Annotated in this window: 58 protein-coding genes, 1 other RNA gene and 2 pseudogenes (1 of these 61 only partly in view); 25 read left to right on the top strand and 36 right to left on the bottom strand. The window is 38.8% G+C overall.

Annotated features, from left to right (window positions below; translation table 11 throughout):
* From ACERCF_RS03365 to proB, 4 genes are all read right to left on the bottom strand, one after another.
* Positions 1-661 carry the 5' portion of a multifunctional CCA addition/repair protein gene (locus tag ACERCF_RS03365; protein ID WP_373624618.1) on the bottom strand. It extends 593 nt beyond the left edge of the window, so only the first 661 of its 1254 coding nucleotides appear in the window; it begins with the start codon at positions 659-661; the stop codon falls past the left edge of the window.
* 108 nt (positions 662-769) lie between these two features.
* Positions 770-1402, bottom strand: coding sequence for an endonuclease III (gene nth, locus ACERCF_RS03360; RefSeq protein ID WP_373610792.1), 633 nt, complete (start codon positions 1400-1402; stop codon positions 770-772).
* Between the two features lie 2 nt (positions 1403-1404).
* Positions 1405-2169, bottom strand: coding sequence for a TSUP family transporter (locus tag ACERCF_RS03355; RefSeq protein WP_373624617.1), 765 nt, complete (start codon positions 2167-2169; stop codon positions 1405-1407).
* Positions 2160-3260 carry a glutamate 5-kinase gene (gene proB, locus ACERCF_RS03350; RefSeq protein ID WP_373624616.1) on the bottom strand — a complete coding sequence of 367 codons (1101 nt, stop codon included), beginning with the start codon at positions 3258-3260 and terminating at the stop codon, positions 2160-2162. The genes ACERCF_RS03355 and proB overlap by 10 nt, the downstream gene beginning before the upstream one ends.
* A gap of 111 nt (positions 3261-3371) precedes the next feature.
* Between proB and folA the strand changes: the two genes are divergently transcribed.
* Both folA and ACERCF_RS03340 read left to right on the top strand, forming a co-directional pair.
* Positions 3372-3866: a type 3 dihydrofolate reductase gene (gene folA / locus ACERCF_RS03345; RefSeq protein ID WP_373624615.1), complete on the top strand. Its 495-nt coding sequence runs from the start codon at positions 3372-3374 to the stop codon at positions 3864-3866.
* Positions 3867-3985: 119 nt separating this feature from the next.
* Complete coding sequence (locus tag ACERCF_RS03340; protein ID WP_373610788.1) at positions 3986-4216, top strand: YgjV family protein; 231 nt, start codon at positions 3986-3988, stop codon at positions 4214-4216.
* 54 nt (positions 4217-4270) lie between these two features.
* Here ACERCF_RS03340 and radA read toward each other — a convergent pair whose 3' ends face one another.
* Positions 4271-5650, bottom strand: coding sequence for a DNA repair protein RadA (gene radA, locus ACERCF_RS03335; protein WP_373624614.1), 1380 nt, complete (start codon positions 5648-5650; stop codon positions 4271-4273).
* A gap of 181 nt (positions 5651-5831) precedes the next feature.
* Here radA and ppdD point away from each other — a divergent pair, with 181 nt between their 5' ends.
* From ppdD to yacG, 7 genes are read left to right on the top strand one after another with little or no spacing between them, the layout of a single operon-like run.
* Complete coding sequence (gene ppdD, locus ACERCF_RS03330; protein ID WP_373624613.1) at positions 5832-6311, top strand: prepilin peptidase-dependent pilin; 480 nt, start codon at positions 5832-5834, stop codon at positions 6309-6311.
* Between the two features lie 20 nt (positions 6312-6331).
* A complete protein-coding gene (locus ACERCF_RS03325) occupies positions 6332-7723 on the top strand; it encodes a GspE/PulE family protein (RefSeq protein ID WP_373624612.1) in 1392 nt (463 codons plus the stop codon).
* Complete coding sequence (locus ACERCF_RS03320) at positions 7716-8912, top strand: type II secretion system F family protein (RefSeq protein ID WP_373624611.1); 1197 nt, start codon at positions 7716-7718, stop codon at positions 8910-8912. Before ACERCF_RS03325 ends, ACERCF_RS03320 begins: the two co-directional genes overlap by 8 nt.
* 3 nt (positions 8913-8915) lie before the next feature.
* The gene (locus tag ACERCF_RS03315; RefSeq protein WP_373624610.1) at positions 8916-9569 is read left to right on the top strand and encodes a prepilin peptidase; all 654 of its coding nucleotides are present in this window, start codon (positions 8916-8918) and stop codon (positions 9567-9569) included.
* A gap of 47 nt (positions 9570-9616) precedes the next feature.
* The gene (locus ACERCF_RS03310) at positions 9617-9784 is read left to right on the top strand and encodes a hypothetical protein (protein ID WP_373624609.1); all 168 of its coding nucleotides are present in this window, start codon (positions 9617-9619) and stop codon (positions 9782-9784) included.
* 8 nt (positions 9785-9792) lie between these two features.
* Complete coding sequence (gene coaE, locus ACERCF_RS03305) at positions 9793-10428, top strand: dephospho-CoA kinase (RefSeq protein WP_373624608.1); 636 nt, start codon at positions 9793-9795, stop codon at positions 10426-10428.
* Complete coding sequence (gene yacG / locus ACERCF_RS03300) at positions 10410-10595, top strand: DNA gyrase inhibitor YacG (RefSeq protein ID WP_176671236.1); 186 nt, start codon at positions 10410-10412, stop codon at positions 10593-10595. The genes coaE and yacG overlap by 19 nt, the downstream gene beginning before the upstream one ends.
* On the opposite strand, the gene holA is transcribed toward yacG, so the two are convergent.
* From holA to leuS, 3 genes are all read right to left on the bottom strand, one after another.
* Complete coding sequence (holA, locus tag ACERCF_RS03295; RefSeq protein WP_373624661.1) at positions 10596-11618, bottom strand: DNA polymerase III subunit delta; 1023 nt, start codon at positions 11616-11618, stop codon at positions 10596-10598.
* A 39-nt stretch (positions 11619-11657) separates the two neighbouring features.
* Positions 11658-12146 (bottom strand): LPS-assembly lipoprotein LptE, encoded by a 489-nt coding sequence (locus tag ACERCF_RS03290; RefSeq protein ID WP_373624607.1) that lies wholly within the window; start codon positions 12144-12146, stop codon positions 11658-11660.
* An 88-nt stretch (positions 12147-12234) separates the two neighbouring features.
* Positions 12235-14820: a leucine--tRNA ligase gene (gene leuS / locus ACERCF_RS03285; RefSeq protein ID WP_373624606.1), complete on the bottom strand. Its 2586-nt coding sequence runs from the start codon at positions 14818-14820 to the stop codon at positions 12235-12237.
* A gap of 187 nt (positions 14821-15007) precedes the next feature.
* Here leuS and ACERCF_RS03280 point away from each other — a divergent pair, with 187 nt between their 5' ends.
* Both ACERCF_RS03280 and ACERCF_RS03275 read left to right on the top strand, forming a co-directional pair.
* Entirely contained in the window at positions 15008-15220 is a 213-nt protein-coding gene (locus tag ACERCF_RS03280; protein WP_373624605.1) for a hypothetical protein, read from the top strand.
* Entirely contained in the window at positions 15213-15557 is a 345-nt protein-coding gene (locus ACERCF_RS03275; RefSeq protein ID WP_373624604.1) for a hypothetical protein, read from the top strand. The genes ACERCF_RS03280 and ACERCF_RS03275 overlap by 8 nt, the downstream gene beginning before the upstream one ends.
* A gap of 58 nt (positions 15558-15615) precedes the next feature.
* On the opposite strand, the gene serS is transcribed toward ACERCF_RS03275, so the two are convergent.
* The 5 genes from serS to ACERCF_RS03250 form a co-directional block, all read right to left on the bottom strand.
* A complete protein-coding gene (gene serS / locus ACERCF_RS03270; RefSeq protein ID WP_373624603.1) occupies positions 15616-16923 on the bottom strand; it encodes a serine--tRNA ligase in 1308 nt (435 codons plus the stop codon).
* A 108-nt stretch (positions 16924-17031) separates the two neighbouring features.
* Positions 17032-17511 (bottom strand): SsrA-binding protein SmpB, encoded by a 480-nt coding sequence (smpB, locus tag ACERCF_RS03265; protein ID WP_188156468.1) that lies wholly within the window; start codon positions 17509-17511, stop codon positions 17032-17034.
* Between the two features lie 105 nt (positions 17512-17616).
* Positions 17617-17940 carry a helix-turn-helix domain-containing protein gene (locus ACERCF_RS03260; protein ID WP_373624602.1) on the bottom strand — a complete coding sequence of 108 codons (324 nt, stop codon included), beginning with the start codon at positions 17938-17940 and terminating at the stop codon, positions 17617-17619.
* Positions 17933-18283: a type II toxin-antitoxin system RelE/ParE family toxin gene (locus ACERCF_RS03255; RefSeq protein ID WP_373610776.1), complete on the bottom strand. Its 351-nt coding sequence runs from the start codon at positions 18281-18283 to the stop codon at positions 17933-17935. The genes ACERCF_RS03260 and ACERCF_RS03255 overlap by 8 nt, the downstream gene beginning before the upstream one ends.
* A 47-nt stretch (positions 18284-18330) precedes the next feature.
* Positions 18331-19740 (bottom strand): YcjX family GTP-binding protein, encoded by a 1410-nt coding sequence (locus ACERCF_RS03250; protein WP_373624601.1) that lies wholly within the window; start codon positions 19738-19740, stop codon positions 18331-18333.
* 60 nt (positions 19741-19800) lie between these two features.
* On the opposite strand from ACERCF_RS03250, the gene ACERCF_RS03245 reads away from it, so the two are divergent.
* A complete protein-coding gene (locus ACERCF_RS03245; RefSeq protein WP_373610774.1) occupies positions 19801-20649 on the top strand; it encodes a CYTH domain-containing protein in 849 nt (282 codons plus the stop codon).
* 34 nt (positions 20650-20683) lie between these two features.
* Here the strand turns inward: ACERCF_RS03245 and ACERCF_RS03240 are convergent, their stop codons facing one another.
* The 4 genes from ACERCF_RS03240 to ACERCF_RS03225 all read right to left on the bottom strand — a co-directional run bounded on the left by ACERCF_RS03240 (position 20684) and on the right by ACERCF_RS03225 (position 22591).
* Complete coding sequence (locus ACERCF_RS03240; RefSeq protein WP_373610773.1) at positions 20684-21163, bottom strand: hypothetical protein; 480 nt, start codon at positions 21161-21163, stop codon at positions 20684-20686.
* Positions 21156-21320: a YoaH family protein gene (locus tag ACERCF_RS03235; RefSeq protein ID WP_373610772.1), complete on the bottom strand. Its 165-nt coding sequence runs from the start codon at positions 21318-21320 to the stop codon at positions 21156-21158. Before ACERCF_RS03235 ends, ACERCF_RS03240 begins: the two co-directional genes overlap by 8 nt.
* Before the next feature lie 17 nt (positions 21321-21337).
* The gene (gene truC / locus ACERCF_RS03230; protein WP_373624600.1) at positions 21338-22066 is read right to left on the bottom strand and encodes a tRNA pseudouridine(65) synthase TruC; all 729 of its coding nucleotides are present in this window, start codon (positions 22064-22066) and stop codon (positions 21338-21340) included.
* A gap of 213 nt (positions 22067-22279) precedes the next feature.
* Positions 22280-22591, bottom strand: coding sequence for a YqcC family protein (locus ACERCF_RS03225; protein ID WP_373624599.1), 312 nt, complete (start codon positions 22589-22591; stop codon positions 22280-22282).
* A gap of 87 nt (positions 22592-22678) precedes the next feature.
* Between ACERCF_RS03225 and trpCF the strand changes: the two genes are divergently transcribed.
* Together trpCF and mnmC are read left to right on the top strand one after the other, a co-directional pair.
* A complete protein-coding gene (gene trpCF / locus ACERCF_RS03220; protein ID WP_373624598.1) occupies positions 22679-24103 on the top strand; it encodes a bifunctional indole-3-glycerol-phosphate synthase TrpC/phosphoribosylanthranilate isomerase TrpF in 1425 nt (474 codons plus the stop codon).
* A gap of 217 nt (positions 24104-24320) precedes the next feature.
* A complete protein-coding gene (gene mnmC, locus ACERCF_RS03215; RefSeq protein WP_373624597.1) occupies positions 24321-26321 on the top strand; it encodes a bifunctional tRNA (5-methylaminomethyl-2-thiouridine)(34)-methyltransferase MnmC2/FAD-dependent 5-carboxymethylaminomethyl-2-thiouridine(34) oxidoreductase MnmC1 in 2001 nt (666 codons plus the stop codon).
* A 40-nt stretch (positions 26322-26361) separates the two neighbouring features.
* On the opposite strand, the gene lpxA is transcribed toward mnmC, so the two are convergent.
* From lpxA to uppS, 8 genes are all read right to left on the bottom strand, one after another.
* The gene (lpxA, locus tag ACERCF_RS03210; RefSeq protein ID WP_373624596.1) at positions 26362-27156 is read right to left on the bottom strand and encodes an acyl-ACP--UDP-N-acetylglucosamine O-acyltransferase; all 795 of its coding nucleotides are present in this window, start codon (positions 27154-27156) and stop codon (positions 26362-26364) included.
* A 27-nt stretch (positions 27157-27183) separates the two neighbouring features.
* Positions 27184-27642, bottom strand: a complete 459-nt coding sequence (gene fabZ, locus ACERCF_RS03205; protein WP_373610883.1) for a 3-hydroxyacyl-ACP dehydratase FabZ — start codon at positions 27640-27642, stop codon at positions 27184-27186.
* Between the two features lie 31 nt (positions 27643-27673).
* Positions 27674-28699, bottom strand: a complete 1026-nt coding sequence (gene lpxD, locus ACERCF_RS03200) for a UDP-3-O-(3-hydroxymyristoyl)glucosamine N-acyltransferase (RefSeq protein ID WP_373610766.1) — start codon at positions 28697-28699, stop codon at positions 27674-27676.
* Positions 28699-29493, bottom strand: coding sequence for an OmpH/Skp family outer membrane protein (locus tag ACERCF_RS03195; protein WP_373624595.1), 795 nt, complete (start codon positions 29491-29493; stop codon positions 28699-28701). The genes lpxD and ACERCF_RS03195 overlap by 1 nt, the downstream gene beginning before the upstream one ends.
* A gap of 79 nt (positions 29494-29572) precedes the next feature.
* The gene (gene bamA / locus ACERCF_RS03190; RefSeq protein WP_373624594.1) at positions 29573-31954 is read right to left on the bottom strand and encodes an outer membrane protein assembly factor BamA; all 2382 of its coding nucleotides are present in this window, start codon (positions 31952-31954) and stop codon (positions 29573-29575) included.
* 63 nt (positions 31955-32017) lie between these two features.
* Positions 32018-33331, bottom strand: coding sequence for an RIP metalloprotease RseP (gene rseP / locus ACERCF_RS03185; RefSeq protein ID WP_373610763.1), 1314 nt, complete (start codon positions 33329-33331; stop codon positions 32018-32020).
* Between the two features lie 3 nt (positions 33332-33334).
* A complete protein-coding gene (locus tag ACERCF_RS03180; RefSeq protein ID WP_373610762.1) occupies positions 33335-34204 on the bottom strand; it encodes a phosphatidate cytidylyltransferase in 870 nt (289 codons plus the stop codon).
* Positions 34205-34224: 20 nt separating this feature from the next.
* Positions 34225-34938, bottom strand: coding sequence for a polyprenyl diphosphate synthase (uppS, locus tag ACERCF_RS03175; RefSeq protein WP_373610761.1), 714 nt, complete (start codon positions 34936-34938; stop codon positions 34225-34227).
* A 205-nt stretch (positions 34939-35143) separates the two neighbouring features.
* Here uppS and pstS point away from each other — a divergent pair, with 205 nt between their 5' ends.
* The 6 genes and pseudogenes from pstS (at position 35144) to phoR (ending at position 40817) form a co-directional block, all read left to right on the top strand.
* A complete protein-coding gene (gene pstS, locus ACERCF_RS03170) occupies positions 35144-36160 on the top strand; it encodes a phosphate ABC transporter substrate-binding protein PstS (protein ID WP_373624660.1) in 1017 nt (338 codons plus the stop codon).
* A 71-nt stretch (positions 36161-36231) separates the two neighbouring features.
* Positions 36232-37176: a phosphate ABC transporter permease subunit PstC gene (pstC, locus tag ACERCF_RS03165; protein WP_373624593.1), complete on the top strand. Its 945-nt coding sequence runs from the start codon at positions 36232-36234 to the stop codon at positions 37174-37176.
* Positions 37176-38027 (top strand): phosphate ABC transporter permease PstA, encoded by an 852-nt coding sequence (gene pstA, locus ACERCF_RS03160; RefSeq protein WP_373624592.1) that lies wholly within the window; start codon positions 37176-37178, stop codon positions 38025-38027. Before pstC ends, pstA begins: the two co-directional genes overlap by 1 nt.
* Positions 38028-38041: 14 nt before the next feature.
* Positions 38042-38803 (top strand): phosphate ABC transporter ATP-binding protein PstB, encoded by a 762-nt coding sequence (gene pstB, locus ACERCF_RS03155; RefSeq protein ID WP_373624591.1) that lies wholly within the window; start codon positions 38042-38044, stop codon positions 38801-38803.
* Positions 38804-38867: 64 nt separating this feature from the next.
* Positions 38868-39561, top strand: a pseudogene (gene phoB, locus ACERCF_RS03150) (phosphate regulon transcriptional regulator PhoB).
* Positions 39561-40817 carry a phosphate regulon sensor histidine kinase PhoR gene (phoR, locus tag ACERCF_RS03145; protein ID WP_373610756.1) on the top strand — a complete coding sequence of 419 codons (1257 nt, stop codon included), beginning with the start codon at positions 39561-39563 and terminating at the stop codon, positions 40815-40817. Before phoB ends, phoR begins: the two are co-directional and overlap by 1 nt.
* A gap of 14 nt (positions 40818-40831) precedes the next feature.
* On the opposite strand, the gene gloB is transcribed toward phoR, so the two are convergent.
* From gloB to ftsB, 5 genes are all read right to left on the bottom strand, one after another.
* On the bottom strand, positions 40832-41539 hold the full coding sequence (gene gloB / locus ACERCF_RS03140) for a hydroxyacylglutathione hydrolase (protein WP_373624590.1): 708 nt from the start codon (positions 41537-41539) through the stop codon (positions 40832-40834).
* A gap of 37 nt (positions 41540-41576) precedes the next feature.
* An RNA gene (ffs, locus tag ACERCF_RS03135) (signal recognition particle sRNA small type) lies at positions 41577-41674 on the bottom strand.
* 207 nt (positions 41675-41881) lie between these two features.
* Positions 41882-42358, bottom strand: a complete 477-nt coding sequence (ispF, locus tag ACERCF_RS03130) for a 2-C-methyl-D-erythritol 2,4-cyclodiphosphate synthase (RefSeq protein ID WP_373610754.1) — start codon at positions 42356-42358, stop codon at positions 41882-41884.
* Positions 42359-42373: 15 nt separating this feature from the next.
* A complete protein-coding gene (gene ispD, locus ACERCF_RS03125) occupies positions 42374-43057 on the bottom strand; it encodes a 2-C-methyl-D-erythritol 4-phosphate cytidylyltransferase (RefSeq protein ID WP_373624589.1) in 684 nt (227 codons plus the stop codon).
* A gap of 8 nt (positions 43058-43065) precedes the next feature.
* On the bottom strand, positions 43066-43344 hold the full coding sequence (gene ftsB, locus ACERCF_RS03120; protein WP_373610752.1) for a cell division protein FtsB: 279 nt from the start codon (positions 43342-43344) through the stop codon (positions 43066-43068).
* Positions 43345-43594: 250 nt separating this feature from the next.
* On the opposite strand from ftsB, the gene pckA reads away from it, so the two are divergent.
* Positions 43595-45202, top strand: coding sequence for a phosphoenolpyruvate carboxykinase (ATP) (gene pckA / locus ACERCF_RS03115; protein WP_373624588.1), 1608 nt, complete (start codon positions 43595-43597; stop codon positions 45200-45202).
* A 75-nt stretch (positions 45203-45277) separates the two neighbouring features.
* Entirely contained in the window at positions 45278-46285 is a 1008-nt protein-coding gene (gene bioB / locus ACERCF_RS03110; protein WP_373610750.1) for a biotin synthase BioB, read from the top strand.
* Positions 46286-46367: 82 nt separating this feature from the next.
* Here the strand turns inward: bioB and paeA are convergent, their stop codons facing one another.
* On the bottom strand, positions 46368-47660 hold the full coding sequence (paeA, locus tag ACERCF_RS03105; RefSeq protein ID WP_373610749.1) for a polyamine export protein PaeA: 1293 nt from the start codon (positions 47658-47660) through the stop codon (positions 46368-46370).
* Positions 47661-47763: 103 nt separating this feature from the next.
* Positions 47764-48282, bottom strand: coding sequence for a single-stranded DNA-binding protein (locus ACERCF_RS03100; RefSeq protein ID WP_025217106.1), 519 nt, complete (start codon positions 48280-48282; stop codon positions 47764-47766).
* Between the two features lie 159 nt (positions 48283-48441).
* Between ACERCF_RS03100 and uvrA the strand changes: the two genes are divergently transcribed.
* Together uvrA and ACERCF_RS03090 are read left to right on the top strand one after the other, a co-directional pair.
* Positions 48442-51270 (top strand): excinuclease ABC subunit UvrA, encoded by a 2829-nt coding sequence (gene uvrA, locus ACERCF_RS03095; protein ID WP_373624587.1) that lies wholly within the window; start codon positions 48442-48444, stop codon positions 51268-51270.
* Positions 51271-51454: 184 nt separating this feature from the next.
* Complete coding sequence (locus tag ACERCF_RS03090; RefSeq protein WP_373624586.1) at positions 51455-52480, top strand: virulence RhuM family protein; 1026 nt, start codon at positions 51455-51457, stop codon at positions 52478-52480.
* A 75-nt stretch (positions 52481-52555) separates the two neighbouring features.
* On the opposite strand, the gene cls is transcribed toward ACERCF_RS03090, so the two are convergent.
* The 3 genes from cls to msrB form a co-directional block, all read right to left on the bottom strand.
* Positions 52556-54037, bottom strand: coding sequence for a cardiolipin synthase (gene cls, locus ACERCF_RS03085; protein ID WP_373624585.1), 1482 nt, complete (start codon positions 54035-54037; stop codon positions 52556-52558).
* A 29-nt stretch (positions 54038-54066) separates the two neighbouring features.
* A complete protein-coding gene (locus ACERCF_RS03080; RefSeq protein ID WP_373611396.1) occupies positions 54067-54921 on the bottom strand; it encodes an endonuclease/exonuclease/phosphatase family protein in 855 nt (284 codons plus the stop codon).
* Between the two features lie 86 nt (positions 54922-55007).
* Complete coding sequence (gene msrB, locus ACERCF_RS03075; RefSeq protein WP_373624584.1) at positions 55008-55403, bottom strand: peptide-methionine (R)-S-oxide reductase MsrB; 396 nt, start codon at positions 55401-55403, stop codon at positions 55008-55010.
* Between the two features lie 223 nt (positions 55404-55626).
* Here msrB and gap point away from each other — a divergent pair, with 223 nt between their 5' ends.
* Positions 55627-56631: a type I glyceraldehyde-3-phosphate dehydrogenase gene (gene gap / locus ACERCF_RS03070; RefSeq protein ID WP_373624583.1), complete on the top strand. Its 1005-nt coding sequence runs from the start codon at positions 55627-55629 to the stop codon at positions 56629-56631.
* Between the two features lie 533 nt (positions 56632-57164).
* Here the strand turns inward: gap and ACERCF_RS03065 are convergent.
* Positions 57165-57339 (bottom strand): annotated as a pseudogene (locus tag ACERCF_RS03065) (IS1595 family transposase); the annotation flags it as partial.

Below are 57339 nucleotides of genomic sequence, written 5' to 3'. Positions count from 1 at the left end.
GAGGCGGTTGTGGCACACCAAAGAGTTTATCAACTTCTGGGAAAAGAACTTTTAATGCTCCAACTTGTCGCAAAACAGTAAAATAAATATGGGGACTTTCTTCTCCAAATGCTTTCTCTGTTTCAAGCCATACTCGTTCAGCAGTGAGGTTTTCTAGCTCACCGCTGTTAGAAAGCTCTCGCATTAGATCTAAGGTTTCAGCTGCAATGGTAAATCCAAAAGTGTAGAAACGAGCAGCAAATCGAGCAACTCGTAATACACGCAGCGGATCCTCACTAAACGCAGGAGAGATATGGCGTAAAACTCGGTTCTCTAAATCTTGAACGCCACCATAGGGGTCGAAAATCTTCCCAGATTCATCTTGTGCAATGGCATTAATGGTTAAATCTCGGCGGGTTAAGTCTTGTTCAAGAGTTACATTAGGAGAGAAATCACAAACGAAGCCATTGTAGCCTTTGCCTTGTTTACGTTCTTGGCGAGCTAAAGCGTATTCTTCTTTGGTTTCAGGGTGAAGAAAAACAGGAAAGCCTGCCCCAACTTGTTGAAAACCTTGAGCCAATAATTGCTCGGCAGTTGCTCCCACCACTAAAAAATCTCGATCTTTTACTGGTAAGCCGAGAAGTTGATCTCGAACCGCACCGCCAACTAAATAGATTTCCATTTGTAAAATTCTCTCAAAATATAACCGCTTGTTGTATTTATTTTACGCTCGATTTAGTTCCCCTCTTTTCTAAAGAGGGGAGTTATTTATTAATATAATCAGATAATCTTATTCAGTCTTTTCCTTAAACTCGCACAAATCTTCAATAATGCACGAGCCACAACGAGGCTTGCGGGCAACGCAAGTGTAACGACCGTGTAAAATCAACCAATGATGAACATCTACTTTAAATTCATCAGGAACAACTTTAAGTAACTTTTCTTCAACCTGCACAACATTTTTACCAGGGGCAAAATTTGTACGATTAGATACGCGGAAAATATGGGTATCCACAGCAATGGTAGGGTGTCCAAAAGCAGTATTCATCACCACATTAGCAGTTTTTCTACCCACGCCAGCAAGAGCTTCGAGAGCATCACGATCTTCTGGCACTTCGCCGTTATGTTTTTCAATCAGATCTCGGCAAGTTTTGATAATATTTTCCGCTTTGCTATTAAATAAACCGATCGTTTTAATGTACTCTTTTAAGCCATCTACGCCTAAATCTAAAATTGCCTGTGGTGTATTAGCAACAGGGAATAATTTATCCGTTGCTTTGTTTACCCCTTTGTCTGTTGCTTGTGCAGAAAGAATAACCGCAATCAATAATTCAAATGGATTGCTATAATTCAGTTCCGTTGTCGGCTTTGGGTTTTCATTGCGTAAGCGAGTTAAAATTTCAACACGTTTTGCTTTATTCATTGCTAATTAAAAATTCCTTGTTCGTAGAGCATTTTCGCTACCATAATAAAAGACATCGTTACCAGCATTGGGCGGATTAATTTTTTGCCTTTTGTCATTACCATTTTAGCCCCAAGTGTACCACCGATAAATTGCCCTACCATCATAATTAATCCCACTTTCCAAACTACAGCACCACCAATAGTGAAGAAAATCAGTGAAGCAAAATTTGAGGTAAAATTAATCACTTTGGCGTGTACAACGGCTTTGGGCAGATTAAAACCCAGTAACAAAATAAAAGCTAATGTAATAAATGACCCGGTTGCAGGTCCGAACATACCATCATAAAAACCGAGAGCAACGGAAGCAGTAAAGGCAAATGTAGTAAAGCTAATTCGCTGTTTGCGATCTTCATCTCCCACGCTTGGGCTGACTAAAAAGTAGATACCAATAATCAAAATTAAAAATGGGAGTAACGTTTTCAAAAATTCCACATCAATATTTTGAACAAAAATAGTACCAGCAGCCGAACCGATAAACGTACACAAAATGAGTAGCCATATTTGTTTTAAATTAACCGCTTTTTGGCGAATAAAGTAAAAAGAAGAGGAGAATGAGCCACCGCAGGCTTGCAGCTTATTTGTACCTAATGCCATTGCAGGCGGTAATCCTGCTGCCATTAGAGCCGGAATAGTAAGCAAACCACCACCGCCTGCAATCGCATCAATAAAACCAGCGACTGTGGCGACTAGGAACAAAATTGCTAAAACATCAATGCCTAATTCCATTGATACACCACCATTTCATCACTATGTACGGCAACAGAACCAAACTCATAGCCGAGTAAAGATTCAATTTCTTTAGATTTTTTACCTTTGATACGGATCAATGCCTCGCTACTATAACGAGCAATGCCTAATGCAATCGCTTTTCCTTCTTGGTTGAAGATTTTAATCACTTCACCTCGTGTAAATTCGCCTTTGATTTGAGCAACGCCTACAGGTAAGAGTGATTTATGTTGAAGCAAGGCTTGCTCTGCTCCTGAATCGACAACGATTTCCCCCACTTGAGGTGCAGCAAAAAGCCAACGCTTTCTGCCTTCCAAGCGGTCAGATTGCACTAAAAATTTACTCCCGATGTTTTCGCCATTAGCTAAATCCACCAACACATTTGGGCGAGAGCCAGAGGCAATAATAGTTTCCACGCCTGAACGGGTGGCAATATCTGCAGCCGTAATTTTAGTACTCATACCGCCCGTGCCTAATCCGGTTGAACTGCCACCGGCAATTTGGCGGATTTCAGGCGTGATTTTTTCCACCACCGAGAGCAGTTTGGCATCAGGGTTCGAGCGAGGGTCGGCACTGAATAAGCCCTCTTGGTCGGTTAATAAATAGAGCTGATCCGCTTGAGCCAAAATCGCAACTAAAGCCGATAAATTATCGTTATCGCCGACTTTAAATTCTTCGGTGGCAACGGCGTCGTTTTCATTAATCACGGGAATAATTTTTTGAGCAAGCAGAGCATCAAGCGTATCACGGGCATTGAGGAAACGTTCACGATCGTCCAGATCGGCTCGGGTTAAGAGCATCTGCCCGATATGGATATTATAAATATCGAATAAATTTTCCCACACTCGAATGAGCTGACTTTGCCCGACCGCTGCTAACATTTGCTTAGAGGCTAAGGTTTTAGGGAGTTCAGGGTGTCCTAAATAATCACGCCCGGCAGCAGCGGCCCCAGAGGTTACAACGATAACTCGATGATTTTGGTGAAGTTGAGCAATCTGTTTTACCAGCTCTAACATATAAGGACGGCTTAAACTTTTAGTGCCGTGTGTGAGAGTGCTGGTGCCAAATTTAATGACGATAGTTTTTGACATAATGATTTCACTTATCTTTAGAAATTATGCGAATAAAATTATCATTTTTAAGGTGTAAAATCACGTTTAATTTGATATAAAATTGAACCAAATTGCATAATAGGAGAAAAAATGAAAATTAGCCTGATTGTTGCTCGAACAAAGAATAAGGTTATTGGCAAAGATAACCAAATGCCGTGGCATTTACCTGTGGATTTAGCGTGGTTTCGCCAAAATACGGTTGGCAAACCTGTGATTATGGGGCGAAAAACCTATGAATCAATTGGTAGGCTATTGCCAAAACGTCCTAATATTATTCTTTCCCGTTCAGGTTTTACAATGGAAGGGGCTTATGCGGCACAATCGCTTGAACAAGCGGTCGAATTAGCAAAAAATTTTGCAAATACAGAGGAAATAATGATTATTGGTGGGGGAGAACTGTTTAAGCAAGCCTTACCACTAGCAGAAAGGCTTTATTTAACCGAGATTCAAGCAGAAATTGAGGGAGATACTTTCTTTGAATTTGATGAACAAAATTGGGCGTTAATAGAAGCGAAGTGGTCAGAAATTGATGAAAATAACCCGTTACGCTGCTGTTTTATGCGTTTAGAACGAAAATCTGCTTAATAACTAAGCGGTTAAAAGCAAAAATGTGAACGCAAACCTTTGCTATTTTTGGAGCTAGATACAAATAAAAAAACAGCCTTTAAAATATCGGCTGTTTATTTTATTTGAGGAGGTTCTAAATGGACTATATTGAAATACTTGGCTATGTGGCGATGATTTTAGTTGCCTGTTCTTTTTTGTTAAAAGATGTGATTAAACTGCGGGTGGTCAATTCGCTGGGTTGTGCCTGTTTCGTTGCTTATGGGTTGCTGATTGGCTCGATTCCTGTTACCGGCTTAAATGCGTTGGTGGTGTGCATTAATTTGTACTATATTTTCAAAGCGAATCAACCGACAACTGCACATTCGTAAATTTTTACCTAAAACAGACCGCTTGTAAGACAGACTTACAAGCGGTTCTTAATTTTAGAGGTTATAAAGAATATCTAATGCATCACTGAGTTTTTTTACAGTGAACACCTGCATATCTTTAATTGCCTTTTTCGGGGCATTGCCGTGAGGAATAATCGCCCGTTTAAAGCCGTGTTTTGCCGCCTCACTAATACGCTCTTGCCCACTGGTAACCGGGCGGATTTCCCCTGCTAAGCCGACTTCCCCAAAAATTACCAAATCCTGCGGTAACGGGCGATTACGGAAGCTGGAAATTAACGCTAAAATTAAGGCTAAATCGGCACTGGTTTCTGTTACTTTCACGCCACCTACTACATTCACAAAGACATCTTGATCCGACATTTGCAGCCCACCGTGTCGATGTAAAACCGCCAGTAATAGCGATAAACGGTTATGATCTAACCCCACCGCCACACGACGAGGGTTCGCAAGCATTGAGTGATCAACCAATGCCTGAATTTCAACAAGTAACGGGCGAGTACCTTCCCACAATACCATTACAGAGCTGCCCGGTGTTTGCTCTTCGCTACGGCTTAAGAAAATAGCAGACGGGTTTTTAACTTCTTTTAAGCCAAGTTCCGTCATCGCAAATACGCCTAATTCATTCACCGCACCGAAACGGTTTTTCTGGCTACGCAGGGTTCTAAACCGAGAATCTGATTCGCCTTCAAGCAGTAATGAGGCATCAATAGCGTGTTCCAATACTTTCGGGCCGGCAAGCGTGCCATCTTTAGTGACGTGCCCAACCATAATAATCGCCACTTGGCGGGTTTTGGCGTAGCGGGTAAGGAAAGATGCACATTCACGCACTTGTGAAACACTGCCTGGAGAGGATTGAATATCCGACAAGTGCATCACTTGAATCGAGTCAATCACCATAATCTTCGGTTTTTCTTGGTCTGCAATATTGCAAATATGCTCGACAGAGGTTTCAGACAACATTTTCAGATTTGCCGTTGGTAAGCCTAAACGATTCGATCGCATTGCCACCTGTTGTAATGATTCCTCACCTGTTACGTAAAGAGTAGGGAGATGTTGAGCCAAGCCGCACATCACTTGCAGTAACAATGTACTTTTTCCTGCTCCCGGATGCCCACCAATCAAAATAGCCGAACCTGGCACAACACCACCACCTAGCACACGATCTAGTTCATTAAAACCACTACTAAAGCGAGGCACTTCTTGCAAGCTAATATCGGAAAGAGCCTGAACTTTGCCTGAGGTTTCCCCTGCATAGCCACTAAAGCGGTCAGATTTTGCGGTTTCTTTACTCGAAATTAATCGCACTTCACTAATTGCATTCCAAGCCTTGCATTCTTTGCATTGCCCCATCCAGCGGGCATATTCTGCACCGCAATCATTACAAACATAGGCGGTTTTAGGTGCTTTTGCCATTTTTAATCCTCAATCTTCAAATTTGTGAAATTCTAGCAAAAAACTGTATGAATAAACAGATGGAAATATTATTTTTTCGATCTGCGTCGAAAAATTGAAATTTGCTTATCGCAAGAATTTCAAAAAATTTGCACACTTTCATCGCCAGACTTTTTTGGCTTTTTATTCATAAGGAATTTATATGCAAAAAATTGTACATTTTCGACCGCTTGGTATTCGCCAACTTCATCGGGCATTTACCTTAATTGAATTGATGATCGTAATTGCGATTATTGCCATTTTGGCAACCATTGCCATTCCGTCTTACAACTCCTACACCCAAAAGGCGGCACTTTCTGAGCTGTTAAGAGCTTCGGCTTCATATAAATCAGATGTTGAACTCTGTATTTATAACGGTAGCGGACTGGATAATTGTTCTGGAGGCACAAATGGTATTCAAGCCAATAAAGCGAATAGTAATGACACTAAATACCTCAATTCGATTAGCGTAAATAAAGGTGTGATTACCGTTACAGGCAAAGGCTCGCTTAATGGTTACAGTTATACGTTAACACCAAAATTTGAAAACAACACTATTAGTTGGTCATCGAGTTGTAGTGGTAAAGATACCAGCCTCTTCCCGGCTGGATTCTGTAATACAACAGTTACATCAAACGGTTAATTCATCTTGAGGAAATCAAAATGACGTATTCAGTTACTGATTTAACCAGCCAAGAAATGATTGAAATTTCGAGCGAGCAGTGGCAGAAAAATTGCAATGAAAAACAGATTTTATTGCGATATTTGGCTATTCCGCTGAAAGAAACGCAATCACAGTTATGGTTGGCGGTTGATGATATGCAAAATATCAGTGCCTGTGAAATTTTTGCTTTTATCTACCATAAGCAAATTGAGCCTGTTTTGATTTCCTCCGATGAATTGAAGTTTTTGCTCAACGCACTTTCACCAGAGCAGAGTAGTGTGCAGAGTGAAATTTATGAGGAGAATGCAACGTATTCGATAACAAATTCAGAACAAGTGGATAGAAATGATCCGATTATCCAAATTTTAGATAATTTATTTAAATTCTGTTTAAAAAATAACGCCTCAGATATCCATTTAGAGCCACAAAAAGAGAAATTACTCATTCGACTACGAATTGATGGCGTACTGCATATTTATAAAACGCTTCCGCAAAGTTTATCTAGTAGGTTGATTTCTCGCATTAAGTTATTGGCAAAACTTGATATTAGTGAAACTCGCTTGCCGCAAGATGGACAATTTCATTTCAAAACGATTTTAGCGGAAACCTTAGATTTCCGTGTTTCAACTTTGCCAACTCATTTCGGCGAAAAAGTCGTTCTTCGGCTTCAAAAGAATAAACCGACTAATTTGGATTTTTTAGAGTTAGGTTTTAACCCAAGCCAAAAAGCAATATTGCTCAATGCCCTTAATCAGCCACAAGGCTTAATTTTAGTAACAGGGCCAACGGGTAGTGGGAAAAGTATTACCCTTTATAGTGCATTAAGTCATCTCAATAGTAGTGAAAAGCATATTTTAACCGCTGAAGATCCGATTGAAATTGAGATAGAAGGGATAATCCAAACCCAAGTAAATAGAGGGATTAATTTGGATTTCAACCAACTGTTGAGAACTTTTCTTCGTCAAGACCCAGACATCGTTATGCTAGGGGAAATTCGTGATGAAGAGAGTGCGGAAATTGCCCTCAGAGCTGCTCAAACAGGGCATTTAGTGCTTTCCACCTTGCACACCAATGATGCCCCTTCTGCCATAGAGCGATTATTGCAACTTGGAATAAAAGAGTACGAGTTACAAAATTCATTACTGCTGGTAGTGGCTCAACGGTTGTTAAGACGAATTTGCATAAAATGCGGTGGAATTGGCTGTGAGCATTGCTATCAAGGATACAAAGGTAGAATTGGGGTGTATCAGCTTTTTAGCCGATCTGCAAAAAATTTTGAAAAAACGACCGCTTGTTTAGATTTTGTAACCCTATATGAAAGTGCAAAAGAAAAATTAGCGGAAGGGAAAACCGATCAGGCTGAAATTTTGAGGGTATTAGGCAATGGCTAAAATCTATGAATTTCATTGGAAAGCGGAGGATCGTTTCCAACAAAAGCGTAAGGGGAAACTATTATCTTCAAGCAGAGAAGAGCTGGAAAATACCTTGCTTGCTAAAGGTTATCAGCAAATTCGTGTCAGCAGAAATTTTGTGTTTTCACAAAATCCGAAAAAAGAGGAAATTAGCCAATTTTTATCTCAGCTTGCTTTGTTAGTGAATTCTGCCGTGCCGTTAAAGCAAGCCCTAGCAATGATTTTGCAAAATTGCCGAAACATCAGGCTACATCAATGGCTAAGTGAGCTTATTCAACTTATGGAAAGCGGTTATGCTTTTTCGCAATCACTAGAACGGCTAAATACGTTTGTCACTAATCAAGAAATTCAATTGATCAAAATGGGCGAACAGGGCGGAAAGCTTGGTTTGATTTTAACCAACTTGTCGGAAAGCAGAGTTAAGTCTGATAAATTGGCTAAAAAGGTGAAGAAAATTTTGTTTTATCCTGCCATTGTATTATTCATTTCACTTTTTCTGTCTATCGGGCTTTTGGTCTTTATAGTGCCGCAATTTGCCGAGCTTTATGGCACAAAGGAGCAAGCCTTACCGCTAATTACTGAAATTTTATTTTCGCTTTCTCAATGTTTAATTGAGCAGAAGAATCTTTTATTCACTTTATTATTACTAGCGGTCATTTTGTTCTCATTTTTTGCAAAAAGAGGAAATTGGGTGGAGAAATTGAAAATCAGGTTATTGTCTAAGCTCCCTATTTTTCGGCAAATTATAGAGCAAGCTCGTATGGTCTTTTTTAGCCAAAATGTTGCATTAATGCTGAATGCCCATATTCCGTTAGATGTGGCATTAAAATCCTTTTTATCTGAAAAAAGTGATGACCCTATATTACAAAAAGAGATTGAGTTTATGCTGAATCTCTTGCAACAAGGCTATAAATTTTCACAAGGTATCAACCCGAATGTGTTTGGCTTAGATATGCCACAAATGGTTGAGATAGGCGAGCAGAGCGGCAACGTTGCCAAAATGTGCGAACACATTAGCGAGATGTATCAACAAAAATTGGATTACCAAATTGATATTCTTTCCCAATTATTAGAACCAATGTTAATGTTATTAATGGGCGTGATTGTCGGCACTATTATTGTTGGGCTGTACTTACCTATTTTCGATATGGGAAGTTTGGTGGAGTAGTTTATGTTGCTGTTACTTTCCGTCTCCCTTTCCCTTTTGTCGGCATTTTGGTTTAAAGCAGAAATTCCGAAATTTGCGACACGGATAAACCAGCAAATTTATCAAGAGGTAAACTCAATTAATCGGCTTGGGTTAAGTGAACGGCAGTTTATTGCTCAATCGGCATTAAAACCCAAGCAAACAAAATGGGCGAACCTCTTTTTTCTGCTTTTTCCACTCATTATGTATTGTTCTGAAAGTCCAATGCTTGGCGGAATTTTTATTCTACTTTGTTTTCTTTCCATATTAGATATTTGCTATTACCTAACAGACACTCGATATATCGGGATTATTTTCCTGCTGGTTTTATGGGAAAGTTTGCATTCTTTCCACAACGAAACTTTACTGTTTACCATACTATTTTGTTTATTTATTGCTCTCTTTTCCGTTCTCATATTTAAAAGAGAAACATTTGGCTCTGGTGATATGCTGCTATTAGTGGCTTTATCTCCCTTATTCGATATAGAAAAAATGCTACTGCTGATATTAATTGCTTGTTTGTTAGGGATTTTTTATTACTTCGTTTACTGGTGGATAAAAAAGCAGAAATTAGAAAAATTGGCATTTATTCCGTTTATTAGTTTGGCGATGACTATTGTTGTTATGCTTGAAAGCTAGGGGATTAATTAATAGAATTGATAGCGTTTTATTATGAGGAAGAAAATATGCAGCAGCTAATAACTCTAGATGAATTTCTTTTACACTTACCAAAAGGTCGACAAGATAAAATTGATAAAATGTCCGAAGAATTAATCGCTGAGATAGATTTGGAAAGTATTCAATCAGAAAAAGAATTAGCCGAAAAATTGGGCGTATTCTATATCGTACATTGAGGATTTTTATGACTTGCGTTGTCGGCTTAACAGGCGGAATTGGCAGTGGGAAAACAACGGTTTCAGATCTTTTCGCGGAACTTGGTGTAGACATTATTGATGCGGATATTGTCGCTCGTCAAGTAGTTGAAAAAGGAACGCCGCTGTTCGATAAAATAGCGGAGCATTTTGGCGATGATATTCTTAACGCAGAAAAAGAGCTAGATAGAGCGAAGCTACGTCAAATTGTGTTTAATAACGAATCGGAAAAAAATTGGCTGAATAATTTACTTCACCCAGCCATTCGAGAAGAAATGGTAAAAAAATTGCAAGAATCGACCGCTTGTTATGTGATCTGGGTTGTGCCACTACTGATTGAAAATAAATTAACTGAGTTTTGTGATAGAGTGCTAGTGATTGATATTAGCCCCGAAATTCAGCTAGAACGAGCTACAAGGCGAGATAAAGGCAAAGAAGAAACCATTAAAAATATCATAGCAGCCCAAGTAAGCCGTGAAGAAAGATTAAGTTATGCTGATGATGTAATTGAAAATAACTTGCCGATTGAACAAGGTTTGCAGTTAATTAAAGAACAGGTTCAAGCCTTACATCATAAATATTTAGCATTAGCAAATAAGGAAAAAGAATGTCAGAAACCATCGTAAATTGCCCAACTTGTGAAAAAGAAGTGGTGTGGAGCAAAGAGAGCAAATACCGCCCGTTTTGTAGCGAGCGTTGCCAAATTATTGATTTAGGTGATTGGGCTTCAGAAAAGCACGCTATCGCCAGTGAAGAGGCGGATCTTTTTAGTGAAGATTTAGAGAAGTATTAATCAGGCAAATTGAGCAGAGAAACACTCAAGTTCTAGCCAAATATCATCGCTAAATTCTTGTTTTACTTTACGCTCTAATTCGGCAAGTTGTTGAATTAGGGCGTAAAGTTTTTTGTAGGTTAAACGTTGTACTACTTGGCTGTAGAATGGTCTGCGGTTTTGCCAGATCTTCAAGCGGTCAAATTCTGCTCGTAAATTACCATTAAAGAGAGCCTGCTCACTTGAGATTGACGTTGGAGAGCGGGTTATTTCAAGCAAAATCATTAGCTCTTTTTGCACAATACGCAATAAAACTACTGCTTGCACTTCTTCATTTTGTAGATGATGTAAAATGCGTTGAGCTCGTCCGATTTTCCCTTCAAAAAGGGCATCAATCCATTGGAATGGGGTAAATTGAGCGGAATGTTCCACCACTTCTTTTACTTTATTAAGGGTAATCTTACCATCATTACATTGAAGTTGTAGGAGCTGTAGGGCTTGCTTTAATGCCAGTAAGTTTCCCTCATAGCTATAGCAGAGTAGCTGGGTTGCCTCTGGCTCAATCTGTAAATTCATCTCTTTAGCTCGATTGCTTAACCATTGCGGAAGCTTACTAATTTCGGGCGTTTGGCAATTAATTTGCACTAATTGCGACTCAATTTGGCTAAACCAAGCCTGTTTTTCCATTGCCTTGGAAAATTTAGGTAAATGCAAAATAAAGAGTAGATCAGAATGAATTAAGGCACAGAGTTCAGCGAGCTTTTTAAACTGTGCAGCCGTTGGAGATTCTGGGAAATTGAGAATAATAATCTGGCGGGTAAAAAATAATCCCATTTCTTGCGTTGCTTCAAAAAGGGCTTCCCAGTTGGTGTCGTTTTTAACTTCTATTTCTTTCTTTTCATCAAAACCATTTGAACGGGCAGATTGAACAATCAAATCTTTGGATTCATTGACCAAGAGTAAATCGTTCCCTGTTAATAGATAAAAGGGCTGTAATCCTTTACTTAAAGAGAGTTGAAGTGTTTCAGGAAAGATTCTTTGCATACTGAAAAATGGGCGAAACATATTTCGCCCCTATAATGATTATTTTGAGAGTTCTTTTTTTAAGCTCGCCATTTTGATAATTAATTGGCGAGAGGCTTGTTCATACATATCTTTCATAATCATCTCTTTTTCAGCAGACTTTGCCAAAGCTGCACGAGAATCATCAAAGAATGTACGGTGAACAAATACTTCTAGCGGAAATTGCCCTTTGTTTGGAATATCGGCAATGGCATCCACGTTTAGCGTTAAGATTTTTTCTGCTTCACGAGCTTGTTTGAATACCGATACCACTTTGCTATCCGTTGAGGTAGACACTAAACGAAGTTTTGATACATTGGCAGAACTTGGTACTAATTTCACATCGTTTAATTGTAGCTCATTGAGTAAAATGTGAGACATTTCACTGTGTTGATCTGCACTTTCAAAGGTTAATGTTCTGAGCGATTCAGGTAATACTTCGTTGTTTTTGAAATGCCAACCACAGGCGGAAAGAGCAAAAACAGCAACGAGGGAGAGTTTTTTAATCATAACTAGATTTCCTTGTAGGGACGTACTGCGTGCGTCCGAAATTTCAAAAGTAACGGACGCACGCAGTGCGTCCCTACAATTTATAGCATTAAGCCTTGATCACAAAGCTCAACATTTTAAACGGAATGTAGATTTCTTTGATGATTTCTTGTCCATCTAAGAATTTGGCTACATTCGCATCTGCTTTGGCAATGGCTTTGACTTCATCTTCTGTTGCGGTTGCAGACACAGTGATTTTACCACGCACTTTGCCGTTTACTTGAACAACAACGAGTTTTTCATCTTCCACCATTGCAGCTTTATCTGCTTGTACCCAAGGCGCGAAGTCGATGGTTTGCTCATTGCCTAATGCTTGCCATAATTCAAAACAGATATGTGGTGTGATTGGGTAAAGCATACGCACAACGGCACTTAACGCTTCAGCCATTACCGCTTTATCTTGCTCGCTTTCAAGTGGTGCTTTAGTGAGCTTATTCATTAACTCCATTACAGCAGCAATAGCCGTATTGAATGTTTGGCGGCGACCAATATCATCACTTACTTTCGCAATGGTTTTATGAACATCACGGCGTAGCTCTTTTTGTGCTTTGTTTAATGCTGATACATCTAAAGCAGCAGTTGCTGGCGATTTTGCATATTCATACACTAAATTCCACACACGACCTAAGAAGCGTTTAGCCCCTTCCACGCCGGATTCTTGCCATTCAAGGGTCATTTCTGCAGGGGAAGCAAACATCATAAACAAACGAACCGTATCCGCACCGTATTTTTCCACCATTTCTTGTGGGTCGATACCATTGTTTTTCGATTTCGACATTTTCGTCATACCGCTATGAACGAGTTCACGGCCTTCAGGATCGGTTGCTTTAATAATACGACCTTTCTCATCACGCTCAAGGATAACTTGCGTTGGGCTTACCCAAATACGCTCGTTCGTTGGGCTGGTGTAGTAGAACGCATCGGCAAGCACCATACCTTGACATAACAGTTTGGTTGCCGGTTCGTCCGAATTTAAAATACCCGCATCACGCAATAATTTGTGGAAGAAACGGAAGTAGAGCAAGTGCATTGTGGCGTGTTCAATACCACCGATATATTGATCGACCGGAAGCCAGTAGTTTGCTTCGTCTGAATCTAACATTCCTTCGTGATATTGTGGGCAAGTGTAGCGTGCATAATACCAAGAAGATTCCATAAAGGTATCGAAGGTATCGGTTTCACGCAATGCCGGTTTTCCGTTGTAAGTGGTTTTTGCCCACTGTGGATCGGCTTTGATTGGGCTTTGCACGCCATTCATTACTACATCTTCAGGCAGAATCACCGGTAAATCTTGCAGTGGAACAGTTACTACTTCGCCTTCTTCGGTTGTCATCATCGGAATTGGTGCACCCCAATAACGTTGGCGAGAAACACCCCAGTCACGCAGGCGGAAATTCACTTGGCGTTTGCCCACACCCATCGCCTCTAATTTATCGGCAATCGCATTAAATGCGGCATCAAATTCTAAGCCATCAAATTCAGCAGAGTTGATTAATTTACCGTGTTCGGTATAAGCCGCTTTCGAGAAATCCCACTCTGAGCCATCAAGCGGTTGAATTACTTGATTAATTTGCAAATCATATTTTTGCGCAAATTCAAAATCACGCTCATCGTGTGCAGGCACAGCCATTACTGCACCTGTGCCGTAGTGCATTAATACGAAGTTAGCGACCCAAACTGGCACTTCTTTACCTGTTAATGGGTGGATAGCGAACAAGCCTGTCGCCATCCCTTTTTTCTCCATAGTAGCAAGCTCTGCTTCTGCCACTTTGGTGTTTTTAGCCTCACGAATAAATTCCGCTAATGCAGGATTATTTTCTGCCGCTAATTCGGCTAATGGGTGAGCAGCTGCAACGGCTACATAGCTCACGCCAAAGAAGGTATCTGGGCGAGTGGTGTAAACTGGTAAAGTTGCATTAGAACCTGCAATTTTGAAAGTGATTTCCACACCTTCAGAACGACCAATCCAGTTGCGTTGCATTGTTTTTACTTGATCTGGCCATTGTGGAAGGTTATCTAACTGCGTTAATAGCTCTTCCGCATAATCGGTAATTTTGATAAACCACTGCGGAATTTCACGCTGCTCAACAGGGGTATCACAACGCCAGCAGCAGCCTTCGTGAACTTGCTCGTTTGCAAGCACGGTTTCATCGTTCGGACACCAGTTTACCGTTGAGGTCTTTTTATAAACCAAGCCTTTTTTATAAAGCTCAGTAAAGAACCATTGCTCCCATTTATAATATTCAGGGCGGCAAGTGGTTACTTCACGATCCCAGTCGTAAGAGAAGCCTAGCATTTTAAGCTGACCTTTCATATATTCGATATTTTCGTACGTCCATTTAGCTGGAGCCGTATTATTTTTTACTGCAGCTCCTTCCGCAGGTAAGCCGAAAGCGTCCCAACCCATTGGTTGAAGTACGTTTTTACCGATCATACGCTGATAACGTGAAACCACATCGCCAATGGTATAGTTACGAACGTGCCCCATATGCAATTTACCTGATGGATAAGGCAACATTGAAAGGCAATAATATTTCTCTTTAGTAACGTCTTTAACTGCTTTGAAAACTTTATTTTCTGCCCAATAGTGCTGAACTTTCGGTTCAATCTCACTTGGATTGTACTGCTGTTGCATAAAATCTAACCTTTAAAATTTAAACGAAAAAATTGTTGAAATCATACCGCAAAAACGTGTTTTTTTGAATGGCAAGCGGTGGAATTTGGTGAAAAATTTGCAAATTGTTAGCAGAAGAAAAACTAGACAGCTAAATTCAGAACAGGCAAAATACCGAATATATAACCAGTATTAAAAGGAGCTAGTTATGTCTATTGTAATTGTGGATACCAATTTTGTTGTTCATAAAGAAGATGAAGAGTGGACAGCAGAAGAAGTTAAAATGATAGAAGAGCATCTATTAGAAGAGCAATCGGCTCATTACCAAGCAAAGAAAGATGTACCCAAACAAGTTTATGCTCAGATAACTGAACGTTTATCAAAGGGGGATACAACAGCTTGGGAGCAGTTAGATGATTAGTATTGATTTTAAAAATAACCTATTAGAATTTATTTTCTATGGTTTATTTTCGGAACATACTCAAACGAATATCATCAATGGCTTACAGTTTTATCCAAAAGTAGGAATAGCCTTTCGTAAGGATTTACGCTTTAGAAAGCGAGCAGTTTATCAACGAGAAATAATAGTGTTTTACCAGTTAGATAAAATAGATGAGCCAAAGAAAGTAACAATTATTGCATTCCGTTTAGGCAGAATGAAAAATCCTATTCGTTTAGATACGGTGCAAAACCGTCGAGTAATTGCTGAAATTTTTATGACTTATCCAGACAAAGAGATTAGGGATAAGATTTATTAAAAAAACAAAAAAACCAATCTCATTTTTCTGAGATTGGTTTTATCTAATTCAAAAGTGATTAAGCCGTAATTACTTCCACGCCACCCATATAAGGTCTTAATACTTCAGGTACAGTAATAGAGCCATCTGCATTTTGGTAGTTTTCAAGTACGGCAACTAAGGTACGCCCTACTGCTAAGCCTGAACCGTTTAGAGTATGAACTAAGCGAGTTTTCTTGTCGCCTTTGGCTTTGCAACGAGCTGCCATACGGCGGGCTTGGAAATCCCACATATTTGAGCAAGATGAAATTTCACGGTAAGTATTTTGTGCCGGTAGCCATACTTCTAAATCGTAAGTTTTAGCTGCACCAAAGCCCATATCGCCAGAGCAGAGTAGCATTTTACGGTACGGTAAACCTAAAAGTTGCAATACTTTTTCTGCGTGTCCTGTTAATTCTTCCAATGCTTCCATTGATTTTTCAGGAGCAACAATTTGTACCATTTCTACTTTTTCAAATTGGTGCATACGGATTAAACCACGAGTATCACGTCCGTAAGAACCTGCTTCTGCACGGAAACACGGCGTATGAGCGGTATAACGCAGTGGTAAGCTGTCTTCATCAATGATTTCATCACGAACTAAGTTAGTAACGGGAACTTCCGCAGTTGGAATTAAACCAAATGGGCGTTGTACTTCGTTTGGATCTTGCCCCATCAATGGTTGGGTGTGGAATAAATCTTCACCAAATTTTGGTAATTGACCTGTACCGTAAAGGGTATCGTGGTTCACTAAAAACGGCACGTTGGTTTCCTCATAGCCGTGTTGTTCGGTGTGAAGATCTAACATAAATTGTGATAATGCACGGTGCAAGCGAGCCAATTTGCCTTTCATCACCACAAAGCGGCTTGCGGTTAATTTTACGCCAGCGGCAAAATCTAAACCATTTAAGGCTTCGCCGAGTGCAACGTGATCTTTCACTTCAAAATCAAATTGGCGAGGCTCACCCCAGCGAGAAACTTCTAAGTTTTCGCTGTCATCTTTACCTAATGGCACTTCGTCTGCAGGTAAGTTTGGCACAGAAAGTAATAAATCACGGATTTCGCTTTGAACTTTATCTAACTCTACTTTTGCAGTGTCTAACTCGCTACCCATTGAATCTACTTCTGCTAATAAGGCAGAAATATCTTCGCCACGAGCTTTTGCTGCCCCGATATTTTTCGAGCGAGCATTACGTTCTGCTTGTAAGGTTTCTGTTTTTACTTGTAGCGTTTTACGTTGCTCTTCAAGGCTTTTTACACGCTCTACATCTAAAATGAAATTACGCTTGATTTTTAGTGTTTCTGCCACTTCTTCTAGGTTAGTACGGAGTAGGTTTTGGTCGATCATTTTATGTTCCTTAGTTTAAATTTGTTTTTCAGGTAGAAAGCAAGCGGTTATTTTTCGTAGAAAATTTACAATGCCTCTTTCCCACAAAGAGGTAGGGTAATTATTTATTTACCCACGATTCGCATTTTTCATAATGCGTTGTTTCGCGACTTGCCATTCACGGTCTTTAATATCTTCACGCTTATCGTGCAGTTTTTTACCTTTCGCTAGGCCGATTTTTACTTTCGCCCACGCATTTTTCCAATACATCGAGGTTGCAACAATAGTGTAACCTTCACGATTGACCTTGCCGAAAAGGGAATCTAATTCACGTTTATTTAGCAAAAGTTTGCGAGTACGGGTAGGGTCGCTCACAATATGAGTCGATGCCATATTCAGCGGGGTAATCATCGCCCCAAATAAAAAGGCTTCGCCGTTGCGGAAGATAACATAACTGTCGCTGATATTGCCTTTTCCTGCTCGAAGTGCTTTTACTTCCCAGCCTTGTAGCTCAATACCAGCTTCAATTTCATCTTCAATAAAGTATTCGTGTCGGGCACGTTTATTCAATGCAATCGTATTTGATGCAGCTTTTGGTTTTTTTGCCATAATTTGTATTCATTAATAAAGTTAAACGGAATTTTACTTGAAACGAGCTTGTTAGTGAATGATAAATGCAGCAAGCGGTCGAATTTTAGTAAAATTTTGCAATATTCAAGATAGTTGTAATTGTACTGTTTTGCCTGTTTTAGCAACAAAAGTAACTAATGTATCTAATGTGAATTTTTCTAACTTTCCGTTTACCATATCTGATATACGAGGGCGACTAACACCTAAAATAGAGGCAGCCTCAGATTGTTTCAGCTTATTTTCATCAATCCAATTACTCATTTCATTCATCAACATTAGCTTAGTTTCAATAAGTTGCTGACTTGCGGACTTTAATTTTTGGGCTTCATCAGAAGAAAAACCAAGATCTTCAAAAATATTACTGTCAGCTTCTGTTGTATGGCGAATTTTGGTATCAATATTATTCATTTTCTAACTCCTTTATTGCTGTATAGCGAGCTTTAATAATAGCAATATCTTTTGGGGCAGTTTTCTGTGTTTTCTTTTGAAAAGCGTGTAAGCAATAAACCGCATTTTTGAATTTAGCTAAGTAAACTAGGCGAAATGCCCCAGAGGTATCTTTTACACGAATTTCCATTACGCCAGAACCTAAATTTGACATCGCTTTGAAATCTCGAGGTAATAAACCTTGCTGAACTAAATCAAGGTCAAAGCCAAGCTCCCTTTTAATGTTATCGGGAAATTCACGAATATCATCTAGGGTTGAACCAACCCAACGAATAGGTTTTCGTTTAGAAATAAGGGTATTCATAATGTATAAAATTTTATACCGTTAATAAAAATATGCAATAGAAAATTTTACTCAAACCTATCCGCTAATAAAAACTGCAACACCGAATCCATTCTTAAATGAGGGATTGGTTGGTCATAGCCAATCTGCTTTGGCTCGAATTGGTCGAACTCAAAACGGTTAAATTGCCAATAGTTTTTATCAGGCAAACGGCTTGGCACCGTGCCGGGGTAGAGCGTAACTTGTTTTTTATCGCTTGAGCGAATGCCACGAATGGCTCTGATGCTTTTATCATTTTGGGTAACTTTGACCGCATCCGTTGCTTGAATAGCAGAAATGGCTAAATAGCCTGTTTCAATGCCATCAAATTCAGCGTGTCTACCACCTTCTTGCACAAGTTGTCGCATTAGACTTTCTAAATTGGGTATTTGATCGCTGGTGATATGATCTGCCTTTGTCGCAATAAACAAGAGCTTGTCGATATTTGAGGAAAATAGGCGACTAAACAGCGAGCGGTTACCATAATGGAAATGTTTAAACAGTTGCTGTAGCCCTAATTTCATTTCCATAAATTCGTTGTAGCCATAATTTAACGGCGTGAGGCAGTCTGCCAGAATCACTTGGCGGTCAAATTGCGAGAAGTAATCTTCATAAAACGGCTTGACGATTTTTTTCTGGTAATGCTCATAGCGTTTTTTGAGGGTATGGAAAACGCTATTTTTATCGCTTTGCTCTAATTTTTCCCAATCGGCTTCGTTTAAATCTAATAATGGGAAGAATTGGAAAACAGGTGCACCTTTCGCATTTTCCGTTGACAATACAAATCTACCCGGCTGAATATATTGCATTCCCTGTGCTTTACAGGCAAGCAAATAATCGGTGTATTGCAGGCTTAACTCCGCCAATACGTTTTCATCAGTTTTTGCAAAAAGATCGATTTCTTTGACCGCTTGCAGCCAAGACTGAGCCAGTTCTGCACGTTCATCTTTATGCACCGCTTGTTGGGTTTGCGACCACTCTTTATAGGAAAGAGAAAGTAGCGGTAAGTCCAACAACCATTCGCCAGGATAATCAAAAATATCCAGATACAGCGTGCTGGTTTCTTTAATATGGCGAAGCAACGAGTGCTGGCGTTGGTAACGAATGGCAAGGCGAATTTCGCTAATGCCTGTGGTGGAATTTGGCCAGCGAGGAGGCGTTGCTTCAAAACATTGGCGGTTTTTATCATATTCAAAGCGAGGAATGGTTAAATCCCCCTGTTCCACTCGTTTAACAGACAGAATTTGCCCGTTGCGAGCGGGAGCAAATAAATTAAGATGAGTATTGTCTGCTTTATTGATATGTAAAAGTTGATCAACAAGGCTCGTGATAAACGCCGTTTTACCACTACGACTTAAGCCTGTAACGGCAAGGCGTAAGTGATTATCTAGCCCACGCTGAACAAAGTTATTGAGTTTATGATGAATTTTAGAAAACATTTTGCAAAATTTATTGATAAAATAACCGCTTGATTATACAACGTTGCAGAGTAGTGTGAAATGGAAAACAAAAAACAGGCAGAAATTGAGCTGAAAATAATGCTCGAACCGCATAATATTGCACCAATTGAAAATTGGCTAAATAGCGTGAAAGAATTTGAATTGCTTGAGCAGAAATCTCAAATGCTAGGCAATCGTTATTATGATACGCCAGAGCAGTTTTTTGCTTCAAAGCAAATGGGGTTACGGGTTCGTTCACAAAATCATCAATTTGAGATCACGCTTAAAACTAAAGGCGAGATCGTAGGCGGATTGCATATTCGCCCTGAATATAATTTAGCATTATCAACTAATCAGCCCGATTTTCTCGCCTTAGCCCAAAAATATCATCTGCCTTTTGAAAATGCGGAGCAGATTGCTAATCGCCTACAAACGATTTTTAGCACAGATTTCACTCGCCAAATCTGGTTATTTAAGGTAGGAGAGTCTGAAATTGAAGTGGCGTTAGATCAGGGCTTAATCAAAAATCAATATGGCGAAGAGGCAATTTCCGAGTTGGAATTTGAAATTAAACAGGGTAATTTAACTGATTTGTTCCGCTTAGTGGAAGCAATGCCAAAAACTGATGGAATGTGGTTAAGTGGTTTGAGTAAAGCTCAACGTGGTTATTTGATTGGACAAGCGGTTAAATTTGAACAAAAAATTGCAAATACGATGCAGCAAGAAAATAGTTATCAACTTGAGCAAAAATTGGCTGATTTTATTCGTGTAGGAAATGAAAATAAAGCGGTGTTAGCACGGTTTAATCAATGCACAAATCAGCAGTTAGAAACTTGGGAAGAAGCGAAAACGCTTGCGAAAAACCGAGATTATTTAATGTTAAATTTAGAAACATTGAAAATATTATAGTAAAAAACCACAGAATAATTTCTTTGGTTTTCGTTTATTTTACAATTTCAAATTCTAACCCTTTGAATACTTGGTCGTTGATTTGGATTTCCATTTTATATTTACCGATAGGATCGGTCTTATCGAATGTCCAGCAGCGTCCCAAATATTTTTCGGTATTGCTACTGGTAATTTCGGTAATAATCAGATGCTCTTTTTTATCTTTTGATGATTCTATTGTAGAATTTTCGGAAGTCAGATTTATAGCATCCGGTGCATAAAAAGCCTCTGCAATGGTGACCTTATTTGGGATCAGAAGGTTATAGCTACGCCAACAAAGTTGGTTTTGCTTTTTGCTGATCGAAAGAGTATTGCCGGCAATCGGCTTAGGCGTTTTCTTGCTGATATCGACAACCTGTAATGAAACCATAGGTTTATCTTTAGATGGTAATGCTTGCTTAGCTGGTTTATCTACTGCGGAAAAACTATACTGTGTGGATATAATTAGTGTTAATGCAACCCATAATTTATTCATTTTTTATTTTCTCCGATATTTGATGTTTTTCTCGCAACTGATTGGCAATAATTTGAATGGCCTCTCCAGCACTTATGCCTTCAGCCATCAATTTTTGAATTTCTTCTACTGCCGCTTGTTGCTGTTCGTGGGTAAGTGATAAAAGTGAATTATCCATATAATTGTCCTGTTAGTCTAACGGAATTGGGTAAAGTTCCAGTCAAAAAATGTAAAGAGTGTTTGCCACTGTTCATCAAGCGGTGCGATTATCTCAATTTTTTGCAAATTTTTTGGGTGTTGAAATTGCAACTTATAGGCGTGCAACATTAAACGGCTCACACCTGATTTTTCATTTAACGCTCTGTTTTGATGTAAATCGCCATATTTGCTATCGCCCATAATCGGATGGAAAAGATGTTTTAGATGGCGGCGGAGCTGGTGCTTTCTTCCTGTTTTGGGATTTAATTCAACTAAGCTATAACGAGCGGTTGAATGTTTACCCACAGGGTAGCGAATTTCAACCGTTGCTAAACCTTTATAATCGGTAATAGCCTCTTGAGCCTCTTTTTCTTGCGAAAATTTATCGGCAATTTTATCTAAAATCACTTTGAGTGGGTAATCGATTCGATCTTCTCCCTGCAAATACCCTCGTACAACCGCTAAATAGGTTTTCTGCACCTGATGTTGTTCAAACTGTTCGCACATCAGTCGGGCTGTTTCACTATTTAATGCGAAAAGTAAAACGCCCGAAGTGGGGCGGTCAAGCCGATGAATCGGGAAAATGTGTTGCCCGATTTGGTCTCTCAAAGTTTGCATTGCAAACACCGTTTCGTGTTTATCTAACCAAGAACGATGTACTAACATTCCGGCAGGTTTGTTGATGGCGATAAGTAAGTCGTCTTGGTATAAAATATCTAAGGTCATAATACGGTTAAGTATAAGTGTAATTTATCAAATCTCCCCCAGCCCCTCTTTTCTAAAGAGGGGAGCTAGATCTCCATAATAAATGAATTCATCTTACTAAACGGGCTCTTAAATAACCAGATACACTCAAGATTTTCTCAGAATGATCCCCCCCTCTTTAGCAAAGAGGGGAGGGGGAGATTTGTCAGAATAATAAAAGAACTGAGAGTTAAATTAATCTTTCAACAATTTTTCTAAGTCTAATAGTGGTTCACAAATCGCTTGTAAATAACCTTCGTTTTTCAATGCCTCTTCTAAATACGGTGTAATCGCAAAATTGCGAGGTAAATTTGTATTAGCGTCTAAAATAGCTCGCATTCTTGGAATGAAAATCCATTGCAGCCATTGTGTTGGTGTAAGTGTTTCGACACAAAATGGTTGATCATTAGCTAGTGCCTCGTGGCTTGGTGCGGTGGCTTCCCAAAGTTGATTAACTCTAAGGGCGATTTCTAAATTAGATAAATACTGTATAACTTGTGATTTCATTTCAGTTTCGCTTGTGAAATTGGTCTTTTTCAGGTAAAAATAAGGGCAGATTTTACCACTCAAATTTATTTCGCTCTAGGGATTTATATGCAAAAGACAGATTCAACTCATCAGCCAACCATTTTACAAAAAATCGTACAAGATAAAGCCATTTGGGTGGAAGAAAAACAGCAAGATTTCCCATTGAGCGAGTTTCAGCACAAAATCGTAAAAAGCGATCGGGATTTTTACGCCTCGTTGGCAAAGGGTACGCACCAAGAGCCTGCTTATATTTTGGAATGCAAAAAAGCCTCGCCATCAAAAGGGTTAATTCGAGCAGAGTTCGATTTAGATAGCATTGCATCAATCTATAAAAATTATGCAAGTGTGATTTCCGTTTTGACTGATGAGCAATATTTTCAGGGAGATTTTCGCTATATCGACCAAGTCAAACAGCAAACAACACAGCCGATTTTGTGTAAAGATTTTATGATTTCGCCTTATCAAGTGTACCTCGCCCGTTTTTATAATGCGGATGCGATTTTACTGATGTTATCGGTGGTTGATGATGAAACCTATCGTGAGCTCTCGAGCTTAGCCCACGAGCTAGGAATGGGGGTTTTGACTGAAACCAGCACTGAATCTGAGTTTGAGCGTGCATTAGCTTTAGGGGCGAAAGTGATTGGCGTAAATAACCGTGATTTGCACACGCTTACCATTGATATGAACCGTATAGTGCGTTTGGTGGAAAAATACCAAGAGAGAATTCCTGCTGATGTGTGTTTAATTTCAGAGTCGGGCATTAACGATCACAATCAAGTCAAACGCATTAAGCCTTATGTTCACGCCTTTTTAATCGGCAGTAGTTTAATGGGCAGCTCGGATCTGAACAATGCGGTGCGTGCAGTTATGTTCGGCGAAAATAAAGTGTGCGGTTTAACCCGTGTGCAAGATGTTAAAGCTGTTTATGATCAAGGTGCATTGTATGGTGGTTTAATTTTTGCAGAAGGCTCGCCACGCCAGCTTTCACTTCGCCAAGCTCAAGAATTGGTCGTGAATGCACCGCTTCGTTATGTTGGTGTTTTCCAAGATCAAGCGGTCGAATTTGTCGAAAAAATTGCAAAACAGCTTGAACTGTTTGCGGTGCAATTACACGGCTCTGAAGATGATAAATACATTGAGGAGTTGGCTGAAAAACTGGGCGATCAAACTCAAATTTGGAAAGCATTATCCATTGATGTTGATGCCGAAAGCCTAGAGTTTTCCGATAATCCACAAATTACTCGTTATATATTAGACAGCAAAGTGGCAAATCAGCAAGGTGGCACAGGTAAAGCCTTTAATTGGGAGTTAATTCTAGAAGCGTTGAAGCAGAAAGCCTTGTTAGCTGGCGGTATTAATGTAGAGAACATTGAAGCCGCTTTGGCTCAAGGCTGCTTAGGGGTAGATTTAAACTCAGGCGTTGAAAGTGCCAAAGGTGTAAAAGATTTTGCAAAATTAACCGCTTGTTTTACGAAAATTATTCACGCATAGCGACACAGCGAATTAAAGTGTGTTAGAATAAAACCGATATTTTAACAATAACTAACAATGAGGATTTATATTATGGGTATTTTTGGATATTCAATGCTAACAGTAGCTTTCGCACTTGGTATGATCGTATTTTTGGCCTACAATATTTTCTAATATTTATTCACTATTAAGACACGGAAAATCGCTTGGTTTTCCGTGTTTTGTTTTGAGGGATATGATGTCTAAACTCACTTTTGCCTCACTTTCATTTAATTCAGCAAATACCCCTGTTTCTGAACAATTTGATGATATTTATTTTTCTACTCAAGATGGGCTAGCCGAAAGCTATTATGTTTTCCAAGAAAGTAATCAACTTTGGGAAAAATGGCAATCGCATTCAAAAGAGGCGTTTGTGATTGCGGAAACAGGCTTTGGCACAGGGTTAAATTTTTTAGCCGTTGCGGATAAATTCCAACAATTTCAAATAGAATTTCCACGAAGTAAACTTAAACGACTTTATTTTATTTCGTTTGAGAAATTCCCGCTCACTTCAAGCCAGTTAAGCGAAGTTCATCAACATTGTCTACAATTTGCAACATTATCTGAAAATTTGACCGCTTGTTGGCAGCCACGCCAGACGGGGTGTCAGCGTTACCATTTTGACAATATCTATTTAGATCTATGGTTTGGTGATATTGCTGAGAATTTGCCCCAGCTAGGCGATCTTTATAATGGAATAGTTGATGCGTGGTTTTTAGATGGTTTCTCGCCCGATAAAAACCCTGAAATGTGGAACGAGCATTTATATCAACAGATGTTTCGTTTAAGTGCAAATGGCGGTAGCTTTGCGACTTTTACGGCCTCCAGTAATGTGAGAAGAGGCTTGCAAGCCGCAGGTTTTGAGGTAAAAAAACGCAAAGGTTTTGGTAAAAAACGGGAAATGCTATGGGGAGAGAAGCCGCTCGAAAGCACTATTCAACCGCCTAATTATCCTTATTTTTATGCCAAAAATGAAAATGTAGACGATATTGCGATTATCGGCGGCGGTGTGGCGAGCTTATTTGTGGCGTTATCGCTGTTAGAGAAAGGTAAAAAAGTCACGCTTTATTGTAAAGATGAAAAACTCGCAATGAATGCTTCTGGCAATTTGCAAGGGGCGATTTATCCGCAATTAAGCGATGACGATGAGCGAAATGTACGGTTTTATATCCACAGTTTTGATTATGCGTTGCAGCGATTATCACAACTTAAAGCGGAAATTGAATTTGAGCATAACCTCAATGGTGTGGCACTTTACGCTTATAACGATAAAACAGCGAAAAAACTTGTGAAGATGGCTGAGCAGACCGATGACGAAATGCTATTTAAATTATGTTCTGCTGAGGAGTTAAGCGAGAAATTAGGCTTAACTGTGCCAAAGGGGGGAGCATTTATTCCGCAAGGTGGTTGGCTTTCGCCAGTCGAATTAGTGAGAAATGGTTTTTCTTGGCTTGAGTCGAAAGGGTTGAAGATTGTACGTAGCCATAAAGTAGAGAATTTAACTTTTTCTAATGATATGTGGCAATGGAAGACCAATGGCGAAACTTTTCAGCACCAAGCGGTTGTACTGGCAAATGGGCATACGTTGAATGAATTTAGCCAAGCGAATGGCATTCCGCTTTATCCTGTACGAGGGCAAGTAAGCCAAATTCCAACAAGCTCGCTGTTACAAAAACTAAATTGTGTGGTTTGTTATGATGGCTATTTAACACCTGTTTCAAAAGCAGATACGCATTGTATTGGGGCAAGCCATATTCGAGATAATGCGGAAACTGATTTTAGTGAAGCAGAACATTTAGAGAATATTGCAAAACTTCAGCAAAATTTGACCGCTTGTAAATGGACAGATGGAATTGATTTATCCCAAAACCGAGCGAAAGTGGGCATTCGAGCTGCATTTCGAGATAGAGTGCCGATGGTTGGGGTTATTCATCACTTTGAAAAGCAAAAAGAGCAGTACGCTAATTTGTATAATCAACTAAGGCGAAAACAAGCGGTCGAAAATGCGGAAATTTTTGCAAATTTATATATGGTAAATGGTTTGGCCTCTCGTGGTTTAACCACCGCTCCATTATTGGGGGAGTTTTTGGCAAGTTTGATTGCAAATGAGCCTGTGCCGATAAGTGAGGATATTTGGCATAATTTAAGCCCAAATCGTACTTGGTTAAGAAAACAGTTGAAAGGTTCTAAAGTTGAATAAGAATAAGCCCCGAAATTGGAATTTCGGGGTTTATTTTTTATTAGCGAATAATACCGCGTGTAGAACGTTTGAAGAACTGTTTGAAAATCGCAATAGCAGGCTCTGTTGCTGCAAGTTGATCAATTTCAACAAGACATTCTTCTAATGTTTTGCCGCTTGAGTAGATTAGTTTATAGACTTTGCGGATTGCGTGTAATGTTGCTTTATCAAAGCCACGGCGTTTTAAGCCCTCAAGGTTGATACCAAACGGACGAGCGTGGTTACCTTGTGCCATTACATAAGGTGGAACGTCTTGGCTAACCATTGAACCACCGCCTAGCATAACGTGTGAACCAACCACAACGAATTGGTGGATAGCCGACATACCGCCTACGATAACGAAATCATCTAATGTAACGTGTCCGGCAAGAGTACCGTTGTTGGCAATAATACAACGATTACCGATAGAGCAGTCGTGTGCGATGTGGGTATTGATCATAAATAAATTATCATCACCAATTTTGGTTACGCCACCACCTTGCACTGTACCACGATGGATAGTAACACTTTCACGAATACGGTTGCGATTGCCAATAATTACTTTGGTTGGTTCGCCTTGATATTTTAAATCTTGGTTAATTTCACCAATACTGGCAAATTGGAAAATTTGGTTATCCTCGCCAATTTCGGTTACACCGTTAATTACAACGTGAGAATGGATTTTTGTTCTCGCTCCGATTTTGACGTCTTTACCGATAACAGAATATGGACCAATTTCAACGTGTGCACCAATCTGTGCGCCATCTTCAATAATAGCAAGCGGGCTGATTTTAGCTGTTGAGTCAATGAGACGCATAGTTAGCTCCTTTTTAAGCGAGTTAAATTATTTACGACGGGCACACATTAAGTCTGCTTCGCAAACTAATTTTCCATCAACGTAGGCTTTACCCGTAAATTTAGTGATACCACGAACTTCTTTTAAAAATTCCACTTCAAGTTGAAGTTGATCGCCCGGCACTACAGGGCGTTTAAAGCGGGCATTATCAATCGCAGCAAAGTAGTAGAGTTCGTCATCACTTAACTTACCATAAGTTGCAACTGCAAGAACACCTGTTGCTTGGGCCATTGCTTCAAGAATTAATACTCCCGGGAAGATAGGTGCGCCAGGGAAGTGGCCGGTAAAACAAGGCTCATTGAAGGTTACATTTTTAATTGCTTTTAACCATTTTCCTTCCTCATAATCGGTTACACGATCAACTAACAGGAAAGGGTAGCGATGAGGTAACATATCCATAATTTCGGTTACTTCAATAATTTTAGGTTCACGATTTTCAGTTGTAATTTCTGTCACTTTAAGACCTCTAAATAAAAAATTAATCGTTAAAACGTTTTTCGAGTGATTTTAAACGCTTATTCATTGCATCAATATTCATTACCAATGCGGCTGTTTTTCGCCATTCTTTATTGGTTTGTAGAGGAATACCTGATGAGTAAATCCCTTTTTCTGTGATAGGTCGCATCACCATTCCCATACCGGTAATAATTGCACCATCACAGATTTCCATATGACCATTAATAACACTTGCCCCACCAATTTGGCAGAAACGACCTACTTTTAAACTACCCGCCATAATTACGCCACCGGCAACGGCAGTACCAAAGCCAATATGAACATTATGGGCGATTTGGCATAGGTTATCAATAATCACATTATCTTCAATAATAGTTGGATCTAATGCGCCACGATCAATACAAGTGCAAGAGCCAATTTCTACACGATTACCAATAATCACACCGCCTGTTTGCGGAATTTTAATCCATTGCCCTTTATCATTAGCATAGCCGAAACCATCACTACCAATCACCGCAGAAGATTGAATTAAGCAATCAGAACCGATTTGTACATTATGATACACCGAAACATTCGCCCAAAGCTGAGTTCTGGCCCCGATTTTACTGTTTTTTCCAACAAAACAGCCTGCTCCAATGATTGCATCATCGCCTAGTTCTACACCGCTTTCAATAACGGCATTTGCCCCAACAGAGACATTTTTACCCAATTTTGCGTCAGTTGAAATAACAGCACTTGGGTGAATATTTGACGCTGCTTTAGGGGTGGAATCCATATATTGTGCAAGCCTAGCATAGGCAACATAAGGATTCTCTACAATAATTAAATTTTGGTCTTCAAGGCAAAATTCTACATCTGCAGGACTAACAATAATTGCCCCTGCATTGCAAACAGTTAAATTTTCACGATATTTTGCATTTGAAATAAAGGTAATTTGCGAGCTATTGGCTTTGTCTAAAGCGGCAATGCTTTGAATAGCCAAATCGGCGTTACCCCTAAGAGTACCGCCGATATGCTCCGCTAACTCAATTAAACGGAAATTTGCCATTATTTTTTCGCTTCTTCTGGTTTAGTTTCTTCAGCCTTTGCCTCTGCTGCTTTTTCAGTAGCAGGTTGAGCTTCCGCCGGTTTCTCTATTTTGATGTCAGGGTGTTTTTTCACAATAGCTTCCAGTACTGCTTCAGTAATATCTTTACTTTCATCTTCTGCATAAAGTGCAACTTGTGGTTGAAGAACTAGCGTATAACCTTTCGATTTTGCAATTTCTTTAATTGTTGCATTTACTTCATCAATAGCCTGTTTTTGTGCTTCTTGTGGATTAATGCCACCATTTTCTTTATTCGCTTGTTCAATTTTCTTTTGGAATTCATCAGCACGTTTTTGGAAGGCCTCTGCTTTTTTCGCAAAATCTGCTTCACGCTTTTGAATTGCATCTACTTTCTTCTGGAAAGCATCTGCTTCTTTTTGAATTGCGTTTTGACGAGCTTGAATATCTTTTGAACGCAGACGTGGTGCTTCTTTTTCTAATGCAGCTACTTTCTTTTTAATAGAGGCTTCTACTGTTTTTTGTTCATTTTGTAACTTTTGAGCATCAGCGTTAATTTTGTCACGTTCAGCAGTTAATTCTTTATTTTCTTCAGCTAATTTTTTATCATCTTCTGCAAATTTTGATTGGCTTTCTTTTATAAATTTATTGAATTTTACCGTGGCATCTAATAATACAGGGTGGTTTTGTAAAACGTAAGTCGGATCAACAAAACCGATTGTATCAGCGGCAGTAGCCATACCAGTTGCACTTGCTAAAGCAATTGTTAAACTTGTTGTTTTAAATAATTTTTTCATAGGTTTTCCTTTTTAAATAAACGCTTAAATAAGCGATCAATTTGCAAATTTCATCACATTTTTGACCGCTTGCACTGAATTAGAATGAGCTACCGATATTAAATTGGAATTGCTCAATTTCATCATGCTCATATTTGCGAATAGGTTTTGCATAAGAGAATGATAATGGTCCAATCGGAGAGAGCCATTGGAACGCTAGGCCTGCAGAAGCACGGAAACGTTTGAAGTCACCATAATTAGGTAATGTTGAGTATTCTGTTTGTTTCCATTTTGTATTCCAGGCAGTAGCAGCATCAACAAATATAGAGGTTCTTACATTATGTTGATATTTATCGCTCACAAAAGGCGTTGGTGTAATTAATTCTAAACTTGTCGCAGCTAAAGCGTTACCACCAATAATCTCGTTTTTCACATGATCAAATGCGTTAGATTGATTATTATAGTAAATTGCTTTCGGTCCAATTGCCCCATAAGAGAAGCCTCTTAAGGTGCCAATACCCCCTGCGGTGTAAAGTTGATAGAATGGAACCTCTTTGCCACTAAAACCATTAGTGTAGGCTAGGCTTGCTTTAGTTGAAATTATCCATTTGTGTTCACGATTTAATGGGTAATAGTTTCTAAAATCTGCACTTACACGATAGTATTTATTATCCGACCCTGGAATAGTAATTTTGCCACTAAGACTTGCAGCGGTTCCTTCAGTTGGGAAATAACCTCTGTTTAAGCTGTTATAGTTCCAACCTAGTGAGAAATCAAAATCATCTGCTTTGATTTTGTCATAGTAGCTTGAGCGAGGATTAAACTCAAAGTTCATTGATTTTACATATTTTTCACGCGTATATTCACGAGCTGCATTTTTGATTTTATCGTGCGTATAACCTAACCCTAAGTAGTATGAGTTATTTTCATTTACAGGGAAGCCTAGTGTGCCATTAATGCCGTAAGTTTGGCGTTTATATGAAGTAACGTTATCATTTTTTGAGTTATTGTAATCTTCATAGAACGCATTACCACCTAAACTCACGCCATCTTTTGTGAAATAGGGTTCGGTATAACCTAAGTTAATGCTTGTGCCATAGTCATTACGGTTACCATTTAAACTAATAGTTGAACCCATACCCAAGAAATTATCTTGCTTAATCCCAGCTTGATAGCTAATACCATTTTCTGTACCGTAACCGATACCGAAGTTAATACTACCCGTATTACGCTCTTTGATTTTATATATAATATCAACTTGGTCTGAGGTGTTTTCTACATTTTGCATTGACATATCAACACTTTCATAGAACCCTGTTCTTTCTAAGCGAGCTTTACCTAGTGAGGCTTTATTTGTTGATAACCAAGCACCTTCTTGCTGACGCATTTCACGGCGTAGAGTGGAGTCTGCGGTTATATCATTGCCCTCAAAACGGATTTTACGTACATAAATTCGACGACCTGCATCAACGACAAAGCTGATTTTAACGCTGTTATCAGCATCATTAAATTGTGGGTAAATATCTACTTTTGTAGAACCATAACCAGCATCGCCTAAAATTTGTTTAATATCTTCTTCGATTTGTGTTAAATCAGCTTTACGGAACCGTTGACCAGCTTTAAAACCTTTTAATAACGGATTTAATTTATCGTCCATATTGGCTGTATTACCAACAATACGCATCTCACTGATATTATATTGTGAACCTTCATTTAATTTATAAGTAAGGTTTACTTCAGTTTTATCATTATTAAATTGTACGTCGGTGCCTTCAATCACAAATTTTGCATAACCACGATTTAAATAGAAATCTCTTAATGTTTCTAAATCTTTTTGGTAGGTCGCTTGCTCAAATTTACTACTTTCAAAAATATTCCACCAAGAAACGTCTGGTTGAATATCTAAGTTTTCTAATAATTTTTTATCAGAGAACGCATTATTTCCTTCAAATTTAATTGTCTTGGCTTTTGCAACATCGCCTTCATCAATTACTAATTTAACATTAACACTGCCTTGCGCATTATTTGTTACAACCGTATTGATTTTTGCCAAATAACGACCAGTAGCGTTGTAATGTTCAATCAAACTCTCTTTAAACGCATCTAATTTTGCTGCGTTGAAAATTTCACCTTCATTGATTAAGTTTGCTTTTAAATTTTGTTCTAAAGCCTCTTTGGGGATAGCTTGGTTGCCCTCAATTTCTACTTTACTGATAATTGGTTTTTCTGCCACTTTGATAACAAGGGTATTGCCTTCTCGTTTTGCACGCACATCGGCAAAACGTTGTTGGCTAAATAAGTGAAGAACAACATTAGATACATCATTATCTGTGGCGGTTTGACCTACTCTAACAGGGATAGACGAAATAATAGCTGCACCTGTTGTTGGTTGTACGCCTTCAACACGAATGTCTTTAACTACGAAAGGTGCAGCAACTACACCATTAGCAATTAAAAGAGAAGAAAGTAATAATTTTTTCATTGAAATTATCCTATAAATCTTTTGCAAGATGATTGCAAAAATGTTTGAAAAATAAACCGCTTGTTAAAAATGAATAATGTCATTTATAAAAGCAAAAAACATTAATCCCAGCACAAATATAATGCCGATTTGTTGAAATAACATCTGTACTTTTTCTGATAATGTTTTGCCTCGAATAGCTTCGACTGCTAATAAAATCAGTTGTCCGCCATCTAATGGCAAAATTGGAAATAGATTCATTACTCCTAAATTGACACTGATTAGTGCCATAAAACTTAAGTAATAAATCCAGCCAATTTCAGCCGTTGCCCCCGCTCCTTTTGCCATTGAGATAGGACCACCCAAATTTTTAATTGATAAATCGCCAGTAATCAGATTACCAATAAATTGCAGTATGGTTTGAATTAAAGACCATACTTTTTCCATACTTTTATAAAATGCAGTAAGAATATCATATTTTAATTCGGTTCGATATTTATCTGCAAGCCTTTCGTATGTTGGCACAATACCGATAATATAGCGGTTATCTCGCTGTTCGGGTTGAATACTTAGTGTCTTTATTTGCCCTTTTTGTTCAACTTGTATCTCAATTAAATTGCCTGTTTGAACATTTTCTACAAGGGTAGTCCAATTAAAAGGTTGTTGATTCACCTTGAGAATTCTATCACCCGAAGATAATCCCACTTTTTCAGCAGGAGAATTTTCTACCACTTCTTTAATTTCAGGCATTACTTTTGTGCTCTTAGGGCGAATACCTAACACCGTTAATGGGTTTTCTTTGGCACTATCAATATTCCAGTTAGAAAGATCTAATTGATAGCGTTGGATGGCTTGGCTATCAATTAATCGCCCTTCTAGTTGCACATTTTTATTGCCCACTGATCCGACTAATGCAAGGGAAGCACTTTCCCAATCGTGAATGTTTTGATTACCAATTTTAGTAATTTCTAACTCAGTAGGTAATTGAGCTTGTGCTGCAATAGTATTAGGTAACACTTCGCCAATTACAGGTTTAATGGTAGGAATACCCGAAACAAATACCGCCCAATAAGCAAGGATCGCAAAAATAAAATTGGCAGCAGGGCCTGCAAAAATAATAAATGCACGTTGTAAAACAGATTTTGTGGCTAATGATTGCTCTGGTGTTGCATCAACACCTTGCTCGCCATTCCACATTTGCACATAGCCGCCGAGTGGAATTAATGAGAAGGCAAACTCTGTGCCGTGCTTATCTGTTTTTCTAAATAGCACTTTACCGAAACCGATAGAAAAACGAGTTACTTTTACACCACATTTGCGTGCAGCCCAAAAATGTCCGTATTCGTGGACGAATACCAGCACGCAGATTAAAACAAAAAAGGCAATAGTCGAAGTCATAGCTTATAACACAAAAAAGAAGAATGTTGCGAAAAATGGAATTGCCGCTGTTAAGCTATCAATACGATCTAAAATACCGCCGTGTCCCGGAATGAGATTACTGCTATCCTTAATACCAGCTTGGCGTTTGAACATACTTTCAGCTAAATCGCCTAGTACAGAAATTGCCACCGTTGCGATAGAAACTAAAATAAATGGCGTAGTGGCTAATTCTCTGCCGAATACATTTGCTGGTGTAAGCTGTAAGAAAGCAAAAGCAATTACGCCAGAGGTTAATAAACCACCGAAAACACCTTCCCACGATTTACCCGGAGACACTTTTGGTGCAAGTTTACGTTTTCCAAAAGCTCGACCAGCGAAATAAGCACCTGAGTCTGCCCCCCAAACTAATAAGCAAACATAGAGGAATAAATAAGTGCCTTGATACGGATCAACGTGGTAATTATAGAAACGTAATGCTAAAACACCAATTAAAAAAGGAATTAAGGTGGCAAAACCAAATAAGAATTTAGCCACAACTGATTTTTCCCATAGTTTTGCAGAATTTGGATAAGTAACCACTAATGCAAGGCCAATTAACCACCAAATACAGCCAATAAAGAGAATAGGCGTGGTTTCATCAGTCAGAAAACGTGTTGCACGGATGTAATCGGTATTCGCAATGATTGCAAATAGTAATAAACAGATAGTTACCATTGCGACAATTGCACGAGGTACTGGGCGTTTAAAGCCCGCAAATTGAGCCCATTCCCACGTTGCCGCAACAATAATTACAGATAAAGTGATGGTTAATGGCAATGGAGAAAGCCAGAAAATAGCTGCCAATACGGCAATAATCATAATAATTGCTGAAAGTACACGTTCTTTAAGCATTGTCTGTCCTTGTAATTGTATTAACAGCCACCAAATCGGCGTTCACGCTGTTGGTACGCTAAAATTGCTTCACTAAAAGTTTCTTCATTGAAATCAGGCCATAACACAGGGCTGAAAAAGAGTTCTGCATAGGCAATTTGCCATAATAAAAAGTTACTAATGCGTTGTTCGCCACTGGTTCTAATAAGTAAATCCACCTGCGGTTGTGTTTCTGTTGCTAAATGTTGCTGAAATAATTCAGGAGTAATTTGTGCAATATCAAGTTGATTTTCTTTTACTTGTAACGCTAATTTTTGTGAAGCCTGAACAATATCCCAATAGCCACCGTAGTTAGCAGCAATATTTAAAATAAGCCCTGTATTGTTTGCCGTTAAGTTTTCTGATTCTGCGATACGTTTTTGTAAACTTTCGCTAAAAGCAGATTTATCGCCAATAATATTTAAGCGGATATTATTTTTGTGTAATTTTTTAACCTCAGAATCTAAGGCCTTCATAAAAAGTGTCATTAAAGCAGATACTTCAGTTTCGGGTCTGCTCCAGTTTTCACTACTAAAAGCATAAAGCGTTAAGACTTTAATTTGATGTTTAGCTGCAAAACTTACCGCAGAACGAACCGCTTTCACACCATTTTGATGCCCGAAAATGCGTAATTTTCCTTTCTGCTTAGCCCAACGACCATTGCCATCCATAATAATTGCAACGTGTTTTGGCATATTTTGAGGATCAAAGTTCACAGGTCCACTCACTAAAATAATAGAGATAAGATAAAAATGGCACTAACTATACCATAGGATAAAGCGTAGTGGAATTAACAAGCGATATTTGCACAAGTTTTTATAAAAAAATGAAAAAACTTAATGATTGTCATCAAATTGTCATAATTGTTTTCTACACTTAGTCACGCAACAGCAATTTAATGTAAGGAGAATTACTATGCTAATGCGTCAGACTAAAAAAGTAATGTTATTAGGTTCTATTTTTGCCTCAGTGGTAGTGGCTTCTCACGCACACACTATTACAGGAGCTGGGGCATCATTTCCTTATCCGATTTATGCGAAATGGGCTGCTTTATATGAAAAAGAAACGGGTAATAAAGTCAATTATCAATCAATTGGATCGGGCGGTGGTCAGCAACAAATTATCGCAAAAACTGTTGATTTTGGGACATCTGATGACCCGATGAAAGCAGAGTTATTACAACAACATCAATTATTACAATTCCCTGCTATTATTGGTGGTACAGTGCTAGTGGTTAATATTCCTGGTATTAAAGAAGGTGAATTAACACTTTCTGGCGATTTAGTTGCTCAAATCTATCTGGGCAAAGTAGCTAAATGGAATGATGCGGCTATTCAAAAATTAAACCCCAATTTAAATCTGCCTGATAAAGATATTCTTGTGATTCATCGCTCGGATGGTTCTGGCACCACTTTTGGTTTTACTAACTACTTATCTAAAGCATCAAGTGAATGGAAATCAACAGTCGGTGAAGGAAAAGCCGTGAAATGGCCAAAAGGACACGGTGGTAAAGGTAATGAGGGGATTGCAGCTTATGTTCGCCAAATGAAATATTCAATTGGTTATGTGGAATATGCTTACGCAAAACAAAACGAACTTGCGTGGACAGCATTACAAAATCAATCAGGCGAATTTGTTCAGCCGAACAAGGAAAGTTTTATGGCGGCAGCAAGTAATGCAAAATGGAATGAAGCAGAAGGTATGGGCGTAATTCTTACCAATGAAGCAGGCGAAAAATCTTGGCCGATTACCGCAGCAAGTTTCATCTTAATTCATAAAAAAGAGGGCAAGCCTGAAGCAACGCAAAATGTGGTGAAATTCTTTGATTGGGCGTTTGCAAAAGGGCAGCGTGTGGCAGAAGAATTGGATTATGTGCCAATTCCTGAAGAGGTTGTAAAACGCATTCAAGCTAAATGGAACGCTGAATTGCAAAAATAAGGAAAAAAACGACCGCTTGTATTAGGTGGGCGGTCGTTACTTTGTCACAGATTTCATACAGAAAAATGATTATGCCTAAATTGAATCAATGTTTAAATCAAAATCGATTTGAAATATTTTTTAGAAATATGACCGCTTGTTTTGCGTGGTTGGTATTTCTTTTACTTGCTGCAATTATGATTTCGTTATTTATAGAAAGTTGGCCAAGTATCAAAAAGTTTGGTGTGAGTTTTTTATCGGATAGCGAATGGGATCCTGTACAAAATCAATACGGAGCATTAATGCCGATAGTGGGGACATTAATTACCTCCTGTTTAGCTTTAATCATAGCAGTGCCGATCTCATTTGGTATTGCGGTGTTTATTAACGAACTCTCGCCACAATGGCTAAAACGCCCAATTGGAACAGCCGTTGAAATGTTAGCTGCTATTCCTTCCATTATTTATGGTATGTGGGGCTTATTTGTGTTCGTGCCTTTATTCCAAGAATATATTCAACCAACGATGATCGAATGGTTGGGTGATTTGCCTATACTTGAATATGTATTTTCAGGTGCCCCCTTTGGTATTGGCTTATTTACTGCGGGCTTAGTGCTTGCCATTATGATTATTCCGTTCATCGCATCAATGATGCGTGATGTTTTTTCTATTGTGCCGCCTATGTTGAAAGAAAGTGCCTACGGATTAGGTTCAACCCGTTGGGAAGTGCTCTGGAAAGTGGTACTACCTTATACCAAAACAGGGCTTATCGGCAGCATTATGTTAGGGTTCGGACGTGCATTGGGCGAAACAATGGCGGTCACTTTTGTGATTGGTAATACTTTCCAAATACCCAATTCATTATTCTCGCCTTCGGTATCTATTGCTTCAGCTATTGCAAATGAGTTTAATGAAGCCTCAGGCTTACAAAAATCGGCGTTAATTGAATTAGGTTTAGTTCTTTTCTTAATTACAACGGTTGTGTTGTCTATTTCTCGCTTAATGATTTTAAGAATGCAGCGTAAGGAAGGAAAATAATGAAAAATTTACAGAACGCTCGTTTTTACAGACGTAAATGTTGTAATAGCATAATGCTAGGTTTAGCCTATTTGGCGGTTGCTTTTGGTTTGTTTTGGCTTTGTTGGATTTTATATTCGCTTATTAGTCGAGGAATTCCGGGGCTTTCATTAGAGCTTTTCACCCAAATTACGCCAGCCCCAAATGAACAGGGTGGTTTAAGCAATGCGATTTTAGGCTCACTACTTATTGTGGGAACAGGCACGCTTATCGGCACACCAATAGGCATTTTAGCAGGCACTTATTTAGCAGAATATGGCAACTATAGCCGTTTTGCAAAAGTAACTCGTTTTCTAAATGATATTTTGCTCTCTGCTCCGTCAATTATTATCGGCTTGTTTGTATATACGCTTTATGTTTCAAAAGTAGGGCATTTCTCAGGTTGGGCTGGCTCGTTAGCTTTAGCATTATTGGTTATTCCAATCGTGGTAAGAACCACGGACAGTATGCTTAACCTTATTCCAAATAACTTGCGTGAAGCTGCAATCGCATTAGGTTGTCCGCAATGGCGAGTGATTGTGATGATCTGTTATCGTGCTGCAAAATCAGGAATTTTAACAGGAGTATTATTAGCCGTTGCCCGTATTGCAGGTGAAACAGCTCCATTACTCTTTACCGCATTGTCGAACCAATTTATGTCTTGGGATATGAATGCACCAATGGCGAACTTACCTGTTGTGATTTACCAATATGCAGCAAGTCCGTTTACAGATTGGAATAATCTTGCTTGGGCAGGTGCGATTTTAATTACGCTATTTGTGTTATGTATTAATGTTTTAACCCGTGTTTTCTTACAACCAAAACAGAAATAATAAGGTGTTTAGAAATGAACGTAGAACCAAAAATTTCAGTACAAAATCTTAATTTTTATTATGGCGATTTCCACGCTTTAAAGAATATCAATTTGAATATTGCGAAAAATAAAGTAACTGCATTTATAGGGCCTTCTGGTTGTGGTAAATCGACCTTATTGAGAACCTTTAACCGTATGTTTGAGCTTTATCCAAACCAAAGAGCAGAAGGGGAGATCAATTTAGATGGCGAAAATCTATTAACCACCGATACAGATATTTCCATCATTCGTGCAAAAGTCGGTATGGTATTCCAAAAACCAACGCCATTCCCAATGTCAATTTATGATAACATCGCCTTTGGTATTCGTTTGTTCGAGAAATTATCAAAGCAAGAGATGAATGAGCGTGTAGAGTGGGCTTTAATCAAAGCCGCTTTATGGAATGAAGTAAAAAATAAATTACACCAAAGTGGCGATAGTTTATCAGGCGGACAACAGCAACGTTTATGTATTGCCAGAGCCATTGCCATCAAGCCTGATGTATTATTGTTAGATGAGCCTTGTTCGGCACTCGATCCAATTTCAACGATGAAAATTGAAGCCTTGATTACCGAACTCAAGCAAGATTATACTGTGGCAATGGTAACGCACAATATGCAACAAGCAGCACGTTGTTCTGATTATACTGCTTTTATGTATCTTGGCGAGTTGGTTGAATTTGGCGAAACGGCTCAAATTTTTAGCCAGCCGAAACTCCCTCGTACAGCAGATTATATTCAGGGCAAAATGGGCTAGTTAATTTAGTTAAATGCAGTGTTAATACCTATTTCACTGCATTTCTTCTATTGGAGTATAGTTAATGAGCAGAAGCATTTTAGTGGTAGAAGATGAGCGTGGCATTCGTGAGATGGTTAGCCTTTTTATAATGCAACATCAATATGAGGTTATTGAAGCAGAAGATTACCAAAGTGCAGTAAAAAAACTTGCCGAAAAGCCACAATTAGTCTTACTAGATTGGATGTTACCTGGGCGTTCTGGTGTGCAATTCATTGAATATATGAAAAAAAACGAAGAAACTGACCAAATTCCTGTAATTATGCTCACGGCACGGAGTGCAGAAGAAGATTGTATTACCTGCTTAAATGCAGGAGCAGATGACTACGTCATCAAGCCATTTTCTCCAAAAGTATTATTAGCCCGTATTGAAGCCGTTTGGCGAAGAACTTACGAACAAACCTCACACATTATTCAATTTAATGATTTAACCCTAGATGAAAATGCAAAACGAGTGTTTTATCAGTCTGAACAAATCCAATTAAGTCATACTGAGTTCAAATTACTCCACTTTTTTTATGGCTCACTCAGAAAAAGTTTATTCCCGTGAGCAGTTGTTAAATCGTATTTGGGGCGATGATTTAGAAGTAGAAGATAGAACGGTAGATAGCTATATCCGCCGCTTACGTCGTAGCCTTGAGCCTTACCAATGTGATAGTTATGTGCAAACAGTAAGAGGAAGTGGCTATCGTTTTTCACAGCATATTCAAGGTGAGTGATGAAAAAATTACTTAATTTTTTAGCTGAATTGATTTTAGCCGTTACAATTGCCTTTGTTTTTAGCTTATTTGGCTTAGATTTCAGCACTTGGCTAATTGTGATTTTTCTTGGCTTATTGGTATGGCATCACATCACAGAACACCGCTTACTTCAAACTCTAAATCCACAAAGTAAGAAAGATTTAGAACTAATTAATTTAGAAAATTTTTCGCAAACTATTGCTTATTATCGAAATAAAAATAAAAAGGAGAAGTTTGAGAATTTACGCCTATTATCTAAATTGAATAAAAATGTTCAATATTTACCTGATGCGATTATTGTTTCACAAGTTGATGGCGAACTTGTTTGGTGTAATCAAGCCTCCCAAAAAATGTTCGATTTCTATTGGCATAAAAAAACGCAAAAGAATATTCTCAATATTATCTTTTATAAACAATTCAAACATTATTTTGCTCAACCTAAAAAAAGCCGACCGCTTGTATTACTGACTTATAACGAACGTTATATTGAAATTCACATTCATCAATATGACCCTGAAACCTTGTTGATTATTGGGCGTGATATTACCGAAATGATAAAACTTTTACGTTCCAGGCAAACATTTTTAAGCAATATTAACCACGAATTAAGAACGCCGCTTACGGTTTTACAAGGTTATTTGGAAATCTTATCTGATCAACCCGTACAAAGTTTACTGCAAGAAAAAGCGATAAAGGCAATGCAAGAGCAGAGCTTGAGAATGACGAATTTATTACAGCAATTAAATATGTTGGCGAAAATTGAAACCTCATCAAATAAAGATCATCAACATTTTGATATGTCTGCGATGATTATTTCACTCAAAAAAGATGCAGAAATTTTGAATACTTACTCGCACCAAATTACTTTTGATATTCAGCCAGATGTAGAAATATTCGGTAATGAACATCAGCTACAAAGCGTAGTGTCTAACTTAATTTATAACTCAATTAAACATTCGGGGCAGGAATGTTTAATTGAGATCAGTTGGAAACCGTGCGAGCAAGGTATGAAGTTTGAAGTAAAAGATAATGGAATTGGTATTCCTGAAGTCCACGTACCGCATTTAACTGAACGTTTTTATCGAGTTGATGAATCCCGAAGTAAGAAAACAGGTGGCAGTGGTTTAGGGCTGGCAATTGTGAAGCACGTATTAGAACAACACGGCTCAACGCTTAATATTACCAGCAAAGAGGGCGAAGGGAGCAGTTTCTCTTTTGTGTTGAAATCACAATAATGCTCCCATCATCGTTAGAAATTATCTTTCTGCTTGCGAAGTGCAATAAATTCGTCTAAATCGACCGCTTGCATAAACGGATTTACCTGCATTTCAAGCCCAATGGTGGTTGGTAAAGTCGGTTTATTTTGCGAGCGTAAAATATCCACTTGTTCTTGGTATTCTGCGAGAGTACAACTCGGTGGCAATACAGCTTCAGCAAATTTTAAATTGCTCTTAGTATATTCGTGGGCAGGATAGGCTTTAACCGAGTTAGGCAGGTTTTTAAAGCGTTGTAATGCCTCAAATTGAGCTTGATAATCGCCTGTGAATACACGTCCACAACCACCAGAGAATAGTGCATCGCCACAAAAGAGATAGTCATACCCAAACAAGTAGCTAATGTGTCCTGCGGTGTGTCCTGCACTTTCAATAATTCTCACATCATAACCAAACAGTTCAATATGTTGTTCGGGCGACACAATCACATTGGCAAATTCAGCAACTTCTTGCGGCCCATAAATCGAAATATTAGGATATTGCTCAACAATGCCAGCCACACCATCGGTATGGTCGTGATGATTATGGGTAAGCAAGATAGCGGTCAAATTTAATGAATTTTTTGCAATAAAGTCTAATACAGGCTGATGTTCTGACGAATCAACAATGATCACATCTTGTGCTTTGCGAATTGCCCAAATGTAGTTATCGCTTAATGCGGGAATAGGAATGATCTGGAGCATATTTTTCTCCTGATGGGGAATTAGATAAAAGGGTGGGGCGTTACCAGCGACCCTCGGCACACAGAAATTTCAACCCAGACTGCTTTCTTCCGAACCTGATCAAGTAAGCTGAACACCATTGCGAGGAACCAATAACGCCCCATCGGATTACGCTCATTGCGTAAGGCTTTCTATTATAGATAAATTTAAAAATAAGACAAGGTGGAATTTCACAAGCGGTTATTTTTCGACAAGAAATTACATAAATAAATATAATTACTACGTAGGGACAGGTCCTGTGCCTGTCCGCAATGATTTCGGGCGGGCATAAGACCCGCCCCTACGGAGATTATTGAAATGGGTTTAAATTTTAAGTAATAATGCCACCGCCTCACAAGCAATACCTTCTCCGCGCCCTGTAAATCCCAACTTTTCCGTTGTGGTGGCTTTTACATTGACTTGGGAAATATCGCATTTTAAATCCTCAGCAATAGTCTGGCGCATTTTATCGATATGCGGACGCATTTTCGGAGCTTGAGCAATAATGGTTACATCAACATTACCGACTTTATAGCCTTGCTCCTGCACTTGGCGATAGGCTTCAATTAATAAACCTCGACTATCGGCATTTTTGTATTGCATATCGGTATCAGGGAAAAGTTTACCAATATCGCCTAACGCAACCGCACCGAGTAAGGCATCAGTTAATGCGTGGAGGGCAACATCGCCATCACTATGAGCAATAAAACCCGTGTGATAAGGCACTTCAACCCCTGCAATAATCAGTGGGCGATCTTCGCCGAAAGCGTGAACATCAAAACCGTGTCCAATACGAATCATCTTATTTCTCCCAATTTATAAATGAGCATTATGAGTAAGGTAAAATTCCGCCAAAGCTAAATCTTCCGGGCGAGTAATTTTGATATTATCGCTTCTGCCCGCCACAAGTTGTGGTTGATAGCCACTTAACTCCATTGCAGAGGCTTCATCAGTTACCATTTGCCCTCTACTAAAGGCAGTTGCTAATGCAGTTTTTAGCTTCTCAGCAGGAAAGAATTGTGGTGTTAAAGCGTGCCATAAGGTTGATCGATCTTCAGTATGCAAAATCTGTGTGCCATTGGCTCGTTTCATTGTATCAATGGCGGGCGTGGCTAAAATTGCTCCTTGTTCATCATCAATTTGCAAAAGTTTATCTAAATCTGGCTGCTTGAGGCACGGGCGAGCCGCATCGTGTACCAACGCCCACGCATTTTCATCTCTAACGGCTTTTAACGCATTGAATACAGAATCCGCACGGGTTTCTCCGCCAAATACAATTTGGATTTTGGGCGATTTCAGTAATGCAATATCCGTATAGAAAGAATCATCTTTTGAGACTGCTACGATCACTTTATCAACTTGAGGGTGATCAAGAAAAAGGGAAACCGTATGCTCTAAAATGGTTTTCCCTTTTAATATTAAATATTGCTTGGGTTTATCTGCCTGCATTCGGCTGCCCACACCTGAGGCAGGAATAACAGCAAAAATTTTTCTTGTCATAAATACTTTTATTTGTTTTTTGGCACAATACGGTAGAACATTTCGTTCTCTTTTACCATTTCACGTTCAAGTCTGGCTCGTTCTTCAAGGGCATCTACGCCGTTTTTTAGGTCATAGATTTCGGCTTCAATAAGTTTATTACGAGCAGTTAATCTTTCGTTTTCTTCTTTTAAGACTGAAACTTCGTCTTGAAGCTCTTGGTAGTCTGCCCAGCCATTTTTGCCAAACCAAAAACTATATTGGAAAAAGCAGAGTAGAAGTGCAAAAAAAATAATTAATAAACGCATTTAGTTCTCTTTGTTTAAATAATAGATACAAGCGGTTGGATTTTACCTTGAATTTACAAAAACTCCAAACAAAGGCATTTTGATCATAGCCTTAAGTCAATACTAAGTTTTGATATAAAACAATATTTGTGCTTCTTTTTGAAGTTTTTCTCAACAAATTTTCAAAAATTTGAAGTATGTAACATTTTTTTTATTGCATTTATGTATAATGAGTTCAGTTTAATTTTCTAACTATTATGAGGTAACCATTATGTTAAATCGTATTGAACAAGAACTTGCAGACTTAGGTATTACAAACGTTAAAGAAATTGTGCGTAACCCTAGCTATGAGCAACTGTTTGAAGAAGAGATGAAACCGGATCTTCAAGGTTATGAAAAAGGTGTTTTAACCAACTTAGGTGCAGTAGCTGTTGATACAGGTATTTTTACAGGTCGTTCGCCAAAAGACAAATACATCGTTCTAGATGAAAAAACAAAAGATACGGTGTGGTGGACATCAGAAGCAGCTAAAAATGATAATAAGCCGATGAACCAATCAACGTGGCAAAGCTTAAAAGGTTTAGTTACTGATGAGCTTTCCAATAAACGTTTATTCATTATTGATGCATTCTGTGGCGCAAGCCCTGAACACCGTATCAATGTGCGTATTATCACACAAGTAGCGTGGCAAGCTCACTTTGTGAAAAATATGTTCATTCGCCCAACAGAAGAAGAATTAAAAGATTTTAAACCTGATTTTGTCGTAATGAATGGCTCTCAAGTAACGAATCCGAACTGGAAAGAACAAGGCTTAAATTCTGAAAACTTTGTGGCGTTTAATATCACAGAGGGTGTTCAAATTATCGGCGGCACTTGGTACGGCGGTGAGATGAAAAAAGGTTTATTCTCAATGATGAACTACTTCTTACCACTTAAAGGTGTAGCTTCAATGCACTGTTCTGCGAATGTGGGAGAAGAGGGCGATGTAGCGGTATTCTTTGGTTTATCAGGTACAGGTAAAACCACATTATCAACCGATCCAAAACGTAAATTAATTGGTGATGATGAACACGGTTGGGACGAAAATGGCGTATTCAACTACGAAGGTGGTTGCTATGCAAAAACCATTAATCTTTCTATTGAGAATGAGCCAGATATCTATCGTGCAATCCGCCGTGATGCGTTATTAGAAAACGTGGTGGTGCGTGAAGATGGTACTATTGATTTTGATGATAAATCAAAAACTGAAAATACCCGTGTGAGCTATCCGATTTATCATATTGATAACATCGCAGTACCTTCAAAAGCAGGTCATGCGAAAAAAGTGATTTTCTTAACCGCTGACGCATTCGGTGTATTACCGCCGGTATCTAAACTGACTCCAGAGCAAACCAAATACTACTTCTTATCTGGCTTTACCGCAAAATTAGCAGGTACAGAACGTGGTATTACAGAGCCAACACCAACCTTCTCAGCTTGTTTTGGGGCGGCATTCTTATCACTTCACCCAACACAATACGCTGAAGTGTTAGTTAAACGTATGGAAGCAGCAGGTGCAGAAGCATATCTAGTGAACACAGGTTGGAATGGCACAGGTAAACGTATCTCAATTAAAGATACTCGTGGTATTATTGATGCGATTTTAGATGGCTCAATTGAGAAGGCCGAAATGGGTAAATTACCAATCTTTGATTTAGCAATCCCAACTGCATTACCGGGTGTTGATACCAACATTTTAGATCCTCGCAATACATACGAAGACAAATCACAATGGCAAGCAAAAGCAGAAGACTTAGCAAGCCGATTTGTGAAAAACTTCGAAAAATATGCAACCAATGATGAAGGTAAAGCGTTAATTGCATCTGGTCCAAAATTATAATTAAATCAAATAGTTAATTAATTCAAGGACTAAGCCTCTTATGGGGTTTAGTCCTTTTGTGTAAAAGGAGTATAAATGACAACATTCCAACTCAGGCTCAAAGCCAAAGATGAACTCACTCCCCACTCAACGGCTCAATATTGGCGAAAATGCCAAGTAGAAGAGCTGTTTGATATGCCGTTTATGGATTTAGTATTCAAAGCGGCACAAGTTCATCGGGAAAATTTTGAACCGAATGCGATTCAGCTTTCAACTTTACTTTCAATTAAAACAGGCGGTTGCCCTGAGGATTGTGAATATTGCCCGCAATCTGCCCGTTATGATACAGGCTTAGAAAAACAAACGATGTTGGATATTGAAACCATCATTGAAAAAGCCAAAATAGCCAAAGAACGAGGGGCAAGCCGTTTTTGTATGGGGGCGGCGTGGCGAGGGCCGAAGCCAAAAGATATTAAAGTAGTCTCTGAAATTGTGGGAGCAGTAAAAGCATTAGGGCTAGAAACTTGCGGCACCTTTGGTATGCTTGAAGAGGGAATGGCAGAAGAATTAAAAGAGGCTGGATTAGATTATTACAACCACAATTTGGATACCGAACCTGAGCGTTATAATCAAATTATCCACACCCGTAATCACGAAGACAGAATGGATACGCTAGGCAAGGTGCGTAATGCTGGCTTAAAAGTATGTTGTGGCGGTATTGTGGGTATGAATGAGAGCCGACCTGAACGAGCAGGCTTGATCGCAAGTCTTGCCAACCTTGACCCTCAGCCTGAAAGTGTACCGATTAATCAGCTGATTAAAGTAGAAGGCACACCACTTGCCAATGCTGAAGAGCTGGATTGGACAGAGTTTGTTCGCACCATTGCGGTGGCAAGAATTACAATGCCACAGAGTTTTGTTCGCCTTTCGGCAGGAAGAACGGCAATGCCAGAGGCAATGCAAGCTCTCTGTTTTATGGCTGGGGCAAACTCTATTTTCTATGGCGATAAATTGCTCACCACAGAAAACCCAGAAGAAGATTATGACCGTAAGCTGATGGATAAATTGAATTTGTATCCATTACAGTATGAAGAGAAAAATTAAGGCATTACAAGCGGTTGTCTTTTTCTAAAACTTTGCAAATTGCTTTTATTATTGGGCGGAGCTTGTGTCCGCCCATAGCTAATTACACCGCATCATTGCGTATAGAAACCATCACTTGGTCGATTTTGAAATTGTCGGTATCAATAATTTCAAACTTATATTTATCCCATAACACAAAATCGGTTTTCTTTGGAATTTTGCGTAAAATATACATCATAAACCCAGCGATAGTTTCATAGTTTTCTGCATTAGGGAACTCGGCAATATCTAAAGCACGCATTACATCTTCTAGCGGTGTTGCTCCATCAATCAGCCAAGAGTGTTCATTACGCTGAACAATCTGCTCCTCCTCATTAGAAACCAATTCGCCCATTACAATGCTCATTACATCATTAAGCGTAACAATACCAACTACTAACGCATATTCATTCACAATAACTGCAAAATCTTCGCCTGTAGATTTAAAGAGTTCTAGCACCTCATATAAAGAGAGCGTGTCCGGAATAAACAGCGATTTACGCAGAACCGCTGAATCCGTTAGTTTTACTTGCTTTTCTTGCAGGTAGAGTGTTAAAAGATTATGGGTTTCAACATATCCTAAAATTTTGTCGATGGATTTATCGCAAATTAATAGCTTGGAATGCGAGTTTTCTTTGACGGTTGCTAGCACTTGTTCCCGATTGAACGTTTGATCCAAGAACACAATATTCTCACGAGTTGTCATTGTGGAAGTAACGGTGCGTTGCTGCATTTCAAAGATATTTTCAATCAAATATTGCTCTTGCTCTTTTACAATCCCTGCTTGAGCTCCAGCATCAACTATCGCAAAAATATCCTCAGAAGTCATATTGTCTTCTCGAATAGTTGGCACTTTAAATAGCTTAAAAATGAAATTAGCGATAGTATCAAATAACCATACCAACGGCTTAAATACAATGATAGAAAAGGTCATTATGCCGATTGTTCTTAATGCGATCTTTTCAGGATTCGCCATTGCCAATCGTTTAGGGATAAGATCGGCAAATAGAATAAAAGCTACCGTAACAATAATAAATGCCAACCAAGAGCTTGCACTTTCAATCCAATCTACTTGGCTATATTGAGCAAGAACAGAATAGACAAACGGGCTAACAATACTTTCGCCAATTACCCCGCCTAAAATTGCCACCATATTTAAGCCGATTTGCACAACAGTAATAAAGCGTCCGGGGTGTTCTTGAAGTTTTAGCACCTGAGATGCTTTTAAATTTCCTTCATTTGCTAGTTGCTGAAGTTTCAGTTTTCTTGCACCTGCCAATGAAATCTCGGCAGAAGAAATGATTGCACTAATGATAATAAGCACAATCAACATTAAAATTGCTTCAAATAAATTCATAATAGATGTGTTTAGATAAAAATAAAAATCTGCACCTTAATCAGTTGGCTTACTCCAACTTTTAGCGTGCAGATCAGATTTTGCTTTATAAATTGATTAATGATTAGAACGGAATATCATCATCAAAGTTATTCATTGCAGGCTCAGCTTGTGGAGCTGGCTTAGATTGCTGCGGTGCTGAGCTTGAAGTTTGGTTATAACCATAATTGCTATTGCCTTGATTATAACTATTACCCGCAGGTGCTGAATTGCCCCAACCGCCTTGCTGACCGCCCATATCGTTACCTTGACGGCTACCTAACATTTGTAATACATCGCCTTGAATTTCGGTAGTGTAGCGATCTTGTCCGTTTTGGTCTTGCCATTTACGGGTTTTTAAACGACCTTCCACATAAACTTGTGAGCCCTTGCGTAAGTATTGACCACAAACTTCTGCTTGGCGGCGATAGAATACAATTCTATGCCATTCTGTTACTTCACGGCGTTCGCCTGTGTTTTTATCTGTCCAGCTTTCTGAAGTTGCTACACTAATGTTTGCAACCGCTTCGCCATTTGGCATTGTACGCATTTCTGGGTCGTTACCTAAGTTACCCACGATAATTACTTTATTGATACCAGCCATAAAATCCTCTGTGTTTTTATTTCAAAAATCGGGAGTATTCTACCCGAAAATTCACTTATTGAACACAGAAAAACTGATATTTTGTACAGTTTTATCAAAATATGCGATAATGCTCGAAAATTTAGAAAATAGTGCTGGACATAATTGGATAAAGGAAATATGCAACATATTGATATTCGTGGTGCAAGAACGCACAACCTAAAAAACATCAATTTGATCTTACCGAGAGATAAATTTATTGTTATCACTGGGCTTTCTGGCTCAGGAAAATCTTCTCTCGCTTTCGATACGCTTTATGCAGAGGGGCAACGCCGTTATGTAGAGTCGCTTTCTGCCTATGCTCGCCAATTCCTTTCTTTAATGGAAAAGCCTGATGTTGATCATATTGAAGGGCTTTCGCCTGCGATTTCGATCGAGCAGAAATCCACTTCTCACAACCCTCGCTCAACGGTGGGAACGGTAACCGAAATCCACGATTATCTGCGTTTATTGTTTGCTCGTGTGGGCGAACCACGTTGCCCTGATCACGATGTGCCGTTAGCCGCTCAAACCATTTCACAAATGGTGGATAGAGTGCTGGAAGAGCCTGAAGGTAAAAGGTTAATGTTGCTTGCTCCTGTGGTCAAAAATCGTAAAGGCGAACACGTAAAATTATTGGAAAATTTGACCGCTAGTGGTTATTTGCGTGCCAGAATTGACGGCGAAATTTGTGATTTATCAGACCCACCAACATTAGAACTTCAGAAAAAACACACTATTGAAGTGGTAGTGGATCGTTTTAAAGTAAGAGCCGATCTCGCAACCCGTTTAGCGGAATCTTTTGAAACGGCATTAGATTTATCAGGCTCAACTGCGATTATTGCGGATATGGACGATCCGGCTGCGGAAGAAATCGTTTTTTCATCGAGCTTTGCTTGCCCACATTGTGGCTATTCATTGCAAGAATTAGAGCCACGTCTATTTTCATTTAATAACCCTGCTGGAGCTTGCCCTAGTTGTGATGGATTAGGGGTGGAGCAGTTTTTTGATGAAAAGAAAGTGGTGCAAAACTATGATGTTTCATTAGCCGCTGGGGCAATTAAAGGCTGGGATCGCCGTAGTTTTTACTACTTCGGGCTACTTAAAGCGGTTGCTGAACATTACGGTTTTGATTTAGAAACACCATTTGGGCAGTTATCGAAAAAACATCAAAACCTCATTCTAAACGGTACGAAAGAAGAGATTGAGTTTGTTTACGTTAATGACAGAGGCGATAAAGTTAAACGTAAACACGCTTTTGAAGGCGTGTTGAATAATATGGCTCGCCGTTATAAAGAAACGGAATCTAACTCGGTGCGAGATGAATTGGCAAAATATATCAACACTCGCCCTTGCGTGGAATGTGAAGGCTCTCGTTTACGCCGTGAAGCTCGCTATGTTTTCCTTGATAAAACGAACTTGCCAATGGTGTCTGAAAAAAGCATTGGTGAGGCGTTGGCTTTCTTTGAGGAGATTAAATTATCAGGGCAAAGAGAGAAAATTGCAGAAAAAATTCTAAAAGAGATCCGTGAGCGTTTACAATTCTTGGTAAATGTGGGCTTGAACTATCTTTCGCTTTCTCGCTCGGCAGAAACCCTTTCAGGGGGCGAGGCACAACGTATCCGTCTTGCCAGTCAAATAGGGGCTGGTTTAGTGGGTGTGATGTATGTGTTAGATGAGCCTTCCATTGGTTTACATCAACGTGATAATGAACGTTTGCTGAATACGCTCATTCATTTGCGTAACTTAGGTAACACCGTGATTGTGGTTGAACACGACGAAGATGCTATTCGAGCCGCTGATCATATTGTCGATATCGGGCCGGGAGCAGGAGTTCACGGCGGACAAGTAATTGCACAAGGTACAGCCGAAGAAATTATGCAGATTGAAGAATCGGTAACAGGGCAATTCCTTTCAGGCAAACAGAAAATTGAAATTCCAAGCCAGCGTGTTGCTTACGACCCTGCCAAAGTTTTAACCCTTTCAGGGGCAAGTGGCAATAACTTGAAAAAAGTGAAGTTGGAAATTCCTGTTGGCTTGTTTACTTGTATCACGGGGGTGTCTGGTTCGGGTAAATCGACGCTGATTAACGATACTTTATTCCCACTGGCTCAAAATGCGTTAAACCGTGCGGAAAATAGCGATGTTGCCCCTTATGAATCTATAGATGGCTTGGCTCACTTTGATAAGGTGATCGACATCGATCAAAGCCCAATCGGGCGAACTCCTCGCTCCAATCCAGCCACTTACACAGGGTTATTTACCCCAATTCGAGAGTTATTTGCAGGTACGCAAGAGGCTCGAGCAAGAGGCTATAATGTAGGGCGTTTTAGTTTTAACGTGCGTGGCGGACGTTGCGAAGCCTGTCAAGGCGATGGCGTGATTAAGGTAGAAATGCACTTCTTACCTGATGTTTATGTGCCCTGCGATCACTGTAAAGGCAAACGCTATAACCGTGAAACTCTTGAAATTCGCTACAAAGGCAAAACTATTCATCAAGTGCTAGAAATGACAGTAGAAGAAGCGAGAGAATTTTTTGCTCCTGTGCCGATGATTGCTCGCAAGCTACAAACCTTGATGGACGTAGGATTATCTTATATCCGTTTAGGTCAATCTTCTACTACGCTTTCAGGCGGGGAAGCTCAACGTGTGAAACTTGCCACCGAGCTTTCAAAACGAGATACAGGCAAAACGCTGTACATTTTAGACGAACCAACCACAGGGTTACACTTTGCTGATATCAAACAGCTACTTGGCGTGTTGCACCGCCTGCGTGATCAAGGCAATACCATTGTGGTGATCGAACATAATTTAGATGTGATTAAAACCGCAGACTGGATTGTCGATCTCGGGCCAGAAGGTGGTAGTGGCGGCGGAGAAATTATCGCCACCGGCACACCGGAAAAAGTGGCTAAAGATAAACGCTCCCACACTGCAAGATTTTTAAAAGAGATCTTGGCTAAAGGCTAATTCCAATAAGGCTACAAGCGGTCATATTTTTAGAATTTTTTGCAATTTGCAAAATTTGGAAGAAATATGACCGCTTGTTATTCGTATCTAGAAATTTTGTGAACTGCATCGAAAATTTTAATTTTCTTGTTAGACAAGAGCATTCTAAACAGTAGAATTGATTAAAATTTTGCGAGGAAAAATAATGACTAAACTTATCCGTAATAGCACTGCTGAATTTTTGATTTTTACCAATCAAACAGGTGAGCAGAGTATTGAAGTTCGATATGAAAATGGCGAAATTTGGCTTACTCAGAAACGTATAGCTGAATTGTTTGAATGTTCGAGCGATAATGTATCTTTACATCTCAAAAATATCTTTAAAGAAGGAGAGTTAGATCCTTTTTCAGTTACCGAGATTTTCTCGGCAACTGCCGCAGATGGTAAAAATTACAACACCAAACATTACAATCTTGATGCTGTTATCTCAGTGGGTTATCGGGTTAATTCCATCCGTGCAACTCAATTCCGTCAATGGGCAACACAAATTTTGCGAGAGTTTTCTCAAAAGGGATATGTGTTAGATCGTAAGCGTATGGAAAATGGGACTTTTTTAGGAGAAGATTATTTTGAACAGCTATTAGAAGAAATTCGAGAAATCCGCCTTTCTGAACGCCGTTTTTATCAGAAAATTACCGATATTTATGCAACCTCCGTTGATTACAATAAAAATGCACCTACAACAAAAGCCTTTTTTGCTACAGTACAAAACAAGTTACATTATGCCATTCATCAGCATACGGCTGCTGAGCTAATTATGGAACGAGCTAATAGTAGCAAGCCCAATATGGGATTAACCACTTGGGCGAAATCACCAGAGGGGAAAATTTTAAAAAGTGATGTGTCTGTTGCCAAAAATTATTTAAATAATGATGAGCTAAAAGATTTAGGTTCGATCGTGAACGCATTTTTGGATTTGGCAGAGCGTAGGGCAAGACGCCAAATTCCAATGACAATGGAAGATTGGGCGAAACGATTAGATATATTCTTAAATGCTGATGATTTGCCTCTCTTAGATGGTAAGGGAAAAATTAGTTTTGATGAAGCAAAACTCTATACCGAAACAGAGTTTGAAAAATATCGAGTCATTCAAGATAAAACCTTTGAAAGTGATTTTGACAAACTCCTAAAAGAGAAACTTGGTAAGTATAATGCAAGCGGTCATATTTAGAGTATTTTTTGAATTTTGTCCAATATGTCGAAATTCAAAAAATTTCCTGATTTTGACCGCTTGTGTTTAGTTTTTTTAGAGTAGTGGGCTCATCAATTTAACAATGTTTTCGACTAATCCCCACAATTTGATACGATAACGCCAGCCTTTCGGGGTAATTAATTCACTTTGTGCTAAGTATTTTTGCTGAAGTTGAGCGATCTCTTTCGTCATCTCTTTATCATAAATTGCGAGGCTGATTTCCAAATTTAGGAAGAAACTTCGCATATCCATATTTACCGTGCCGAAGAGGCTGAACTCATCATCAACCACCAATGTTTTGGTATGGAGCATACCTTGATCGAAGCGAGCAATTTTTACATTGTTTTTGAGTAACAGCGGGAAATAAGCTCTTGAGGCATAATGCACCATTCGGGAATCATTTTTTCTTGGCAAAATTAAGGTAACATCAACCCCACGGCGTGCGGCAGTAGTCAGAGCTAACAGTAAAGGCTCATTTGGCACAAAGTATGGCGTGGTAATCACGATACGTTTGGTTGCAAGGTGGATTGCACATAAAATAGTCTCATAAATAATGCTTTCTTCTTGCTCAGGAGCTGAAGGAATTACCTGTGCAATCACATTGCCCGCTTTAGGAGGGGTTAAGCCATTGTGTTTCTGTGCCTGTTGATTTAAGAAATCTTTTACTTTTTGCAGGTTTTTATCATCTTCTACGGCAATATCGGCGTAGAGAACAGCTGCCATTTCAAGCACAACAGGACCAGTGCAACGCATCATTACATCAAACCATCTGCCAATACCAATATCTTTTCGAAATAATACAGGGTCGATTAAGTTAAAACTTCCCGTATAACCAATTTGGTAGTCAATAACTAAAATTTTACGGTGGTTACGTAAATCATTACGTCCGTAAATCGTTTGCATAATCCCAACAGGCAGGGAAGTTTGAATAAATACACCGACTTGCTCTAGCTTTGCTCGCCATTCACTTTTGAAGAAAGGTCCACTTCCTACATCATCAGCGAGAATCACGCAATGCACACCACGTTCTGCAGCTGCTTTTATTGCTTCTAACAGCGGATTAATTTTGCCTTCAGGTTCTACAATATAAAAGGCAAGTAGGCAGCTGTATTGTGCTTGCTCAATATCCTCAATCATAGAATGCAAAATATCCTCTGTGGTACTGAGCAACTTCATACTATTATTAGCACTTGCACCTAAGCGAGTGGTTTTCTCTGCCATTCGTTCAATACCACGAAAAGCAGATGGAATTTGATCATCAGGATTAAAATGCTCACTAGGGAAATATTCTTCTGCAAATTCATCGTAGAACTTAATCATTTTTTTTGTTCGAGCAAGACGACGTTTGCTGACACGAGGCTCGCCGATCAATAGATAAAGAACAATTCCGCCTACAGGTAAAACGAAAAGAATAATGATCCACGCAATTGCTGCACCGATATTACGCTGGGTATATAACACTCTGGTGGCGAATACCAGCACAATCAGAAAGTTAATGGTGAGTAAGAGTCCACTCCAAGTAAAAGAAAACGGCATAAGATAGTCCTTATCAAAATGGTTTAATACTATTTTAGTGAAAAATCGAGTTCAAGTGGATTGTGGTCGGAGCTTCTCACGGCATAGCTTGTTGCAGAATGCACAATAATATCCCTTGTAAAAATATAATCTAGCGGATAACCGAACGCTTTGGTTCGAGCATCTAGGCTAAGTTGCACTTCGGTTAGTTGCAATTTATCAGTTAATTCAAATAGCTTTTTTTTGCGTTTTTCATTCCAAGTATTAAAATCGCCCGCTAAAATGACCGCACCTTGATGTTGTTGAATAAGCTCTTTTAAACCATCTAATTGCTTCTGATAGCTATGGCTCGTCCAGTCAAAATTAATTAAATGGACATTAATGACCAGCAAAGATTTGCCATTCTCAAATGGAAAACGCATTGCAGACATCAATTTAGGTAATCTAAGCAGCGGCTCTTGAGAGCCATTTAAGCAATAACGATCAGCATCTAAGCGACTTAAATTGAGAATGCCTGATTTTTGTTGTTGGTACTGAAAAGCAAAAATATGCAAAGAACTTTCAAATTGTGAAAGTAAGTCTGAAATTTGTTGCCCAGAAGTGGCTTCTTGTAATAGCACAAAATCTTTTTTCTTAGCGAATTTTTTTAGATCTTCTTGCCAGCTTGGATCTTTGCCTTTATGAATATTCCAATTGAGTAACTGAAAATGTTTATTCGGGGCAGGTGTAACGCCAGTATTTTGATAGCAGTGCCAATAATAAGAAAACTCCATTTCTTTAAAGATACTTTTCTTATAATCTTGAAAAATAACTTTGGGGGGCGTGTAAATGGTTAGACTTCTGTAATTCAAAAATAAAGCACTCCCTAATAAAGTGAGTATTAATAGTAGTAAGCGTTTTTTCATATTTTATCGCCAGTTAAACAAGCGGTTAAATTTGGATAATTTTTTGCAAATTTTTTATCCAGAATTAACCGCTTGTATCACGAACCTTAGCCGTCTATTTCCTCACCTGTTTCAGTCCACTTAAAATTTAATGCCACAGAATTTAGGCAAAAACGTAATCCTGTTGGTGGTGGGCCATCAGGGAAAACGTGTCCCATATGCGAATCACAATTACCGCAACGGATCTCTGTCCTATGCATACCTAAGCTATAATCATCTAAATAGCGTAACGATGTGTCGGATACTGTTTCATAAAAACTCGGCCAACCACAACCTGCATCAAATTTAGTATCAGAATGGAAAAGCTCGTGATGACATCTGGCACAACGATAAATTCCCACACGGTTTTCATTTAAAAATTTGCCTGTGAAAGGGCGTTCTGTACCGTGATTTATTAAAATCTCAACTTGTTTTTCTGTTAGAGCAGAAATCGGCTTAATCATTAATATTTCTCCTAAAATTAAATAGAAATATTGTAGCTTTTTTTTGTGTGATAAATCGCCATAAATTTCAAAATTTGACATAGATCACAAAAAAATTATCTGTTATATTGAGCAAGTTCTTTTTAGCTTGTCAGGAAAGTGAAAAGATGTGTTATAATTCCTACATCTTTAGTAGTACATAAAGAACAAATTTTGTTTAACTTTAATATAGGTAGAAAAATCTATGGCAATTAAAATTGGTATTAACGGCTTCGGTCGTATCGGTCGTATCGTATTCCGTGCTGCACAACAACGTGATGATATCGAAGTTGTGGGTATTAACGACTTAATTGATGTTGATTATATGGCATATATGCTTAAATATGACTCAACACACGGTCGTTTTGACGGCACTGTTGAAGTTAAAGACGGTCAATTAGTAGTAAACGGTAAAGCAATCCGTGTAACTGCTGAGCGTGATCCGGCTAACTTAAAATGGGACGAGATCGGTGTTGATATCGCAGTTGAAGCAACTGGCTTATTCTTAGATGATGAAACTGCTCGTAAACACATCACAGCTGGTGCGAAAAAAGTTGTTTTAACAGGTCCATCTAAAGACGCAACTCCTATGTTCGTAAACGGTGTAAACTTTGATGCTTATACAGGTCAAGACATCGTTTCTAACGCTTCTTGTACTACAAACTGCTTAGCTCCATTAGCGAAAGTGATCCACAACAAATTTGGTATTAAAGAAGGCTTAATGACTACAGTTCACGCAACTACTGCAACACAAAAAACAGTAGATGGTCCATCAGCGAAAGACTGGCGTGGTGGTCGTGGTGCATCACAAAACATCATTCCTTCATCAACAGGTGCAGCGAAAGCAGTAGGCAAAGTATTACCAGCATTAAACGGTAAATTAACTGGTATGGCTTTCCGTGTTCCTACAGCTAACGTTTCTGTTGTAGATTTAACAGTAAACTTAGAAAAACCAGCAACTTATGCTGAAATCTGTGCTGAAATCAAACGTGCTTCAGAAAACGAAATGAAAGGTGTTTTAGGCTACACAGAAGATGCAGTAGTTTCAACAGACTTCAACGGTGCAAAAGAAACTTCTGTATTTGATGCAGCTGCAGGTATCGCATTAACAGATACATTTGTTAAATTAGTATCTTGGTACGATAACGAAACTGGTTACTCAAACAAAGTATTAGACTTAGTAGCTCACGTTTATAACTACAAAGGCTAATTGCTAATTTAATCAATTTAAAGGATCAAGTTGGAAGACTTGGTCCTTTTGTTTTATTTATTATAGAAGATAAGACTTTATCAAGTATCAAGGGGAGATAGCTATATAAATTGAAGGAATAAATATGTATTTGGGAAAAGAAAAGCCTTGAATTTTATTATTCAAGGCTTTTTAGCTGGTGCTGGACGAGACTTGAAATAATGAATTAACCAATTGATTTTTAATGATATTTGCTATTGTGTTTATTATTGTGGTTACAATTTTGGTTACATCAAAAAAATGGGGTAGTTCTTATATGTTTTAATAATATATCAATCTGTTTTTGCTTGGGGAAATTATTTTTTTAAAACAAGTCATCACCTCATCACTAAAATCAAAAAAGTCCTTATATATCAATATATTAATATAGTGATGACTTCTTTTTAAGTCGTCACTAAGTCGTCACAGTCATCACTTCTATAAAATTATTCGTTTATTTCCTTCCATTTTGTCTTTTGTTGAATAAAAAAATAAGGGGCTGTAGTAGATTAGCCCTAAATCTCACACCATTTTCGCAACGTTTTGAGCTGTTCTTTTGGTGTATCAAAGTTAAACCGGAATTCACATTCCTTCAAGAATAAAGGGAAATTTTTTCGGTTAATTCCGTTATATTTTCGGAGTACTCGCTTCGCTTGATTCCAAAAATTTTCAATGCCATTGATATGGTTT

Source organism: Mannheimia kashgarensis (genome assembly GCF_041807705.1).
Lineage (GTDB): Bacteria > Pseudomonadota > Gammaproteobacteria > Enterobacterales > Pasteurellaceae > Mannheimia.
Note: the sequence above shows the minus strand (reverse complement) of the source record. Positions and strands in the feature narration are given on the sequence as shown.

Coding starts and splice junctions, on each gene's coding strand:
- ACERCF_RS03260 (WP_373624602.1), bottom strand. CDS start 17,940: ATGAATAATATTGATACCAAAATTCGCCATACAACAGAAGCTGACAGT.
- ACERCF_RS03290 (WP_373624607.1), bottom strand. CDS start 12,146: ATGATTAAAAAACTCTCCCTCGTTGCTGTTTTTGCTCTTTCCGCCTGT.
- holA (WP_373624661.1), bottom strand. CDS start 11,618: ATGCAAAGAATCTTTCCTGAAACACTTCAACTCTCTTTAAGTAAAGGA.
- proB (WP_373624616.1), bottom strand. CDS start 3,260: ATGTCAAAAACTATCGTCATTAAATTTGGCACCAGCACTCTCACACAC.
- yacG (WP_176671236.1), top strand. CDS start 10,410: ATGTCAGAAACCATCGTAAATTGCCCAACTTGTGAAAAAGAAGTGGTG.
- trpCF (WP_373624598.1), top strand. CDS start 22,679: ATGCAAAAGACAGATTCAACTCATCAGCCAACCATTTTACAAAAAATC.
- gloB (WP_373624590.1), bottom strand. CDS start 41,539: ATGCTCCAGATCATTCCTATTCCCGCATTAAGCGATAACTACATTTGG.
- pstB (WP_373624591.1), top strand. CDS start 38,042: ATGAACGTAGAACCAAAAATTTCAGTACAAAATCTTAATTTTTATTAT.
- ACERCF_RS03240 (WP_373610773.1), bottom strand. CDS start 21,163: ATGAATAAATTATGGGTTGCATTAACACTAATTATATCCACACAGTAT.
- ACERCF_RS03315 (WP_373624610.1), top strand. CDS start 8,916: ATGTTGCTGTTACTTTCCGTCTCCCTTTCCCTTTTGTCGGCATTTTGG.
- ACERCF_RS03280 (WP_373624605.1), top strand. CDS start 15,008: ATGTCTATTGTAATTGTGGATACCAATTTTGTTGTTCATAAAGAAGAT.
- ACERCF_RS03275 (WP_373624604.1), top strand. CDS start 15,213: ATGATTAGTATTGATTTTAAAAATAACCTATTAGAATTTATTTTCTAT.
- pstC (WP_373624593.1), top strand. CDS start 36,232: ATGCCTAAATTGAATCAATGTTTAAATCAAAATCGATTTGAAATATTT.
- ACERCF_RS03180 (WP_373610762.1), bottom strand. CDS start 34,204: ATGCTTAAAGAACGTGTACTTTCAGCAATTATTATGATTATTGCCGTA.
- pckA (WP_373624588.1), top strand. CDS start 43,595: ATGTTAAATCGTATTGAACAAGAACTTGCAGACTTAGGTATTACAAAC.
- bamA (WP_373624594.1), bottom strand. CDS start 31,954: ATGAAAAAATTATTACTTTCTTCTCTTTTAATTGCTAATGGTGTAGTT.
- ACERCF_RS03325 (WP_373624612.1), top strand. CDS start 6,332: ATGACGTATTCAGTTACTGATTTAACCAGCCAAGAAATGATTGAAATT.
- ACERCF_RS03225 (WP_373624599.1), bottom strand. CDS start 22,591: ATGAAATCACAAGTTATACAGTATTTATCTAATTTAGAAATCGCCCTT.
- mnmC (WP_373624597.1), top strand. CDS start 24,321: ATGTCTAAACTCACTTTTGCCTCACTTTCATTTAATTCAGCAAATACC.
- pstA (WP_373624592.1), top strand. CDS start 37,176: ATGAAAAATTTACAGAACGCTCGTTTTTACAGACGTAAATGTTGTAAT.
- ACERCF_RS03090 (WP_373624586.1), top strand. CDS start 51,455: ATGACTAAACTTATCCGTAATAGCACTGCTGAATTTTTGATTTTTACC.
- ACERCF_RS03320 (WP_373624611.1), top strand. CDS start 7,716: ATGGCTAAAATCTATGAATTTCATTGGAAAGCGGAGGATCGTTTCCAA.
- ppdD (WP_373624613.1), top strand. CDS start 5,832: ATGCAAAAAATTGTACATTTTCGACCGCTTGGTATTCGCCAACTTCAT.
- ACERCF_RS03340 (WP_373610788.1), top strand. CDS start 3,986: ATGGACTATATTGAAATACTTGGCTATGTGGCGATGATTTTAGTTGCC.
- ftsB (WP_373610752.1), bottom strand. CDS start 43,344: ATGCGTTTATTAATTATTTTTTTTGCACTTCTACTCTGCTTTTTCCAA.
- folA (WP_373624615.1), top strand. CDS start 3,372: ATGAAAATTAGCCTGATTGTTGCTCGAACAAAGAATAAGGTTATTGGC.
- ACERCF_RS03195 (WP_373624595.1), bottom strand. CDS start 29,493: ATGAAAAAATTATTTAAAACAACAAGTTTAACAATTGCTTTAGCAAGT.
- truC (WP_373624600.1), bottom strand. CDS start 22,066: ATGACCTTAGATATTTTATACCAAGACGACTTACTTATCGCCATCAAC.
- paeA (WP_373610749.1), bottom strand. CDS start 47,660: ATGAATTTATTTGAAGCAATTTTAATGTTGATTGTGCTTATTATCATT.
- lpxA (WP_373624596.1), bottom strand. CDS start 27,156: ATGCGTCTCATTGACTCAACAGCTAAAATCAGCCCGCTTGCTATTATT.
- ACERCF_RS03100 (WP_025217106.1), bottom strand. CDS start 48,282: ATGGCTGGTATCAATAAAGTAATTATCGTGGGTAACTTAGGTAACGAC.
- uvrA (WP_373624587.1), top strand. CDS start 48,442: ATGCAACATATTGATATTCGTGGTGCAAGAACGCACAACCTAAAAAAC.
- ACERCF_RS03245 (WP_373610774.1), top strand. CDS start 19,801: ATGGAAAACAAAAAACAGGCAGAAATTGAGCTGAAAATAATGCTCGAA.
- msrB (WP_373624584.1), bottom strand. CDS start 55,403: ATGATTAAGCCGATTTCTGCTCTAACAGAAAAACAAGTTGAGATTTTA.
- leuS (WP_373624606.1), bottom strand. CDS start 14,820: ATGCAACAGCAGTACAATCCAAGTGAGATTGAACCGAAAGTTCAGCAC.
- ACERCF_RS03250 (WP_373624601.1), bottom strand. CDS start 19,740: ATGTTTTCTAAAATTCATCATAAACTCAATAACTTTGTTCAGCGTGGG.
- ACERCF_RS03235 (WP_373610772.1), bottom strand. CDS start 21,320: ATGGATAATTCACTTTTATCACTTACCCACGAACAGCAACAAGCGGCA.
- ACERCF_RS03255 (WP_373610776.1), bottom strand. CDS start 18,283: ATGAATACCCTTATTTCTAAACGAAAACCTATTCGTTGGGTTGGTTCA.
- coaE (WP_373624608.1), top strand. CDS start 9,793: ATGACTTGCGTTGTCGGCTTAACAGGCGGAATTGGCAGTGGGAAAACA.
- ACERCF_RS03080 (WP_373611396.1), bottom strand. CDS start 54,921: ATGAAAAAACGCTTACTACTATTAATACTCACTTTATTAGGGAGTGCT.
- rseP (WP_373610763.1), bottom strand. CDS start 33,331: ATGACTTCGACTATTGCCTTTTTTGTTTTAATCTGCGTGCTGGTATTC.
- cls (WP_373624585.1), bottom strand. CDS start 54,037: ATGCCGTTTTCTTTTACTTGGAGTGGACTCTTACTCACCATTAACTTT.
- bioB (WP_373610750.1), top strand. CDS start 45,278: ATGACAACATTCCAACTCAGGCTCAAAGCCAAAGATGAACTCACTCCC.
- smpB (WP_188156468.1), bottom strand. CDS start 17,511: ATGGCAAAAAAACCAAAAGCTGCATCAAATACGATTGCATTGAATAAA.
- ispD (WP_373624589.1), bottom strand. CDS start 43,057: ATGACAAGAAAAATTTTTGCTGTTATTCCTGCCTCAGGTGTGGGCAGC.
- serS (WP_373624603.1), bottom strand. CDS start 16,923: ATGATCGACCAAAACCTACTCCGTACTAACCTAGAAGAAGTGGCAGAA.
- gap (WP_373624583.1), top strand. CDS start 55,627: ATGGCAATTAAAATTGGTATTAACGGCTTCGGTCGTATCGGTCGTATC.
- lpxD (WP_373610766.1), bottom strand. CDS start 28,699: ATGGCAAATTTCCGTTTAATTGAGTTAGCGGAGCATATCGGCGGTACT.
- ACERCF_RS03355 (WP_373624617.1), bottom strand. CDS start 2,169: ATGGAATTAGGCATTGATGTTTTAGCAATTTTGTTCCTAGTCGCCACA.
- radA (WP_373624614.1), bottom strand. CDS start 5,650: ATGGCAAAAGCACCTAAAACCGCCTATGTTTGTAATGATTGCGGTGCA.
- ACERCF_RS03310 (WP_373624609.1), top strand. CDS start 9,617: ATGCAGCAGCTAATAACTCTAGATGAATTTCTTTTACACTTACCAAAA.
- ispF (WP_373610754.1), bottom strand. CDS start 42,358: ATGATTCGTATTGGACACGGTTTTGATGTTCACGCTTTCGGCGAAGAT.
- nth (WP_373610792.1), bottom strand. CDS start 1,402: ATGAATAAAGCAAAACGTGTTGAAATTTTAACTCGCTTACGCAATGAA.
- pstS (WP_373624660.1), top strand. CDS start 35,144: ATGCGTCAGACTAAAAAAGTAATGTTATTAGGTTCTATTTTTGCCTCA.
- phoR (WP_373610756.1), top strand. CDS start 39,561: ATGAAAAAATTACTTAATTTTTTAGCTGAATTGATTTTAGCCGTTACA.